Genomic DNA, 54,977 nt, shown 5'->3' on the forward strand with positions numbered 1-54,977 from the left:
CTCGAAGACGGCGGCGTCGAAGCCGGCGGTCTTGACGACAGCGCCCTCGGGGGCCATCGAGCCGTGGAGGATCGTGATGCCGCCCGTCGCGTGGATCGGGTCGTCGAAGGTATGGATGACGGTGCCGTCGATGGGGTCGGGATCGAGGTCGGCGAGGTTCTCGGCGAGGGTCTTCCCGGTGACGGTGAGCGCGTCGCCGTGGAGCAGGCCCTCGTCGAGCATCGCCTTCATGATGACCGGGATCCCGCCGTGACGGTCGACGTCGTTCATGACGTACTTCCCGAACGGCTTCATGTCGGCGACGTGCGGAACCTTGTCGCCGATGCGGTTGAAGTCGTGGAGGCTGAGCTCGACGTCGGCCTCGCGCGCGATCGCGAGCAGGTGCAGGACGACATTGGTCGAGCCGCCCAGGGCCATCGCGAGGGCGATCGCATTCTCGAACGACTCCTTGGTGAGGATGTCGCGGGTCGTGATGCCCTGACGGAGGAGGTTCACCACCGCTTCGCCCGAGCGGTGCGCGTAGTAGTCCCGACGACGATCGGCCGAGGGCGGCGCCGCCGAGCCGGGAAGGCTGAGGCCGAGGGCCTCGGCGACGGAGGCCATCGTGTTGGCGGTGTACATGCCGCCGCACGCCCCCTCGCCGGGCGCGATCGCGCACTCGATGCGCTTGAGATCGGCCTCGCTCATCTTGCCGGCGAGGCACGCGCCCACCGCCTCGAACGAGTCGATGATCGTGACGTCCTTCTCGGTGCCGTCCGAGAGCTTGACCCAGCCGGGAGCGATCGACCCGGCGTACAGGAACACGCTCGACAGGTCCAGGCGCGCGGAGGCCATGAGCATGCCGGGGATCGACTTGTCGCAGCCCGCGAGGAGGACCGAGCCATCGAGGCGCTCGGCCATCATGACGGTCTCGACCGAATCGGCGATGACCTCGCGCGACACGAGCGAGAAGTGCATCCCCTCGTGACCCATCGAGATGCCGTCGGAGACGGAGATCGTGCCGAACTGGAGGGGGTAGCCGCCACCGGCGTGCACGCCCTCCTTGGCGCCCTGCGCGAGCCTGTCGAGGCTCAGGTTGCAGGGGGTGATCTCGTTCCAGCTCGACGCGATGCCGATCTGCGGCTTGTCCCAGTCCTCGTCGCCCATGCCGACGGCGCGGAGCATTCCGCGGGACGTCGTCGCTTCGATGCCGTCGGTGACCACCCGGCTGCGGGGCTTGATGTCGATGGAGTTGTCAGGCTGGGGCATGACTGCGAGTCTACGACCGCGCGGAGCCCCGCTCTCGCGCGATGTCGGCGAGGAGCGCCGCCATCGCAGGGATGTCGGCCACGCACACCGAGGCGGCGGTCGGGGGCGTCCCGACGTGGACCCCGAGATCACCGTCGCCGAGGCTGCGCAGGGCGTCCTCGTCGGTCACGTCATCACCGGCGAACAGGACGGCCGTGGCATCCGTCTTCTCGCGGAGCTCGGCGACGGCGGAGTCCTTCCCCTCGTGACGGAACGCGTACTCGACGATGTTGTGACCCGTGCGACGCCGCCAGCGCGGCGCCTCGGCCGAGACCAGCACGTCGACGAGCCGGTTCGCCTCCGCCGCGTCCTGCGGCGCGGCCTTGCGCGTGTGCACGCCGAAGCCGAACCGCTTGGGCTCGATCCACACGCCGTCGAGCTGGGCGGTGACCTTCTCCGCGTGGGCGCGCAGCTCGTCGCGCAGCCCGGCGTCGGCGGGATCGTCTTCGTGCGTGAACGCACCCTCTCCCGGGAACCAGTACTCCGCGCCGTGCGAGCCCGCCAGCAGCAACCGCGAGTCGTCGCGGTGCTCGGCAATGATCCGCAGGTCGGAGAGGCTGCGACCGGAGACCAGGGCGACGACGACGCCGGGAGCGGCGAGGAGCGCATCGACGGCGTCGCGAGCGACAGGGAGCATGCGCGCCTCCATCGGCTCGTCCTCCAGCGGCGCCAACGTGCCGTCGAAGTCCAGCGCCACCAGGAGGCGCTCGGATGCCGCCATCCGCCCGATCGCGTCGTGCCGGTCGTGCAGGCTCATGACTCACCTCTCGTCGCGCTCGTGCTGCGCCTGGCCGCCTTCGCCTCGTCGAGGGCTTCGAGGAACGAGCGCGACCATCGCGCGACGTCGTAGTCCATGACCCGCTTCCGCAGCGCTCTCATGCGGCGACCCTGCTCCGCCGCCGGCATCTCGATCGCGCGCATGATCGCATCCTTCATGCCGTCGATGTCGTGGGGGTTGATGCGCACGGCGCTGGGCAGTTCGTCGGCCGCGCCGGCGAACTCGCTGAGGACCAGCACCCCGCGATTGTCCACCCGCGCGGCGACGTATTCCTTGGCCACGAGATTCATGCCGTCGCGCAGAGCGGTGACGAGCATCACGTCCGCGGCGAGGAACAGCGCGACCATCTCCTCGCGGGGATAGGCCTGGTGCAGGTACCGGATCGCGGTATGACCCGTCGTGTCGAAGTCGCCGTTGATCCGCCCGACCGTGAGCTCGATCTCGTCGCGCAGCTGCATGTACGCCTCGACGCGCTCGCGACTCGGGCTGGCCACCTGGAGGAGCGTGACGTCCTCGACCGACACGCGGCCGTCGTGCAGGAGCTCGCCGAACGCCTTGAGACGGTGGCGGATGCCCTTGGTGTAGTCGAGACGGTCGACGCCCAGCAGGATCTTCTTCGGATTCCCGAGGCCCTCCCGGATCTCGGCGGCCCTCGCCTGGATGTCGGGCCGGCGGGCCAGCTCGATGTAGGAGGCTGCGTCGATCGAGATGGGGAACGCCTTGGCGAGCGCGTTGCGCGTGCTGCCGTCCTCCTGGGGCACCGTGATCCCGGTGGCCTTGGTCGCGTAACGGAGCACCCGTCTCACCGCACGCGCGAAGTTGCCGGCATCGGCGACGCGCTGGAACCCGATGACGTCGGCGCCGAGGAGGCCCTCGAGAACCTGGCGGCGCCACGGCAGTTGGGAGTAGAGACCGTACGCGGGGAACGGGATGTGGTGGAAGTAGCCGATCGTGAGGTCGGGCCGCAGCTCCCGCAGCATCCGCGGCACCAGCTGCAGCTGGTAGTCCTGCACCCACACCTCCGCGCCGTCGGCGGCGACCTCGGCCGCCGCAGCGGCGAACCGCTCGTTCACCCGGACGTAGGCATCCCACCAGACGCGGCGATACCGCGGCTCGGCGATCACGTCGTGGTACAGCGGCCAGAAGGTGTCGTTGGACATCCCCTCGTAGTACTTCTCGACCTCGTCGGCGCTCAGTCGCACGGGAACGAGGTGCGCGCCCTCGAACTCGAAGGGCTCGACGTCGATGTCCGGCTGGCCCGGCCACCCCACCCACGCGCCGTCGGCCCGCCGCATGACGGGCTCGAGCGCGGTCACGAGACCGCCGGGCGAGCGGCGCCAGGAGGGTTCCCCGGAGGCGTCGACGACGCGGTCGACGGGAAGGCGGTTGGCGACGACGACCAGATCGGCCTGGGTCACTCGGGCTCCTAGCGGTGGCGGGGGACGAGGCGTCCTCAGGCTATCGCGGCCCGTGAGACGCCCCGTGCGGGTTGACGCGACGGGTCCATCCTGTCAAGGGGAGACGGCGCGCGACACTGCGCGCTAGCGTGGGTCGCATGCGAAAGTACCTCTTCGGCACCGGCCTCGTGACCGCGATCAGCGGAGGTCTCACGCTGCTGCGCAGCCTGCGCGAGGACGCGCCGTTCACGTGGCGGACCGCCCTGGGATGGCTGAGCTGGGCCATCTCGGTCGCCCTCGTGATCGGCGCCATCGTGGACGTGCGGCGGGCCTCGAAGGGGCGGACGATCGACCCGGACTCCCCCGTCCACGGGCAGGAGGACAAGCTCATGAAGGACCGCGCGCGGCGCAAGCGCTCCTAGAGCTCGATCTCGTAGTGCACGAAGCCGGTCGAGGTGGCCACGCGGTCGTAGAGCGCACGGGCGGCGACGTTGTCGTTCATCGTCAGCCAGTACACCTTCGTGGCCCCGAACTTCACCGCCCACTCCCGCACGTGTCCGATGAGTGCCGCGCCGACGCCCTCGCCACGTGAATCGGGATCGACGTACAGATCCTCGAGGTAGCAGTAGACGCCCGTCGTCCAGGTGCTCGCATGGGTGAGCCAGTGCACCAGCCCGATCGGGCGGCCCGCGGCATCCCGAGCCAGCACGCCGTGCAGGTGCTGGTCGCCGACGAGGCGCGCGAACGTCGTCTCGGACACGCCCGGCGGGAGCTCGGACTCGTAGAACTCGAGGTACGCCTGCCACAGCGAGTCCCACGCGGGCCGGTCGTCAGCGGTGATCGGGGTGAGAGAGACCATGCCGCGACCGTATCCCGGGCGGGGACCCGGGCCCGGGCGAACGCGCGCGCGGCCCCCGATTCGCCGCGTGTCAGCGCGTGAGGATGAGGGCGTCGCCCTGGCCTCCGCCGCCGCACAGTGCGACGGCGGCCGTGCCGCTCCCACGCCGCACGAGCTCGTGCACCGCGTGCACGACGAGCCGGTTGCCCGACGCGCCGATCGGGTGGCCGATCGCGATGCCGCCGCCGTGCGGGTTGACCACCTCGTCGGAGAGACCGAGCTCCGCCTGCGAGCGTGCGACCACCGCGCCGAACGCCTCGTTGATCTCGACGAGATCGAGATCCGAGGCGGCGATGCCCTGCTTCGCGAGCGCCTTCTCGATGGCGCGGGCCGGCTGCGCGTGCAGGGAGTTGTCCGGTCCCGCCACCTGCCCCGAGGCGCCGACGACTGCCAGTACCTGCCAGCCGTTCTCATCGGCGTGGGACCGCCGGGTGAGGACGACGGCCGAGGCCCCGTCGGAGATCTGGGAGGAGTTGCCGGCGGTGATCGAACCCCCCGACGCGAACGCCGGACGCAGCCCGGCGAGGGTCTCGACCGTGGTGTCGGGTCGGATGCCTTCGTCCTTCGTGACGACGACCGGGTCGCCCTTGCGCTGCGGGATCTCGACGGGGACGATCTCGGCGTCGAACACGCCGTCGGCCTGCGCCCGTGCGGCGCGCTGGTGGGAGCGAGCCGCCACGGCATCCTGCGCCTCGCGCGTCACCTCGAACCGCTCGTTGTGACGCTCGGTCGAGGCGCCCATGCTCTCCCGGTCGAAGGCGTCGGTGAGGCCGTCGTAGGCCATGTGGTCGAGCACCTCGATCGAGCCGTACGCCCACCCGTCGCGCGAGCCCATCAGGAGGTGGGGTGCCCGGGTCATGGACTCCATCCCCGCCGCGACGACCACCGAGGCGTCGCCGACCGTCAGCATCCGCGCGCCGTCGATGATCGCGGTGAGGCCGGAGAGGCAGACCTTGTTGACGGAGCCGGCGTGGACGTCCCATCCGATCCCGGCGCCCACCGCGGCCTGACGTGCGGGGTTCTGGCCGGAGCCCGCCGGGAGGACCTGGCCGACGAGGACAGCGTCGACGGCCTCAGCGGGGATCCCGCCCTGCTCGAGCGCGCCACGGATGGCGGCGCTGCCCAGCTGCACCGCCGTGAGCGGGGCGAGCTGGCCCTTCAGCCGCCCCTGGGGCGTGCGGGCGGCGGCGACGATGACGATGTCGTCGTGGTTCATGACTCCTCCTGAAGTGCGGGGGCGATCGCGAGCGGCGGCTCGGTCGCAGCGACGACCTCGTCGACGGTCACACCGGGGGCGACCTCGACGAGCACGAGTCCATCCTCGGTCACGTCGATGACGGCGAGGTCGGTGATGATCCGGTCGACGACACCGCGGCCGGTCAGCGGCAGCGAGCACGCGTCGACGATCTTGGGCGATCCGTCCTTCGCGACGTGCTCCATCAGCACGATCACCGTCGCGGCTCCGTGCACGAGATCCATCGCGCCGCCGGGGCCCTTGACCATCTTCCCGGGGATCATCCAGTTGGCGAGGTCGCCCGCGGCGGACACCTGCATCGCCCCGAGGATCGCCGCGTCGATCTTGCCGCCGCGGATCATGCCGAAGCTCGTGGCGGAGTCGAAGAAGGCCGCGCCCGGGAGCGTGGTGACCGTCTCCTTGCCGGCGTTGATGAGGTCGGGGTCGACCGCGTCCTCCGCGGGGTACGGCCCCACGCCGAGGATGCCGTTCTCGGACTGCAGGACGACCGTCACCCCGTCGGGTACGTAGTTCGGCACGAGCGTGGGCAGGCCGATGCCGAGGTTGACGTAGGCGCCGTCGGCGAGCTCGCGCGCGGCGCGCGCCGCCATCTCGTTGCGGGTGAGCGCCATGTCAGTCGCCTTCCTGTCGCACGGTGCGCCGTTCGATGCGCTTCTCGATGTCGCCGCCGACCTCCACGATGCGGTGGACGTAGATGCCGGGCAGGTGGATGCTGTCGGGGTCGAGTTCGCCCGGCTCGACGAGCTCCTCGACCTGCGCGATGCACACGCGGCCGGCCATGGCGGCGAGAGGGTTGAAGTTGCGGGCGGCCTTGTTGAACACGAGGTTCCCGTGCCTGTCGCCCTTGAGCGCGTGGACGAGGGCGAAGTCGGTGACGATGGCCTCCTCGAGCACGTACTCCCGCTGCCCGCCCGCGACGTCGAACGTGCGCACGTCCTTCGCGGGCGAGGCGACCGCGACCCCGCCGGCGCCGTCGTACCGCCGCGGCAGTCCGCCCTCGGCCACCTGGGTGCCGACACCCGTCTGCGTGTAGAACGCCGCGATCCCCGATCCGCCCGCGCGCAGCTTCTCGGCGAGCGTCCCCTGCGGCGTGAGCTCGAGCTCGAGCTCGCCCGAGAGGAACTGCCGCTCGAACTCCTTGTTCTCGCCGACGTAGGACGAGGTCATCTTGCGGATGCGCCGGGCGTTCAGCAGGATGCCGAGCCCCCAGTCGTCGACGCCGCAGTTGTTGCTGACGATGCTGAGATCCGCCGTGCCCTGCGCGAGCAGCGCCTCGATGAGGGCGATGGGATTGCCGGACAGCCCGAACCCGCCGACGGCGAGCGATGCTCCGTCCGGGATGTCGGCGACGGCCTCGGCGGCCGATGCCCACGTCTTGTCGATCACGTGCACTCCTTCGTTGCCGGATGGCTCCATCCTGCGCCGTCCGAACGCCGGACGCATCGCGGCGTTTGCCATGTGGAGGCCCGGATGCGTATCGTCCACATCGTGGACACGAACATCTCCGGCCGCACAGTGCCGGGTGCCCAGTCGATCGCCCGTGCCGCGCGCCTTCTGCGTCTGGTGTCGTCGGGCGGGGCTGAGGGCATGCCCGTGGCCGAGCTGTCGCGGCGCGCCGAGCTCACGCGGCCCACGACCCACCGGCTGCTCACCGCGCTGCGCCAGGAGGGACTGGTCGATCAGGACGACCGCACGGGGCGGTGGATGCCGGGACCCGAGCTGTATCTGATGGGTTCGGTCGCGGCATCCCGCTACGACATCACGGGCATCGCCCGCGACATCGTGCGCTCCCTCGCGGTGCGCACCGAGGAGAGCGCGTTCCTCTCCGTGCGGCGCGGGGACGAGACGGTGTGCCTGCTGCGCGAGGAGGGCAGCTTCCCGATCCGTTCGTTCGTGCTGTCCGAGGGCGTGCGGTTCCCGCTCGGCGTCGCGTCGGCGGGCCTCGCGATCCTGTCGTTCCTCCCGCCCCACGATGTGGACGCCTACTTCGAGCGACACCCCCGGCTCGCCCGGGAGTGGGGCGCAGCGCACGGGGAGCCTCGTCTGCGTGCACGGCTGCGCGAGACGCACGAACGCGGATACGCGCTCAACCCCGGGCTGATCGTCGAGGGGTCCTACGGCCTCGGGGCGGCGGTCTTCACCCGGGAGGGTCACCCGCAGTGGGCGCTGAGCCTCACCGGCGTCGAGTTCCGCTTCGGTCCCGACCGCCTTCCCGAGCTCGGGCGCACGCTGCTCGCCCACGCGCACCAGCTGACGACCCGCATCGCCGCGGCGCGCTAGGCGGAGAGCTCCTCCCGCACCACGCGGGCGACGGCATCCGCTCCCTCCGGCGACATCACGACGGTGTAGTGGTTCACGCCGTCGATCCGCTCGTGCCGGATGGTGGGGTGGGCCGTGAGGACCCTCTCCAGGTGCGCGCCCGCGTAGAGTCCCGGCTCCTCGTCCTGCAGCCCGCGGGGCACCGTGATCAGGCGCGCCGGATGCCCGAGGCCCGCGAGGGCGTCCGCGAGCGCGGTGCCGGTGTTCATGTCGACGGTGTCCTCGACGGTCGTGCGGTAGCTCGTCGCCGGGCGGAAGGTCCCCTCCCCGTCGTCGACCAGGTCGTACGACAGGTACGACTCCAGCTCCGGAGTCCAGTCCCGCGCGAACGCCGGATGCGCACGCCAGAACGCGAGGTACTCGCCCGCGTCCGCGAACCGCATGGACAGACGGGCCGCGGTCGGCCCGAGGATGCCGGCGACGAGCGCGTCGGGGTCCATCCCGGCGGGCACATCGAGAGGCAGTCCGCCGTCCACCAGCACCAGCCGTGAGACGCGCTCGGGGTGGAGGTGGGCGAACACGAGAGCGACGAAGGCGCCCATCGAATGCCCGACGACGAGTGTGCGCTCGACGCCCAGAGCATCCAGCGCAGCCGCCAGATCGTCGGCGTGCGCGCGCATGCCGGCCGGGCCGGTGAGTCCGTTGCTCGCACCGCGACCCCGCAGGTCCGGCGCGATGGCCCGCACGCCCGGAAGCCGCTCCACCACGAAAGGCCACGCGAGGTGGGATGCCGTCACCCCGTGGATCAGCAGGACGTCCGGCGCGCCGGGCGCGGGCGGCTGCGGATCCCACACCGCGACTCGCAGCTCGCCTCCGGCAACGGGGACGTCGAGGGTGCGGTATCCGTGTGCGGTCGTCGCATCGGCGCTCATCGTGCGGTCCACCCGCCGTCCATCGTGTAGGACGCACCCGTGACCATGCCCGCCTTGTCGGACACCAGCCAGCCCGCGAGGGAGGCCACCTCATCGGCCTCCACGAGCCGCTTGACGGCGGTCTCGGTCAGCATGATCTTCTCCACCACCTCGCTCTCGGGGATGCCGTGGACCTTCGCCTGATCGGCGATCTGCTTCTCCACGAGGGGTGTGCGCACGTAGGCGGGGTTGATGCAGTTGCTCGTCACACCGTGCGGCGCGCCCTCCAGCGCGGTGACCTTGGACAGCCCCTCGAGCCCGTGTTTGGCGGCGACGTACGCCGACTTGAACGCGCTCGCGCGCAGACCGTGGGCGCTGGAGATGTTCACGATGCGCCCCCAGCGGCGCTCGTACATGGCCGGGAGCGCCGCCCGCACGAGCAGGAACGGCGATTCGAGCATGAGTCGCAGCAGCAGGCGGAAGGCGTCGGGGTCGAACTCCGTGATGGGGCTCACCCGCTGGATGCCGGCGTTGTTGACGAGGATGTCGACGTCGAGGTGCAGGTCGTCGAGCGCGGCGGTGTCGGACAGGTCCACGACCCACGACTCTCCGCCGACCTCTGCCGCTGCGGCGGCCGCGGCATCCCCGTTCAGGTCGGCGACGATCACATGCGCACCGCGTGCGGCGAACTCGTGCGCGCACGCCAGCCCGATGCCGCTCGCGCCCCCCGTGACGAGCGCACGGCGGCCCGTCAGATCCCGGTCGGAACTCACTCGTCCTCCTCCTGCCCCGCCGATCTCGGCGCGAGCGCGTTGTCGATGATGCGCGACATGCCGTCGAAGACGACGGGGTCCAGCTGCGCGGGCGGGCGGCCCTCGGCATCCCGCTCCCACAGCAGGAAGCGCATGCCGATGAGCTCGCCCATGCCCATGAGGGCCCACGCCGTCGTCTCGGGGTCGAGCGCCCGGTCGACGTCGCCCGCCTCCTGCGCGGCGCGCAAGCCTGCCTCATAGCCCTCGACGATCCGCGTGTAGTGCAGTCGCAGCACGTCGGGCGACACGAATTCGGCCTCGCGCACGACGCGGTAGAGCGCCGGGTGCTCTGCCGTGAAGCGGAAGAACCCTGCGAAGCCCGCCCGCTCGGCCTCCAGGCGCGAGGATGCTCCGGTCATCGCCTCCGACATCGAGTGGCGGACGCGTCGGTTGAGGTCGATCACGAGCGCCTCGAAGATCGACTGCTTGCTGTCGAAGTAGAGGTAGAACGTGCCGAGGCCGATGCCGGCGCGCTCGGTGATCCTGACGATGGATGCCTCGTGGTAGCCCTGCTCGGCGAACACGTGCTCGGCCGCCTCGAGCAGGCGTCGCCGGGTCGCTTCGCCGCGCTTCGTGAGCGGCCTGCCGGTCGCCGGAGAGACCGGGGCGGCGTCGTCGTCGACCAGTTCGTCGGGAAGGGTCATCGCCCCACCTCCTCGTTCGCGCCGGACGACGTCATCGCCGCACGGCGGTCCACGGCCCGCTGCGCGCGCTCGCGCAGTCGCGAGCGGGCGAGCTTCTCGATCGTCGAGCGCGGCAGCGCGTCCACGAACTCCACGTGCACCGGCACCTTGAAGGCGGCGAGGTTGCGGCGCGCGTGCGCGAGGACTTCGTCCTCCGACAGCTTCGCTCCGGACGCCGGCACGACGAACGCCACGCCCCGCTCCCCCCACACGAGATCCGGCACGCCCACGACCGCGGCGGCATCGACCAGCGGATGGAGGACGAGCGCGTGCTCGACCTCGGCCGGGGCGACGTTCTCGCCGCCCGAGATGTAGATGTCCTTCAGGCGGTCCACGACGCGCAGGATGCCGGCGGCGTCCCGATGCACGAGATCTCCGGTGCGCAGCCAGCCGTCCCGCGTCGCCCGCATCGTGGCGGCGGGATCGTCCAGGTAGCCGGCGAAGACGCTGGGCCCCCGCACCCAGAGCTCGCCGGTGGCCTCCCCGCCCAGCGCGAGAGACGAGACCGGGTCCACCACCGCCACCTCGACGTGGGGGTAGGGGCGTCCGACGGCTCCGGGATGCTCTTCGGCCTCGGCGGCGGACAGGTGCAGCACGTTGGGCCCGGCCTCGGTCAGGCCGTATCCCTGTGTGAGCGGAACCCCGCGGGCCCGCCACGCCTTCTGTAGCGGGTCGGGCATGGTCGCACCGCCGACGAGCGCGAGACGGAGCGAGCTGACGTCCGTCGCCGGCCACGCCCGGTCGGCAGCGAGCATCGAATACTGCGTCGGCACGCCCATCATCGCCGTGACGCGGCGGTCGGCGATGAGCTGCAGCACCCGCTCCGGCTGGAAGGACCTCTCGAGCACGACCGTCGCGCCGACCCACCAGGCCAGCAGCGGCTGGCAGTTCCACGCCGCTACGTGGAACTGCGGCAGCATCGCCAGCACGACGTCGTCCGCCGTCAGCGGGAGCGCCTGTGCCAGCGCGAGATTGTTCCAGAAGCAGTTCTCGTGAGTGAGGACCACGCCCTTGGGCTCGGCCTCGCTGCCCGAAGTGAAGATGATCAGCAGTGCGTCGTCGTCGCGCACTCGACGGGACTCGCGGGGATGCAGCGACGGCGGCACGGCCGCCGAGGCGACGGTCGTCGCGAGCGCCGCGGTGCGCGGCATCCGGTCGGCGGCGCGCAGCGCCTCTCCCGCGAGCGCGGCGTGCTCGTCCTCGATCAGCACCAGCGAGGGCCTCGTCCGGTCGATCACGCCGACGAGCTCGCGAGGGGTCAGCCGCCACGACAGCGGCACGAAGGCGACGCCGGTCAGGGCGCACGCGAAGAACACGACCACGTGGTCCGCGGAGTTGCCCGACACCGTCGCGATGCGGTCCCCGGGTCCGTAGCCGGCCGCGCGCAGCGCGTCGGCGAGGGCCGTCGCGCGCGCGGCCAGCGTGGCGTAGTCCGTCGTGACGCCCCGGTCGTCGATCGCGATGCGCCGCGGCGACTGGGCGGCGCGATCGATCAGCCAGCGGCCGACGGTGTGCGGGCCGTCGGTCAGGTCGTCGTCGACGATCACGACCGCACCTCCACGGCGGCCTCGGACGACTCGTCGGCGTCGTCGAGCGTCTGCAGCGATCCCCGGACCTTCTGCCCGCGACGACGGCGCATCGCGGCGTCGATCGTTCCGGCGATCCCGCCCGGGAGGAACATCACGACGAGGATGAACAGCACCCCGAGCAGGAAGAGCGGCTCGGACAGCGGGATGCGCAGGACGTCGGGCAGGCCCGCGATCGCATCCGAGCCGGCGAGGACGGTGAGCCGCTGATCGAGCAAGGTGTACAGCACACCGCCAACGATGGCACCCCAGCGGAACCCGACGCCACCGAGCACGACCATCACGAGGATCGTGATCGTGAGGTCTGCCGACACCGCGCGGGGCACCGTGCCGGACTGGAGCAGCATGTACGCGACTCCCGCGAGGCTCGCCAGCACCGCCGCGATCACGAACACCACGAGCTTGACGCGGTACGGCTGCAGGCCGAGCACGCGCACACGCTGCTCGTTCTCCCTGGTGGCGCGGGCGAGATGTCCCAGACGCGAGGTGTCCACCCACAGGGTCACGAGGTAGACGATCACGAGCACCGCGAGGGTGAACCAGTAGAGGTTCCGCGTGTTGACGACGCCGACGAGGAACTCCGGGACGAGATCCGTCTCGAGGCTCAGCCCCTCCTCGCCGCCGGTGATCTGCGAGTTGCGGCGCACCAGCACCGAGCCTGCCTGCGCGAAGGCCAGAGTGACCATCGCGAAGGGGATCCCCGAGACCCGCATCGACACGGCACCGGTCACGAGCGCGATCACCATCCCGCCCAGCAGGGCGATGAAGACGCCCGGCCAGAGCGGGACGCCGAAGTGCTCGAGTGCGATCCCCAGTCCGTACGCGCCGGCACCGAAGTACAGGGCGTGTCCGAACGACAGCATGCCCGCCGACCCCAGCAGCAGGTTGTACGACAGGGCGAGCGCAGCGAACACCATGCACAGTGACAGCAGCGCGAGCGTGCCGGGCAGGTAGGTCGGCGTCGGGAGGATGCCGGGAAGCGACAGGTTGAGCAGCGGCAGGACGGCCATGAACACGACCAGCACCACGCCGGCGACAGCGGGAACGAACGAGCGCAGGCGCGAGGGCGCCGAGGCGGGGGCGGTCATGCCTTCCTCCCCAGGAGTCCGGACGGGCGCACGAGGAGCACCACCGCCAGCAGGATCACGACGATGAAGTCCCCGGTGCCGCCCAGGTAGAAGTTGGCGAACTGCTGGAGGACGGCGACGAGGACGGATGCCACGGCCGCCCCCGTGAGAGACCCGAGCCCGCCGACCACGGTCACGATGAACGCGAAGATCAGCAGCGTCGCACCGAGGTGGGCCGAGACGAAGGTCGAGTAGTGCATCGCGAGCACTCCCCCGATGCCGGCCGCCGCACCGCCGATCGCGAAGACCAGCGTGAACGAGCGCCGCACGTCGATGCCGAGCGCCGTCACCATCGCGCGGTTCTCCACGCCGGCGCGGATGATCATGCCGTAGCGGGTGCGCTTCAGGAAGAGCACGAGAGCGGCGAGCACGAGTGCGGCGGCGATCATGAGCACCCAGTAGGTGTTCGGGATGCGGGCGCCGAGCACCTCGGTGGTCTGGCGCAGCCACGGCGGTCCCGACACGGTGATCGGGTCGGTTCCCCAGATGCCCTCGAACAGGGCGACGGCGGCGAAGGACAGCCCGACCGTGACGAGCACCTGCTCGATGTGGCGCTCGTAGAGCGGGCGGATGAGCACGAGCTCGGTGAGGGTGGCGAAGATCGCGCCGACGCCCGCTCCGACGACGATCGAGGCGAGGAACGATCCCCACGACTGCGTGCCGAGCGCCTGCGCAACCGTCCATCCCAGGAAGGCGCTGAGGGTGAGGAACGCGCCGTGCGCGAAGTTCAGCACGTGCATGAGGCCGTAGATCAGGCTGAGCCCGCTGGCGACCAGGAAGTAGAGGGCGCCGAGGCCGACGCCGGTGATGAGGGTGAGGACGAGGGTGCTCATGAGCTGTGGGCCTCCGCGTGGACGCCCAGCAGGCGACGGGTCAGGTCGTCGTCGTCGAGGATCTCGCGCGCCGTTCCGGTGTGGACGACGCGTCCGCCCCCGATGACGACGGCGGTGCCGGCGAGGCGACGCACGACCTCGAGGTTCTGCTCGACGAGCAGGATCGGGACGGTCTTGGCGGCTTCCGCGAGGGCGTCGGCGACCTCGGCGACGATCTTGGGCGCGAGGCCCTTCGTCGGCTCGTCGACGAGGAGGATCCGGTTTTCGTTGAGAAGGGCGCGCGCGACCGAGACCATCTGCTGCTGCCCTCCCGAGAGCGTTCCCGCGAGCTGGTCCCGTCGCGCGACGAGGTCGGGGAACAGGTCCGCGACGAACTCCCGCCGCGGAGCTCGCTGCCGCTCGGCGAGGGCGAGGTTCTCGGCGACGGTGAGGGTGGCGAAGATCTCGCGGTCCTCGGGAACGTAGCCGACCCCGCGGCGCACGATGCGGTGGGTGGGGAGGCCGTCGATGCGCTCCCCCGCCAGTCGCACCTCACCGCGGCGGGTGATGAGGCCCAGGATGCCGCGGAGCGTCGAGGTCTTGCCCACTCCGTTGCGGCCGAGTACGGCGGTGATCCCGGTCGCGGGCATCTCGAAGGTCACGTCCTCGACGACCTGCTGTCCGGCGATGGAGCAGCGCAGGCCCTGCACGGTGAGGATGGGCTCGGCGGAGGGGCTCATGCCGCCCCCGTTCCGAGGTAGGCGCTCTGCACCGTCGGATCGGCCATGACGCGCTCCGGGGTGTCGTAGGCGATGATCGTGCCGAAGTACATCACGGCAACCTTGTCGACGAGTCCCATGAGCACGTCGATGTGGTGCTCCACCATCAGCACGGTGCATCCCTTCTCTTGATGCAGATCGCGGATGTTCTGGACGAGTCCGGCGACATCACCGGACCCGACCCCCGCCATCGGCTCGTCCAGGAGCACGATGCTCACCTCCGTGGCCAGCAGCACGGCGATCTCGAGCTTGCGCTTGTCGCCGTGCGAGATGTCGCCCGCGGCGGCGTCGCTCTTGTGGGAGAGGCCGACGGCCTCGAGCTTCTCGAGCGCGAGGGCGGTCGCGGCATCCCCTCGCCTCGGGAAGCGCAGCAGCGACGTGGAGCCGCCGAGCGACACCTGGGCGGCCAGACGCACGTTCTCGAGCACGGAGAGCCTCGGAAAGAGGCTCGAGGTCTGGAAGGTGCGCCCCAGTCCCGCCCGCGCCCTCGCGGGCACGCCGGCCGTCGTGATGTCGTCGCCGTCGAGCAGGACCCGGCCCTCGGTGGGGCGGAGGAGCCCGGAGACGACGTTGAACAGCGTCGTCTTGCCGGCTCCGTTGGGTCCGATCACGCCGACGAGCGAACCCGCGGCGATGTCGAGTGCGACATCCTTCAGGATGGTGGCGCCGCCGATCTGCAGGCCGAGGCCTTCGATCTGGAGCCGCGAACCGCGAACGGCGGTCGGCGAGGGCGACGCGGACGGGACAGGGGTGCTCATCGTGGGAGGTCGCTCCGGATCACTCGGCCGCTTCGGCGGGCGCGACGTCCTCGGCCGAGACCGTGTCGACGAGCTCCGGCACGAACGCCGACCCGTCGGCGACAAGCTTGACCTGGTACATCTCCTGGACGAGGGCGTGGTCGCTCGCGCGCACGGTCATCATGCCCTTGGGTCCTTCGAACTCGAAGCCCTCGAGCGCCGCCACCATCGCGTCGACGTCGCCGGCGCCTTCCTGGATGGCGTGCACGACCATGATCGCGGCGTTGAAGCCGTCGGGGCTGAACAGATCCGGGGTGCCGCCCGCGGCCTCGATGGCCTCGACCATCGCCGTGTTGACCTCGTTGTCGGGCGCACCGGGGAAGTAGTGGTTGAGGAAGTTGATCTTCTCGGACGCTTCGCCGTAGGCGCCGAAGGTCGCGCTGTCACCCAGTCCGGTGACGACGGGGATCTCGTCGAGCACGCCCTGCTGGCTGAGCGCCTGCCACATGGCCCCGGACGTCGCACCCGCCCAGGCGACGAAGACGAGGTCGGGCTCGGACGTGAGGATCTGCTGGGCGAACGGCGTGAACTCCGTCGCGTCCTCCGCGACGAGCACCGAGTTCACGGTCGCGCCCTGCCCGCCGAGGATGGCGTCGACCGCCGCGACGTTGCCCTGGCCGAAGGCGTTGTCCTGCGCGAACACCGTGATCGTGCGGCCCTCGATGTCGTCGAGGAAGGTGCCGGCGGTGGCGACGTCCTGCGAGCTCTGGCGTCCGGAGCGGAAGGTGTACTCGTTGATGCCCGTGATCGCATCGGCAGCCGCGGGGCCGGAGATATAGAGCACCTGGTTCTGCTCGGCCTGCTCGGCGACGGCGAGCGCGACGCCCGAGGCGGCGGTGCCGGCGATGATGTTGACGCCCTCCCCGATGAGCTCCTTGACCGCGGTGACCGCCTTGTCGGGATCGCCGGCGTCGTCGCGGTACTCGACGTTGATCGTCGTGCCGTCGATCTCGCCGGTGCCGTCCGTGGCGTAGTCGAGCCCCGCCTCGAAGGCGTCGAGGTACTGCTTGCCGTAGCCCGCGAGGGGTCCGGTCTCGCTCGTGACGATGCCGACGGTGACCTCCGACGGCCCTCCGTCGTCCGTCGCATCCCCGCCTGGGGCGGTCTGCGGCGCGCAGGCCGCCAGAGCGAGGGCGGCCGTGGCGACCACGGAGCCCAGGAGCAACTTCTTCGAAACCCGCATGTGCGTGCCTTTCACCATTGGAAGGTTGGAGTGCCCGGAGGCAACCTGAAAGCTGATTCAGGTTACTGCAAATGTAGGGAGGGAGCAGCGGCGGGTCAAGTCGAGGGCCGGATGCCGCGGCCACCGTTTCGCGATCGCGATCTTCTCTCGGGCCGCGGTGCCGTGCCGCTAGCTCCCGGCGGCGCAGGCCGCAACCCCTCCTCGATCGACGGCGGATCGACCTACGGTGGTCGTTCGGCGAACCCGAGGAGGGGCGACATGCCCGAGACGACGGCGCACCACCGTGTACTGGTCATCGGCGGAGGAAACGGCGGCATCTCGGCCGCGGCGCGCTTGAAGCGGCGCGGCGTGGACGGCATCGCGGTGATCGAACCGCGCGAGGAGCACGTGTACAAGCCGCTGTTCTCGCACGTCGCGGGCGGAACGGCGCGAGCGAGCTCCACGGTGCGCGCGCAGCGTGCGGTGACTCCCCCGGGCGTCGAGTGGATCCAGGACTCCGTCGTCTCGATCGATCCGGAGTCCGACTCGGTCGTGCTGTCCGGCGGCGGCCGCGTGACCTACGAGCACCTCGTGATCTGTCCGGGCATCCAGCTGGACTGGCAGCGCGTGCCGGGCCTCGCAGAAGCCATCGAGACGCCGGCCGCGGCATCCCACTATCGTTACGACCTCGCTGCGAAGGCGTCGCTGCTTCTGCGCGACCTCCGCCACGGGACGGTGGTCTTCACCCAGCCGGACGACCCCGCCTCGTGCGCCGGGGCGGCGCAGAAGCCGATGTACCAGGCGTGCGCGTACTGGCGGGCGATCGGTGTGCTCGACGACATCCGCGTCGTGATGGTGGTCCCCGGCGACCGCCCGTTCGGCGTGCCGGCGGTGGCCGATGAGCTCGATCGCGTCATCGCCGAGTACGGGATCGAGCTGCGCACGAGCAGCGAGCTCCTCGAAGTGGACGGCGCGGCGAAGGAGGTCGTCATCGGGGGCCCGGACGGCGCCGAGCGTCTGTCGTACGACGTGCTCAACGCTGTTCCGCCGCAGTCCGCGCCCGATTGGCTCAAGGGCTCGGTGCTGGCAGCCGACGAGGGAGGCTTCGTCGAGGTCGATCCGCGCACGCTGCGCAGCAACCGGTACCCGAACGTGTGGGCGCTGGGGGATGCCGCTGCCACGACGAACTCCAAGTGCGGCGGCTCTCTGCGCAAGCAGACGTTCGTCGTCGCGAAGAACCTGGCCGCCGTCCTCCGCGGTGAGCAGCCGCAGTCGCTCTACGACGGCTACGCCGTCTGCCCGTTCACGGTGTCGCGGTCGACGGTGGTGTGGGCGGAGTTCGATGACAGGAACCGCCTCGCGCCGACGATCCCGTTCTGGAAGACGATGTACCGCGAGAACCGGCTCGCCTGGATCTTCGATCGGCACATCCTGCCGTGGGTCTACTGGAACCTGATCCTCACCGGCCGCGTCTGACGCGCCCGGCTCGGTTGCACGTTCCCGCGTAAGGAAAGGGGCGGCTCGCGCGTCTCGGACCCGAAGGGGGTGTCCGATGGGGAGCTCATTCGGCCGCGGGACGGGGCATTGGCGGAGGAATCATCCGGAGTACGCGGGCGACGCGTCGCTGCTGGCGGACATCGCGAGGGACCATCCCGATTGGCCCGACGAGGACGTGATCGCCCGGCTGGCCGCCGAGCGCCGGGGTCCGGGGCCACTCTGACGCCGTCCCGGCGAGCCGGCATGGCACGCGCGGTTCGCGCTTTTGGGTCGGTCGTATGAGCAACGTCCAGCGTGCACGTTCGCGGGCGGGCTTTCCGTGCACTGACCCGAAGATCGCGTTGCGAGGATCGGGCCTTCGATCATCGTCGGCACGAGAGCACGGAGAGCGACCCGCATAGGCCCGCTCGTTGAACCTGCCCGGGGACACGGATTGCGACGCGATCGCGGCCCTACACCACAGAATGCGGAGCATCGAGACCCCGACTTCGCGTCGTCCTTTTACACTCGGTTCATGCAGACGCACGACGTGGTCGTGATCGGTGCTGGGCTGGCGGGCCTGCGGTGCGCCGCCGAACTGGCGGCCCGCGGTCGCGAGGTGGTCGTGCTCGAAGCCGCCGATCGCGTCGGCGGGCGCCAGCGCACTGATCGCGTGGACGGCTTCACGCTCGACCGCGGGTTCCATGTCTTGAACACGGTCTATCCCGCTGTCCGGACCTCGGTGGAGGTCGATCGCCTCGCTGTGCGTAAGTTGCCGGCGGCGGTCCGGGTGCGCCGCACAGACGGTTCCATGGCGACGGTCGCGCATCCGCTACAGCAGCCGCATCTGCTTCCCGCGACGCTCGCGAGCGGTCTCTTGACACCGCGTGACCTGGTCGGGCTCGTTCGGTGGCTTGGCCCGATCGCCCTTCGTCCGCGTGCCGCGGTGACACGCACGGACCGCACCGTCGATGAGGCCTGGGACGCCGCGGGCCTGACCGGGTCGTTGCGCACCGAGCTCCTGTCGCCGTTCTTCTCCGGGGTTCTGGCGGACGCCTCGGAATCGACGTCCGACACATACGTGCGCCTCCTGGCGCGGTCGTTCCTGCCGGCAGCGGCCGGGCTGCCCCGAGAAGGCATCGGCGCCCTGCCGAAAGCCCTCGCCTGGCGCGCTCATGCAGCGGGAGCCGATATCCGGGTGGGCCGTGCCGTGAGCAGACTGCGGCGGCGCGAGAATCGGTGGGAGGTGCGCGCGCTGGGCGAGGGCCGTTTGCTCGCGCGTGACGTCGTCGTCGCGGTCGGCGCGGATTCTCTCGACGTGCTCGTGGACATCCCGGTCCCTGCCACCCGAGGACTGCAGACATGGTGGTTCGCGGCCACCGAACCACCAGAAACCGGCGTTCTGACACTCGACGGTACTCGCGACGGCCCGATCGTCAACTCACTGGCGATCTCCGCCACGGTCCCGGAGGCGGCACCGCGAGGCCGCCACCTGATTCAGGCGACCTGCCTGTGGGCGCCGGAGCGTGTCGCCACCGAGCGCGAGGTGCGCGCCCAGCTCTCGCGGATGTGGGGCCGTGCCTCGACCACGTGGGAACTCCTCCGGCGCGACGACATCCCACACGCACTCCCCGCCCTGCCTCCACCCATGCGGCGCCCGTCGCCCGCCCGCATCGGCGACGGACTGTACATCGCCGGCGACCACCGCGAGACACCGTCGATACAAGGGGCGCTGTTCTCGGGGATGCGGGCGGCGACATCCGTGCTGGGGACACCGATCCGGGGTTGATGCGGCCCTCAGCCTCGCCCGCCTGACAACCGGCCTGCGGGCAGGACGGCAGCGCGTTCACGTCGCGCTACCCACCCTCGTGTCGGCGCGCTCAACCACCGGTCCCCGTGCGGTCGCAACGCCGGCCGACGGCGCAGAATGGGTGAATGCCGTCAACGTTTGTGGTCGTGACCGACACTGACGTGAGCCCGCAGGAGCTATTCGAGATCTCTCTCGACATCGACGCGCACGTGTCGTCGATGCAGAAGTCAAGCGAGCGTGCGATCGCTGGCACGACCTCAGGCACGATCGGCCTGGGTGAGACCGTCACCTGGCGCGCACGTCATTTCGGCATTTGGTTCACGATGACCTCGAAGATCACCGAACTCGATAAGCCCTCGCGATTCGTCGACCAGCAGGTACGCGGGCCATTCAAGACTTTCGTCCACGAGCATCGATTCGAATCAGTCGGCGGCGGATGCCGGATGACCGACACCATCACCGTCGGCTCTCCCATCTTCGGGCGGCTTGCCGAGCGTATGGTCCTCGTGCCGTACCTGCGACGCCTCATCACCAGGCGCAACCGTCACTTGATCGCTGAGCTCGCCTGAACCGCTCGCTGGCCGACCCCGCTGCGGACGCGACGGTTCAGTCGGGATCTATCGCTGACGTGCAATTCGTGTCGTCAACCACAGGCAACCATTCTTCGCCGCGAGCTCCGGGCGAAGCGGCGCGTTCGTGTCTGCAACGACTCACGGGAATAGACCAGGGTGGCATCCGGCTTCATCGACTACGGGCGACTCTCGGTACGCCTCGAAAGATGCGATGTGCTAATCACGAAGGGGAACTGATGAAGGCTGTCTGGAACGGGGCTGTTATCGCTCAAACCGACGAGACTGTCGTCGTGGAAGGCAACCACTACTTCCCGAAGGACTCCATCGACGAGCAGTTCTTCGTTCCGAGCGGGAACCACACAGTCTGCTCCTGGAAAGGCACCGCGAGCTACTACCACGTCGAAGTTGACGGCAAGCGGAACTTGAACGCCGCGTGGTACTACCCAACCCCGTCCGAAGCGGCCTCCCAGATCACCGACCACGTGGCCTTCTGGCACGGCGTCGAGGTCGTCGCCGGCTGACCCGTGAGCGCCCTTCGCTCAGCCGCTTGAGTCAGGCGGGCGCTCGAACCCAGTCGCACACCGCCCGCGGTAGCGCGTAGGAGGACCGGCTTACGTCCTCGAGACCTCCGCGTGGCCAACGCTGGAGCCCAGGTACACTCCCAAAGGTGCCCACTTCCGACGATGAGCTGCGGTTCCTAGAGGCCATGACTCGAGTAGCCCAGGCTGCAGAGGATCCGGGCAACCAGCGGATGTACGACTTGGCGATTGGGGGCGCCGAACAGTTCGTTAGCGAGTACTTCGATTGCTCGCATGGAGGTAACGCGTACGCGCTGTGGATGGGCGTGAGCGACGAATACGACGATCCGCGCGGCCGCTACTCTGAGGAGGCCTGTGAAGCGATGGGACGCAAGGTGGCCAACGAGTGGTTAGCCGTAGACCAGTCGTCATCTGTTGCGATCGACGCATTCTTCGCTCGCTGGCAGACACCGGAAGCTTGGTCGCTCGGAGCCGAGCCGCAGTCACCGTGGGAAGTCAGCCCGACGCGTTAGCACCCACGTGCCCTCGCCTTGCGCGCTGCCGACGAAGTGGAACCGCGCACGCAGGCGGACCGGCAATCGCACGTGGAGCCGACTGCTTCACTACGATCTGCGCATGGGGAATGCCGAGGCAGGATGGTTCGACGACGGCTCCGGCCGACAGCGCTGGTGGGACGGTGCCCAGTGGACCGAGCACTACGCCGACATGAGCGGGTCAACCGTCGAGCTGCACACATCATCTACGGTCGCCGTAGCTTCACACGCCGCCGGCTGGTACGACGACGGGCGCGGGCGCCTGCGCTGGTGGGACGGAACCCAGTGGGGGCAGCAGACCCAGTTCATCGAGGAGCCTCACTCGTTCGCGGGCATCACGGTGGCGGGCAGCTGGATCTTCCTGGGCGAGATGAGCCAGCCCATCGGCGGCGCCATGGCTTCCTTCGAGACTGCGGGTGACATCGGCGAGCGATCGACTCTGACTCGTGCCGCAGCCGGCGGCCTCCTCTTCGGGCCGGCCGGAATGATCACCGGCGCGATGTTCAAGAAGAAGGTCGATCGTCGTGAGTTCTACATCTCGATCGACGGGCCCGAGCAGTTCTGGGTTGCGCCGGTTAACCCGAACCTAGGACTCCAAGCACGTCAGTTCGTGGCCTGGGTGAACAGCGTCTCCCGGCACTACTTCCGCCGGTAGCGGCGCACGCGGCACGACCCGCACCCGTGCTTCAGCGGACCATTGCACGAATGAGCCGGCGGACGCACTACTCCGCCATATCATTCATGAGTATCCCAGAGCGCTGCCGTCGATCTCCTTCGTGCCATCGGCGTTACCCTCACACCTGGCCTGAGTGACAAGGAGTTGATGGCCGCTCAGTCCGCCTACAGCGTGCACTTCGGCACCGACCACCGCGAATTCTTGTCCGAGGCGCTCCCCGTCGGGGACCGGTGGCTTAACTGGCGAAACCTCGACGATCATCGCATCCGGGCCGCGGTTTGCTGGCCGTTTCAGGGAGTGCTGTTCGATGTCGAGGCGAATGCGTTCTGGCCAGCGTCGTGGGGTGAGAAACCGAAAGACGAAGATGCTCGCCGTAGGGTGGTCGAAGCTCGTGTCGGACTGTGGCCGCAACTGGTGCCGCTCTACGGGCATCGCTATCTTCCCGCGGACCCACATGGAACCCGCGCTCCTGTCCTCTCCGTCTACCAGACCGACGTCATCGTGTATGGGGACGACCTGCTCGACTACCTCCACCACGAGTTCCGTCCCGGAGAACATTCGCACGCGACGCGCATCACGGCATCCCTCCTTCCCCCGTGGACACTCTTCGCGTTCGGACACGACATCCCCTGAACGTGGCGAGACACACCTACGTCCCTCGTGGCGGCGCCCGCAGAACGACCGGCATTCGAGTCGCGGTTATGCCGTTGATCGTGGCGAGCGCAGGAAAGATACGACGAGCGCGAACCCACCGAGGGCGAGGCAGGCGAGGTTGACGATGAACATCGCCAGCACTGACCACGAGATCTCACCGGTGCTCCGGGCTAGCACCACGACGGACGACAGGAGGGAAACGACTACCAACGCAACTCCTCCGGCGATCGAGAGGGGCGCGTGGTCTCGTTTCACGAGCAGTCGCACAGCCACGGCAAGCAGGACGATTCCCATTGCCGCACCGCAGATCGCGACGGCGATCGCGGACAAATCCGGGGGTAGGTGGGGGCTGCGGCGTCCTCCGAAGCTACCAATAAACATTGCGATCATGCCGGTGGGCAGGATCCACGAAGCCAGGCCGACGATGGGGTCTCCGCGCCGAACTGGCGGGTTATGGGTCGCGCGCCACTCGCGTCGCGAGACCCGCTGATGGACTTCATCGCTCCGCGAGTCTCCTGACACACGGCAAACCTACGTGACGCGTCGCACTAATCGGTCCACTTGCGCGGATAGCAACGGAACCGCGTGCGCTGCACGACCGGCCAGAGAGCGAGCAGCGGATCGCCCTTCACGAGCGATGCCCGTTTAGGGATCGGATCATGCCACGGGTGCAGCCAGGGCGTCGAAGGCCGGCTGCAATCGTCGTGCTCGATCGGAGTCGGTCTTGGTGACCTCATCGAGGAGCAGTCGAGTCAGCGCGGTTCGGGCGCGGTCGAGGTCGTCGGCGACGAGCTCGCCGATCAGTGTTGCTTCGAGCCTGTCCAGGTCGTCTGTGGGTAGTCGGTCGATCTCGCGGCCGTGCCATGCGTTGAGCCCGGCTCGTGCGCACATGAGGGCGAGCACCTGACTACGTAGTCCGTCGAGCATGGACGTCGCCTGCCAGAGCTTGCCCCGCGCGATCGAGGAACGCGCATGGAGGGCGTACAGCCAGCCCATCCCGATCATCGCCGAAGCGTCGGCCGGGGTCGGCTCGGTGGGTGCGTTGGGTGTGCCGAACAGAACATGGAAGCCCGGTTCGGTGGCGCGGAACTTGTTGTGCGGCCAGAACGACACATCGACCTGCAGGGAGTTGGAGAGGAGGAACACCCGGTAGCGGGCACCGGCCGACCGCACATCGTGTGTGTCGGACAGGCCGTGCTCGTCGCCGATGGCCTGGGTCCATTCGTCGACCAGTTGCTGTTCGTCGACGCCGTGGTCGAGCTGCAGAGCGAGGTCGATGTCGGACCAGTCGTCTTGGGTTCCGCGCGCCGCCGATCCGACCAGCGCCGCGCCGATGACTCGCTGGTCGGCGACAGCCCGCGCGATCAGACTGGATTGGATCGTGTCTCGATCCGTTGCAGAGAACATGGCGCAACACTTGCACGGACGTCGGATGTTTCATGTACGTTGCCGGATCGCGGACGCTCGTTGGGGCGCGCTCAGCGGGCGATGCGCGCTTAGGGATGGCGAACGAGCGCGCTCGGAGCCGTGCGCGACGTATTCGCACCGCGCATTGCCCGATTGCGGATGGCCATTGAGCTCGCGGAGCCCCGCACGCGACGCCCCGCTTCCGGGCGTTGCCCGTTACGGATCCGACTCGGGTGCGCTCCCTTGCTCCGGGTGGGACGCTCGCGGCATGAATGGAATACAGATTGGCTACGCCAGAGTCTCGACCGCCGATCAGGACCTCACCTCGCAGCGGGACGCGTTGCTGAGACTCGGATTCCTCGATGCGAAACATCTACGTCGATCACGGCCTGACAGGTACCAACCGCGCCAGACCCGGGCTGCGTGAGGCGCTCGCCGCAGTCCGAGAGGGCGACACCCTCGTCGTGACCAAGCTCGACCGGCTCGCCCGATCGGTCAGGGACGCACGCGACATCGCCGACGAACTGACGACGAAAGGCGTCGCGCTCAGTCTCGGCGGAAGAAGATACGACCCCACAGACCCGGTGGGGCGGCTCCTGTTCAACGTGCTCGCCATGGTCGCCGAGTTCGAACGCGACCTGATCAGCATGCGCACGAAGGAAGGTATGGCGGTCGCCCGCGCCAAGGGACACCTGAAAGGCAAGCAGCCGAAGCTGTCGATGACACAGCGCAAACTGCTGTTCGATGTGCAGGACCGCGGCGAGTACACGCAGACGGAGATCGCTGAGCTCTTCTCGGTCTCCCGCGCCACCGTCTACCGCGAACTGCGGCGACGCCGGGTCGCGTTCCTCGCCACCTGCGAAGCACACATCTTCTGATATCCCAGGGCTCCGCCGGTCCCCCGCGGAGTCAAGCATCCAGACCATTGGCAATTCTTGCCAACGCTCGTATGCTGGGTGCATGGTCACGATGAATGTCTCGCTTCCCGACTCGCTCAGACAGTTCGTCGATGAGCAGGTGTCCGAACGAGGCTTCGGCACCACCAGCGAGTATGTCCGCGAACTGATTCGATATGACCGGGATCGATCTCTTCTCCGTGAGCGCATCCTGGCCTCAGCGGATGCGGACTACTCCGAGCCGATGGACGGGGCATACTTCGAACGGCTACGCGGCGTGATCCGCGCCGCCAGCGAGGGCACTGCCGCGCGGTGACCGGGAAGCGGGTGCGCACACGCACCACCGCGGAGGCGGAACTGCACTCCGCGATCGCCTTCTACACGGACAAAGGTGCGTTGGATGCCGCGCTGGGCCTGGTGGACGAGTTCGAAGCCGCATTGGAAGCGATCGGCAACCATCCGGCCATCGGATCCCCTCGACTCGAGGTCGAACTCGGCATCCCCGGCGTCCGTGTCTTCGCCCTGCGAACCTACCCCCACGTCATCGTCTACTTCGATACCGCCGATTTCGTCGACGTCCGGCACGTGCTCCACTCCAAGCGCGACATCCCGGCCCGAATGACCGAGTAACCAAACGCACACTCCCGTCCGTCAAACGCGCACCGCCCGCATGCGGATCCGGCCGTGCACAGCTGCTGTGCTCTCTCGCGCCTGCACACCTAGGATCGCCGGATGGATCACTTCGACGTCGTCGTAAAGGTGAGCTGTTCCGAACTACCGAGCGAGCTCGGGCGGGTGGGACCAGGAGTTACGACTTCGCGTGGCTGAATGCGCCAGCGGAATGAACGTACGGATTCACCGTAGGTCGCTCCTCTGGCCGTACGGCCCGGAGGAACTCGTCGTCCAGAGCACGTCAGTTCGTCGAGGCGTTCTCCGGGCCCGGCGGCATCGGAGAGGCGGACTTCCCAAACCACACCCCAGCCAAACCCGGCGAGCAAGCGCCGGCGTCAGGTTGCTGCTCCGACGCCTGACCTTTGATCTGATTCGCAACCAAGTGGTCGCCGCCCCCGCTCGACTGCTATCCCTGAGCTCGCCCGCCGACCGCTCCGTCTACTGAGCGGCGAGGGCCCACCATGAGGCGCGAGACTTCTTCCATCCGCGGATGCCGCTCGTCGCCGTTTTCGACCACGCCCTTGTGCCAGGTCAACTCGAGGCCGTCAGACGTGTCCTGCAGCACCGAGAGATTGTTGTCGAACCACGGCCCCTTGGTCGTCGTCCATTCGAACGGGGGATCGGGTACTTTCGCCGAGCGGGCAACGACGGCACCGACGGGACGCGCCAGGCCGTATGACATCACCACCGAGAACCAGCGCATCAGGATCGGTAGCGGATTGCGCACCGGAGAGCACACGGCTTGCACGATCCTGCCCCCACCGGACCGCTCGACCTCTGCGACATACGAGAAGTGCACGTCGCCGGAGAGCACCAGCAGCGAGTCGGGCGCGTCGCCGCGGCCTCCATCAGCGATCTCTGTCAGGATGCCCGCCAGCGACTGGAAGCTGCTCTGCCAGGCAGCCCAGTGCTCGAGATCCACCATCTGCCGCAGGCGTTCGCCGATCCGGGCGGCGAAGCGCCCCCAGGCGCCCTGCGAGATCGCCTCGTCCCAGGACTCGATGTGATGCAGCCCGATAGGCAGCAGGAACGGGAGCGAGGTCGCGATGAGCAGATGCCGGAAACCGCCTTGCAGCTGCTCGTCCAGCCACGCCCACTCCGTCGAATCAACCAGCGCTCGGGCCGTGGGCGTGAGGTCGCGTGCTGCGCGGGAGTCGACGACGACCAGACGGATGTCGCCGAAGTCGCGGCAATAACTGAAACGGTACGTGCGAGGCTCCCGGTCCACGCGATCCGCCCAGGCATCCAGCGCGTCGGTGATGTCCAGCTCGCCGGGACCGGCGTGCGCGTTGATCCGTTGCCAGATCTCGTCGTCTGCGCGTTGTGCGGGAGAGAGGTTGCCGAGGTGTTGGTAGACCCAGTACGAGGCCAGCCCGGCGACAACGCGGTCGTGCCACCACGATGTCGCCTCCATCTGCTTCTTCCAGTCCAGTGACGCGTTCCAGTCGTCGCGCACGTCGTGGTCGTCGAAGATCATGGCGCTCGGCACGGTCGACAGCAGCCATCGGTTGGCATCGTCCGACCAAGCGAGCCGATACAGGTGCGCGTACTCCTCGAAGTCTTTGAGCTCTTTGCCGGGCGGCTCGCGAATGTCGCGGCGATCGCGAATGTACTCCTGCATGGCCTCGGTGGTCATGTCGGCGTACACCTGGTCACCCAGGAGCAGGATGAGATGCGGCCGAAGCGACGCATCCTCGCCCAGTGCCAGAGCGAACGTCCGCATCGCGTCGACGCCATGTGTGCGATTGCCGGTGGCGTCGTGGTCCACGCTCGTGCGACACGATCCCCACGCCATCCGCAGAGGCTGCTCAGGCGCGCGGGTGGCGATGACGGGAGCCGGCAGGGACGAGTCCGGGTCGGGCCACACCCGCTCTCCGTCCAGACGAACCTCATAGGGCATCACCGATCCCGGTTCGAGGTCGTCGAGTGCGACGAGGGCGTAGTGATGTCCGTGCACCGCGAAGGTCCGAGTTCGCCACTCGCGCTCGCCGACGCGCACGGTCACGGCAGCGTCGTCCGCAGTCTCGACCCAGACGGTCGCGCAGGTTTCTGCGGTGTAGCGCAGCATCGGTCCAACGAGAAGAGCGGAAGACGCCATGATTCCATGTCTAACGCTCGTCGCTTGCTCGGGCCACAGGTTGACGGGGAAGCACCGGTGTGGTCAGCGCGGATGTATCAGGCTTACGCTGTCCATACCCCCGCAGGAAAGGAACTGCCCCATGGGCGGAACGGAGCAGACCCGCTCCGGGCGCATTCCCGGTCCCGGCGAGTCGAGCATCCCTAAGCTGGAAGTCGACGAGAACGTCGCGCCTCGTCCAGAGGAAGAGGTGGCCGACGTCGCGCGGGCGGAACCGGCCGACACGCTGTGGGTCGGACGCGACGATCGATTCATGCGTGCGCTCCCGACGCCCATCGCCGCTTTCATCGATGCCACGAACACGGGCGACTCGGATGCCTTCGTCGCGGCGTTCACCGAGGACGGGGTCCTTGACGACTGGGGACGTGTGGCGCGTGGTCACGAGAGCATCCGCGAGTGGGATCGCACTGACAACATCGGCAAGGAGTCCCATTTCGAACTTGTCGATATCGTCGCGGAGGCGAGACCCGACACCTACCTCGTGCACCTCCGAGTGACGGGGAAGGGGTTCAACGGAACGAGCCCGTTCCGGTTCTCGCTGCGCGGCGATCGGATCGAGAGCCTGAAGATCGTTCCCGACTGATCCGCACGCGTTCGGCCAGGAGCAGTTGAACCCGAATGCTCCGCAAGGCGAGAAGAGGCGACATGGATAACCGGATCGAGATAGCTGCTTCTCGCTGAGGTCACGGTCGGGCGAAAGGTCGTCCCGGAGCAAGCTCGCCCGCCGAAGGATCCCGTGGACCAAATCGGCGCTCGCGCTGGACCAGCTTCCGCACCCTGCGCGGATGCTGATGGCTTAGCTCGACGCCGTGAGGTGTCGCGCGAAGAAGCGGGCCGCGTCTTCGCCCGCGTATTCCGGTACGGCGGTGTGGCCGCCCAGGTTGGCCTGGAGGGTCTTCTCCTTGGAACCGAACGCGTCGAACAGGTCGAGTGCCAGCTGGCGGTCGTTGCCGCGATCGTCCCACTGCAGCAGGACGTGGAGCGGGATCGAGACGTCGCGGGCTTCCTCGATCATCTCGGCCGGGACGAAGCTGCCGGCGAACATGCCTGCCGCAACGATTCGCGGTTCGACGCGTGCGAGACGGATGCCAATCGCGATCGGCCCACCCGAGTAGCCGACCGGACCACCGATCTCGGGAAGCATCAGCAGCGCGTCGAGCACGGCCTGCCACTCCGGCACAGCGGCCTCGACGAGCGGGACGACGAGCCGACGGATGATGTCGTCGGTGACCGGCCCACCGTCGGCCAGCACGCGGGCCAGGTCGGCGCGTGCCTCGTTCACCGCAGGGAGCGCGGGCCGATCCACACCGCCCGGTAGCTCGATCGCTGCGGTGGCGAACCCGTCCGCGGCGCTGCGCCGGGCACGGTCGACCAGGCGCGGCCGCATCTGCTGCAGCCCGCCGGGATGTCCGAGCAGGATCAGCGGCACAGGGTCGGCCGGGGATGCGGAATCCGGCGTCCACAGGATGCCGTCGAGGGTGAAGTCGCGCTCGAGAAGTCCGTCTTCGAGTCGTCGTTCTGAGGTGAATCGCACGAGTGTGCCTTTCGGGATGCCAGTGAGTCGGCGCCCCCGGGCTCTCTAGCGCCCGACCGTGACCTCAGTGAGGAGCACCCATGTCGATACGTTCACGGGGTATCACCTCCTCAACTCGTGCGCGGCCCCACAACACTACCAACCGCGTCTCTGCCCGCCCGCTGCACCCCATCAACGTGCGCTGCCCGAGTGCGGACCGCGTGGCCGGTCGACAGGAGGGCGAGTTGACCGGCCAGAATGAGTGGATGCGTCTCTCTCGTCGCCGTGGACTCAGAGTTCGGGCCTCCGCAACGCTGTTCGCGGGCGTCCTCGCGATGTCCGGGTGCGCACTCGAGGCGACCGAGCCCGCGATCGAGGTCACGTCGGGCAACGGGGTGTTCGCACCGCTTGAGATCGAGGTGACGGGATTGCCTCCTGGCGCGGAGGTCAGTCTGCGCTCAAAGACCAATCTGGACGACATGGCATTCGCTGCGCGCGCGGTCTTCATCGCGGATCCAGACGGCGTGGTCGATCTGACCAGCGCACAGCCTGTTGACGGCGACTGGTCGGCAGCCGACCCCATGGCTCCCTTCTGGGCCGGGACTGGTGGCAGCGTCCGCCAAGCGTCGATGTGGGACGAGCCGTACGACGTGACGCTCACCGTCGCCGATGACAACGGCAACCCCCTCGCGGAAACGACCGTCCGTCGGCCCGGGCTCGCCCCAGGCATCCGCGTGCAGCAGGTCACCGACGACGGCATCATCGGCGTCTATGCCACCCCCGCAGAGATGGACCCTGGAGAGCCGCGACCCGCAGTGCTCGCGTTCGGCGGATCCGAGGGCGGAGGCGAGTTCGCGGCCGCCACCGCACGCTGGATCGCGGGCTTGGGCTACCCCGCGCTGGGAATCTCATACTTCGGCTCCGACGGGCAGCCGACAAGGCTCGAGGAAGTGCCCGCCGAGACATTCCTCACCGCGCTGGACTGGCTGCACCAGCAACCCGGCGTGGACGGCGAGCGTGTCTTCACCTACGGTGCTTCGCGGGGCGGCGAGATGGCACTCTGGCTCGCCGCAACACATCCCGGCAAGGTGTTCGGGGCATTCGCACCCGTCGGAGCAGGCGCGATCGTCTGCGGCGTTCCCGACACCACACTCCCCGCGTGGACGCTCTCCGGACACCCCTTGGTCGAAGACTGCTTCGGACCCGAGGACACCCGCATCCCCGCGAGCGCCGGCATCGACGTCCGCGCGATCACCGGTCCCGTCGTCCTGGCCTGCGGCACCGAGGACCAGCTCTGGCTTTCCTGCGAGTTCGCGGACGACATCCTGAACCGTCGCGAACTCGAGCAGCAAACGCTGCTCGCCCGCGGCGAGGGCGCTGACCACTACGTGACCATGGCGCCCTACATCCCCTGGCCGGACCTCACCGATGATCCCTCAACGCTCGCCGAATCCCACACCGTCCGCGTCGAGCTCTGGCAGAGCATCAACGAAACCCTCGCAGCCGCCAGCCAATGACCTGAACCCGCTTGCACCTACGCTGCCCGCACTCGACCACCCCCTCCCGCGCAATGGCCGCTCGGGGATCCGATCGAATCACTGCGGCGCGGGTGGTGCCGGATTCGCGTGCGCGAGTTCGATGTCGAGGCGTCCGATCGTGAAGTAGACCGGTGAGGGGAAGGGGGGGCAGCCGCCGCTGACGGAGCGCGTCGAGGGTGATCGACCGGACCTAGTGGCGGTCCTCCGCGCCGGACGCCACGCCTCGGAGGGGTTCCGGAGGGGATCGCCCCGCTCGCGTCCTGCAAGCAGAAGCCCGGTATCTCGTTTGGTCCGAGATACCGGGCTTCTTGGGTTGTGCACCCCCAGGGACTTGAACCCTGAACCCACTGATTAAGAGTCAGTTGCTCTGCCGATTGAGCTAGAGGTGCGTGATCCGCCGTTGCGAACCGAGGGTCAACGTTACCATCACGATTGCGTCACCGGAAATCGAGGCCATCCTTCGCCGGATATCCTGGACGGGTGACCTCACCCTCCCCCGCGACGCCCTTCCACGCGCCGTTCGAGGGTGACCTTCAGGACGAATTGGCATTCGCTCTGAGGCTGGCGGATGCGGCGGACGCGGCATCCATGAGCCGCTTCGACGCCCCCGACCTCGAGGTCTCGACGAAGCCCGACGCGACGCATGTCACCGAGGCCGACCTCGCGACCGAGCGGGCGATCCGCGCGCTCCTCGCCGCGGAGCGACCCGGGGATGGGGTGTTCGGCGAGGAGTACGGCACGACCGGAGACTCGGCGCGCCAGTGGATCATCGACCCCATCGACGGCACCGCCAATTACCTCAAGGGCATCCCGATGTGGACGACGCTGATCGCCCTCGCGATCGACGGGATCCCTCGCGTCGGGGTCGCGAGCCAGCCCGCCATCGGCCGACGCTGGTGGGCTGCGACGGGACTCGGCGCATGGACGAACGGCTCCACGGGACAGCCCCGTCGGATCTCGGTCTCGGACGTCGACGCGATCTCCGAGGCGAGCGTCAGCTTCCAGAGCATCGGCCAGTGGCGGGATGCCGGCGAGCTCGACGCCCTCGAACGCCTGACCTCGGCCGTCTGGCGCGACCGGGGCTACGGCGATGCCTGGCCCTACATGCTCCTGGCCGAAGGCCGTCTCGAACTGGTCGCCGAGTTCGGGGTCAAGGAGTACGACATCGCGGCGCTCGTGCCGATCATCACCGAAGCCGGCGGACGATTCACCTCGTACGCGGGCACCGACTCCCTCGCCGAACGCTCCTCCCTCGCCACCAACGGCGCGCTCCACGACGCCTTTCTGCACCTGCTCCACTCCCCCTGACGACCTCCCCCAACCCTCCCCCGGAGACCGCTCGATGTTTTCCCCGCGACACCGAACCGGCGCCGCCATCGTCCTCGCTCTCACCGTCGCCTCTCTGGCAACGGCGTGCGCGGCCGGTCCGCCCCCCGCGCCGCTGCCGACCGAGTCGGTCGCAGGAACGCCCTCCGCCCCCGCGCCCGAGGTGTCGCCGACGCCGACGGTCGACGCCTCGACCCCCGATCCCACCTGCGAAACCCTCATCGGCCCCGAGATCGTCGCCGACTTCGAGAGTGTCGGGTGGAGTTCGCAGGCCGAGCCGCTCCGCGTCGGCGACCGCACGGTCGACGACGGCCTGCAGTGCGTGTGGGCGGACTTCGAAGGCCCCGCCGGCGACCACCTGCAGATGTTCGGCTGGGGACGGATGCCGGAAGACGAGGCGTCCGAGGCGCAGGCCTGGCTGGTGTCCCAGGGATGGATCCGCGAGGATTCCGAAGAAGGCATCTACATCACGACCCCCAAGGGGACGGCCATCGTCGTCGACGACGACGGATACGGGATGACGTACCTCTTCGGCGACGGCTGGGTGAAGTTCGCCGACACACGTCAGGGACTGCTGCTGATCGAATGGCCGCCGGCCTGACCTGATCGTCGTCAGTCCCGCAGAGAGAGGTCGGGCAGGGCGCGCCGGCCGAACTCATTGCTCAGCGCGCTGCGGGCGGCGAACCAGCCCGCGAGCCCGTGGACCCCGGGGCCGGGAGGCGCGGACGCCGACGCCAGGTAGACGCCGGGAAGCGGCGTCCTCCACGGATCGAGGCTCAGAGCGGGGCGGCGGATCATCTGCCACAGCGTGGGCGCGCCGGCCGCGATGTCGCCTCCGGGATAGTTCGGATTGTGCGCCTCGACCTCGACCGCCGAGCGGGAGTGGACCGCGAGGATCGTGTCGCGGAAGCCCGGAGCGAATCGCTCGATCTGCGCGATCACGGCCTCGGCGCGGTCGGCAGGACTGCTGGAAGGGACGTGCGTGTACGTCCAGAGCGTGTGCTTGCCCTCGGGTGCGCGGCTCGCGTCGAACAGCGTGGGCTGCGAGACCAGGACGTAGGGCCGCTCGGGGAGTCGACCGCGGTTCACCTCGTTCTCGGCATCCGCCACCTCCGCCCGCGTCCCCCCGACGTGCACGGTTCCCGCGCGGCGCACCTCGGGGTGGGTCCACGGAACCGGGTCGCTCAGCGCGAAGTCGATCTTCGCGACGGCACCGCCGTAGCGGAAGGTCTCGAGTGCCCGGCGATAGCGCCACGGCATCAGGTCGCCCGCCCAGCGCAGCAGGGTGCGCGGCGTGACGTCGAGCACCTTGACCCGGGCGGAGGGAAGCTCGCCGAGCGAGCCCACCTCACGGTCGAGCACGACGTCGCCGCCGTGCGCCCGCAGGTCGTCGATCAGGGCGTCGATGATCGCCTGACTGCCGCCGACCGGGATCGGCCAGCCGCGCGCGTGCGCGTAGGCGCCGAGCGCGAGGCCCGCGCCCGCGGCCGCGATGGACGGCTGCGGCAGGATCGTGTGGGCGGCGACCCCCGTGACCAGGGCGGGGGCGACGTCGCCGCGGAAGCGGGCGTTCCATGCCGCGGACCCCTGCTCCAGCGCGCGCAGACCGAACGAGACCGCGGTGGCCGGGGAGCTCGGGACACGGAGCAGGGACGAGCCGGTGAATTCTGCGACCTCCGACGAGCGCTCCACGAGCGGCCGCATGAGTCGTTCGTAGGCACGACCGTCCGGGCCGAGTTCGCTGCGGGTGCGCGCGAGATCGCGGTAGGCGAGGCCGGCGCGGCCGCCGTCCAGCGGATGCGCGAAGGAGAGCTCAGGCGTGACGAAGTCGACGCGATGCCTCAGCCCGAACTCGCGGAAGAACCGCGACTCGAAGGCGAGGGGGTGGACGGCGGAGCAGACGTCGTGCTGGAATCCGGGGAGGGTGAGCTCGCGGGTCGCGGCACCTCCACCCGCCTGGTCTGCTCGCTCGAACACCCGGACCCGCAGGCCCGATCGGGCGAGCGTCACCGCCGCGGCGAGGCCGTTGGGGCCTGCGCCGACGACCACCGCATCCAGGTCGGTTTCGCTCACGCCTCCGCCTGATCCTCTCCGCTGCGCGCCATCTCGTCTCCCGCGGTCGTGTCGGCGCGCGGCCGTCGCGCCCTTCCTTCAGCAAGGTACGCCAAGCGGTGCAGGGTCTCGGTGTTGCGCCAGTGGAGGAAGACGTCCATGAGCGGCGCAGGCACATACTTCCCCGGCCCCGCCACGGCCTCTTCCTGAATCCGCACGAGACACTCCTCACCGCGCTTCTTCACGTCGATGGTGACGCGCGCCTCTCCGATCGGCCAGCCGCGGGCGCGCATGACCATGTGGTGCGGCGGGTCCCAGGCCTCGGCGACCGTCCGGTCGTCGATGAGGAACGGCCAGGCGCCGAACGAGTGATGGAGGCTCGCGCCCGCTCGCGGCCACGCGTCATCCACTTCGCGCATGCGGGATGCCCCGACCACCCAGGCCGGGTAGAGCCACCCGTCGGCGAGCACGTCGAAGACGTCCGTCGGTGTGCATCGCAGCACTCTCACGTTGCGCGACATGGCCACCCTCCTCGGTCGACAGCAGCGATCTCCTTCTCCACTGCCCATTCAGGCAGAATGAGCGACCGCCGTCGACGGTCTTGACAGCCGCGCTTCGCGGATCCGGATCGTCGGCCGATCGATAGGGTCGGAGAAGCGCCGCGTGGCGCGTCAAGGAGGTCGGCGATGGAGCACTTCGACACGGTCGTGGTCGGCGCGGGGGTCGCGGGACTCACCGCGGCTCGCCTGCTGAGCCGCCACGGGCAGCGCGTGCTCGTGCTCGAGGCCCGCGACCGGGTGGGCGGGCGCGTCTCGACCGATCGTCGGCTCGGCCGCGCGACCGACATGGGCGCGTCGTGGATCCACGGCATCACCGACTCGCCCGTCGCGGCCGCCGCAGAGGCGTTCGGCATGCGCATGGTCGAGTTCACGGTCGGCGGATACCAGCCCGACAGCCGCCCCATCGCGCACTACGGCCCGGATGGGCGGCGGCTGAGCGCCGAGGCCGCCGAGCGCTACGTGACCGACATCCACGCGGTCGATCGTGCGCTCCTCGACGCGATCGCCGAGTCGGCACCGGATGCCTCGTACCGCGACGTCACCGAGCAGGCCCTCGCCGCGCAGGGGTGGGATGCCGAGCGCACCCAGCGCGTGCGCGAATACCTCGAGCATCGCTCCGAGGAGCAGTACGGCGCCTGGATCGAGGACCTCGCCGCCCACGGGCTCGACGACGACCAGATCGACGGCGACGAGGTGGTCTTCCCCGACGGGTATGACGTGCTCCCCCGGCGACTCGCCGAGGGCCTCGACTCCGCTTGACGCACGTCGTCTCGCGCGTGCGCTGGTCCGACGTGGGCGTCGAGATCGAAACCGACCACGGCACCGTCACCGGCTCCACCTCCATCGTGACGGTGCCCGTGGGGGTGCTGCAGTCCGAGGAGTTCGTCATCGAGCCAGCCCTCCCCGAGCCCGTCGCGGGCGCGCTCGGACGCCTCCGCATGAACGCGTTCGAGAAGGTGTTCCTGCGGTTCGCCGAGAAGTTCTGGGACGACGACGTCTACGTCATCCGGCAGCAGGGACCCGAGGGCCGTTGGTGGCACTCGTGGTACGACCTCACCGACCTGCACGGCGAACCCACCCTGCTCACCTTCGCCGCCGGTCCCGCGGCGGTCGAGACCCTCGACTGGTCTGAGGAGAGCATCACCGAGTCGGTGATGGAGCAGTTGCGGCGGCTGTACGGCGAGTCCGTTCCGCGGCCGACCCACGTGCACGTGACGGACTGGCAGGACGACCCGTTCTCGCGCGGCTCGTATGCCTTCATGACCGTCGGCTCGACGACCGAGGACCATGACGCCCTCGCGACACCCGTCGGCGGTGTGCTGCACCTCGCCGGCGAGGCGACCTGGACCGACGATCCGGCCACCGTGACCGCCGCGATGCTCTCCGGACACCGTGCGGCCGTCCGCGTCCTCGGTCGGGATGTCCCGATCGAGGACGCCTGGAGCTGACGCTCCCCGGCGCCCCTACGCCGCCACCCGCACGCCGGCGGGAACGACCGCCGTCTCCGACGCCGCGCTGCCGAGCGTCCGCACCCGCCACCCCGCGTCGCGCCAGGCGGCGGCCGGGAGGCAGCGGCGTCCGTCGACGACAGCGCGATGCGCGACGAGGCGTCCGAGGGTCACCGGATCGGCGCCGACGATCTCGGGCCACTCCGTGAGGACGAGCACGAGATCGGCTCCCGTGACCGCCGCCTCGAGCGTCGCCGCGTAGCTCAGCGTCGGGAACGAGCGGCGGGCCGTCGCCGACGCCTCGGGGTCGTACACCGAGACGAGCGCGCCGCGAAGGTGCAGCGCGGCGGCGACGTTGAGGGCGGGCGAGTCGCGCACGTCGTCGGTGTCGGGCTTGAAGGCCGCCCCGAGCACGGCGACGCGGGCGTTGAGGATGTTGACCGGGCAGGCCTCCATCGCGAGCTCCACCACGCGCTGCCGCTGAGACATGTTGATCTCGTCGACCTGCTGCATCAGCCCGGCCACCTGGAGGGCGCCGAGCTCGCTCGCGCGGTGGGTCAGCGCACGGATGTCCTTCGGCAGGCAGCCCCCGCCGAACCCGAGCCCGGCGTTGAGGAAGCGACGCCCGATCCGTGCGTCGTATCCAATGGCGTCCGCGAGGGTCGTCACATCGGCGCCGGTCTTCTCGCACATCTCCGCGATGGCGTTGATGAACGAGATCTTCGTCGCAAGGAAGGCGTTCGCGCTGACCTTCACCAGTTCGGCGGTGGGCAGATCGCAGGTCACGACGGGGGCCCCGGCCGCGATCGCCGGCCCGTAGAGGCGCCGCAGCTGCTCCTCGGCCCACGGCGAGGCTCCCCCGATGACGACCCGGTCCGGACGCAGCGTGTCCTCGACCGCGTACCCCTCCCGCAGGAACTCGGGGTTCCAATCGAGCTCGACGTGGAGGTGGGCGGGGGCCGCGGCATCCACCATCTCCCGCAGTCTCGCCGCTGTTCCCACGGGCACCGTCGACTTGCCCACGATGAGGCCGTCGTGGGTCAGCGCCTCGGCGACCGCACGCGTCGCACCCTCGACGAAGGAGAGGTCGGCCGCGTGGCTCGACGCCTGCTGCGGGGTTCCGACGCAGATGAAGTGCACATCGGATGCCGCGACCGCCGCCGCGAGATCGGTCGTGAAGCTGAGCCGTCCGGTTTGGACGTGCGTGCGGATCAGCTCGGGCAGGCCCGGTTCGTGGAACGGCACCTCGCCTCGCTCGAGGGCGGCGATCTTCGCGGGGTCGTGGTCGACCCCGATGACGGTGAAGCCCATCTCGGCGACGGCGGCGGCGTGCGTGGCGCCGAGGTAGCCGGTGCCGATGACGCTGACGCGCAGGGGCGTCTCGTCGGCGATGGGGACGGGAGCGGGCCGGAGGTTCGGTGACATGGGATCTCCTCTGTGGGCGCGGAACGGACGGATCAGTAAGGGATCAGACGGAAGTCGGCGGAGGGGCGGGCGAGCCCGTCGCGGAACGCGGCGAGCGAGTCGGCGCGGGAGTCGATGCGCCAGTCATTGGTCACGCGATCGCCCCCGCTCACCGTCGTGACGGCGATGTTGAACCATGCGAGGCCGATGATGTCGTCGTTCTCGGGCTCGCCGAGTGAGGCGAAGAGGCTGTTGAGCCACGTGACCTTCTTGCCGCCGTTCTCGGTCGCGCCCACCTCGGCGAGGAGGATGGGCTTGTCCGTGAGGGCGCGCAACTGGTCGAGCGTCGCCCCGAACGTGTAGTCGAAGGTGAAGTTGTTCGCAGAGACGAAGGGGGTGCGCAAGTAGCCCGAGATCCCCACGAGGTCGACGTACTCATCGCCCGGGTAGAGGGACTGCAGGTACGCGGGGTCCTGGTGGCGGGACGGGAGATTGTTGACGATGTTGGGTGCCCACGTCCAGATGACGAAGTCGTTCGCTCCCTCGCTCTCGAAGATGTCGTGCACGTGCCGCCAGACCGCCGCGTAGTCGCCGGGCCGGTTGCCGTTGTTCGAGGAGCCGTTGGTCTTCTGCTCGGCCCAGGGGTACCACGTGCCGTTCATCTCGTGATTGAGCCGGATGCCGAGCGGGAGGCCGGTGGCGACGATGTCGCGGGCGTACTGCCGCAGATAGTCGTCGAATGCTCCGCCGAGAATGCGCGGGAGTGAGTACACGGGGTCTTCGGCGACGTCGTTGGCCGCTGCGATCGGCCGCGACTCCCACGTGAGCATCGGCAGCAGACCGCGCTCCCACGAGCGCGCGACCGCGTCGCCGCGGAAGGTCTGGTCCCAGCCGCCGAAGTACCCCACCATGCTCTGGCGCGTCCCTGCCTTGAGCGCCGCGTCGTCGAACGTCGCGAAGTTGAACGGGGCCTGCGCCGTGTACATGCCGAAGTAGCGCTGCTCCGGGGCCAGGAGAGTGGCGATCGGCGGCGCGGTGATCGCGGGCTTGACGGGCGGCTTCGCCGGTGCCGCCGGCGCCGGCGCGACCGCCTGCTCGCCGCCGCCCTCGGGGGCCGTCCGGTACACCACGACGGTGTTCGTCTCGGGCTCAGGAGCGGGAGGGGCGGGGGTGGGCGGAGTGGGCTTCGGGGTCGTCGTGGGCTTCGGCGTCGGGGTCGGCGTTGCGGCCCGCGGCGTCGGCGTGACGTTGGAGGTATCGCGGTCCGCCGCATCCAGCTTCGCCTGGAGCGAAGCGTTCTCGGCCAGTGCGGCGGCGAGCTGATCCTCGGCACTGGGACCGGGAGTGAATCCGCCGGGCGAGGCCCACACGACGGCGCTCGTGGCGACCAGGGCAACGGTCAGGACGAGTCCGCCGAGCGCGGTGAGCTTGGAGGCACGGCCACTGGTGGCCCACCAGGTGCGGGGCGTGCTGTCAGACAATGATCCAGACCTCCAGGGCGATGATGGCGGCGCCGATGACGTAGGGCCACGCGGCTTTCGGGTTCAGGCGGCGGCGTGGTGCCGCCGCGGGGGCGGGCGTGGACGCGGTGACGGCGAGCCGGCGCGCGACCCGCGTCTGCGCGGCGACGGCTGTCGCGACCGATCCGGTGCGCGGCGCGGTGTCCTCCTCGGGGAGGATCTCTCCGAAGAGCCGGTTCATCGGCTCCAGGGGTGCGGAGTCCTCGAGCTCGCGGTGCATCCGCTCGCTGACGGCATCCGCGGAGGTGGTGGACGCCTGCTCATCGGAGGTCGGCGCATCGCCGCCGGCGTACGCGCCCGCCCGGGTGCCCCATCCGCTCGCGTGGCCCATGCGGAAGAAGCCGATGAGGCGGATGGGCATCAGGAACAGCGTCGAGGTGATGATGAAGACCGGCAGCCGCAGGAAGTCGCCCGGCTTCTCGGAGAGGTGGCGTAGCTGGCGGATCGCCATGCTCAGCACCGACGAGACCACGATGAGCGCCACCACCCAGAGGATTCCCGAGCCCATTCCGAGCTCCTGGAGGATCGCGGCGTAGAAGTTCTGACCGGCGCCCACCGTCGCCCGGTAGATCCAGCCGATGAGCACACCCGCCAGCAGGAACGGGAGCACGATGTCCATCACCATGAACAGGGCGAGCATCGGCGCGTGTCCCAGCATCCACGGCAGCATGCGCAGCGTGTTGTACTGACTCCCCCGCGCCCAGCGCAGCTGCTGCTTGTAGAGCTTCTTGATCTTCAGCGGAGCGTCGGTGTAGACGAGGCTCGTGTGCTGGTAGACCGTGCGGTAGCCCTCCTGCAGCGTCAGGTTGGTGAGGGTGCGGTCGTCGGAGATCTCCAGGAAGACGCCCATGAACTTCTGGGTCATGAACTTGTCCATGACCTTCACGAGGATGCTCCGGCGGAACGCGATCGTGCGTCCGGGGAGGCAGCCCACCTGGCCGACGACGCTCTGCGCGGGCATCGAGTAGAGCGACCGCGTGTTCTCCAGCCAGTCCGCCCACCGCGTGATCCAGCTGCGCTCGGGCTCGAGGATGCGCTGGCGCGTGGTGACCCCGCCGACCCGCTCGTCCGCGAACGGCTTCACGAGCTCGTCGAGCGTTCCGGGCATCCAGATCGTGTCCGAGTCCACGAGCACCGAGATCTCGTAGCGCGAGAGCTCCACCCCGACCTTGACGGCGTTGCGCTTGCCGGCGATGGGCGTGTGCACCCAGCGGACTGCGGGCGCGAACTCCGCGCACACCTCCTCGAGGTCGAGATTCCTCGCGCCGTTGATGACGACGATGATCTCGCTGGGGTTCTGCTCGGTGATGCGGCGCAGAACGTCCCGGAAGAGGTCGAGCGGCTCGTCGACGACCGGGATGATGACGCTCGTCCCCGCCCGATGAGGGGCGGTGTACGGCCGGTAGCGCATGCTCACGAGCACCTTCAGCAGCCACATCCCCCAGATGAGCAGCGAGTAGACCGCGAACAGATAGAGCTCGGGATATCCGCCCAGCATGTGGCGGACCTGCAGCAGGAAGATGAACACGGCGATCCTTCCGAACGGGTGGGGGAAACCCACCTCGTCGGGGGCCGTCGTTGATGACGAGTCCACGCCTCCTGCCCGGTCCGCGCAATCGACACGCCCACACCGTCACGTAACGTTTACGGGCGCCGCTTGTCGGCATTCCGGCGGACACGGCATCCAGCAATCCCAGGTCGGGAGGAAGAAAATCTCGCGCTTCGGCCGGGTGCGGGAATCACCGCTCCCAGGTTCGGTTCACACCGCCGTCACGCCCCGCAATCACGGCGGAAACACGGCAGTGGACCGGGATGCCGCTGTCAGAGGTCGGCGCGGGCGTCGGGATCGTCGGCGATCCGATCCGCCTCGCGGGCGACGGCCTCCTGCTCGGCCTCCGACAACGGCGGCAGACCGACCTCGTCTGCCGGGATGCCCGCGTACGGGTCTGCACCCGGGAACTCCTGATCGAACGACCCGGCGACCCTGCCCCCGGGCGGAACCTCATCGCCCGCGGCACCCAGGATCGTCTCTTCCCCGGGAGGCTGCTCCGGCACGTCGTCACCGAGGTGCTTGCGGTGCCACTGTTCGCCCATGTCCACTCCTGCCGTCGGTGCCGCGCGGGTCGCCCTCGCCCCGGTGATCGGTGCCGACGACGACGTCAGCCGAGTTCGGATGCACCGGTGCGCATGAAGTCTACGACGGCGCTCGCGCGGATAGTCTGCGGGCATGCCATTGCTCCGAGGCGTCGTCCTTCCCGGGCTCGGCGCTGTCACGGTGCTCGTGGCGGCCGGGTGGGCGGTGCGCGTCATCGGCGGCGAAGACCCGCGAGAAGACCGAGCCGTCCGTGCGCTCCAGGGCGCCTTCGGCCACGGGCAGGGCGAGGAACCGGCCCCCGCCCTCGACGCCGCGGCCCCGGCGCGGACGCGCGAGCCCATCGATCGGGTCACCGCACCTCTCTCGTGGTACTCCGGCGTACCGCAGACCATCGCCGCCGGGGCGACCTGGTGCGCCGTCACCTGGCTGCTGACGCGCGACCGCCGCTCGGCGGTGGCCCCCGGGGTGGCGCTCGCGATCGAGACCGCGTGCTTCGTCGCCTCCGCGGCCGTCGTCGGGCGGCCACGGCCGCAGCGCGTGTGGCGGCCGGAGCACCCCCACGCGACATCCTCGTTCCCCTCCGGGCACACCGCGGCAGCCTTCGCGCTCCACGGCACGCTGGCCGATCTCCTCGATCGGCACCACCCCGGTGGCGGTCGACTCCGCGGCCCCCTCCTCCGGTACGGGATTCCGACGGCGATCGCCTTCTCGCGGATCTACCGCGGACAGCATCACATCTCTGACACCGTCGCGGGCGCCGTGCTGGGACGGTGGACCGCCGCACTGGTCCGGCGAGAACTCCTCTCGACCGCCCGCACGCCGGCTTCGCGGCGTCAGGTCAGCAGGTCGAGTGCGAGGAAGACGAAGATCGCGACGTCGCTGAGGAAGTGAATGAACCAGGGCCAGAAGAGCCCACGGGTCTCGACCATCGCTTTGCTCAGAATCCATCCCATGAACACCGCGAGCGCCGCGCCCATCAGGCCCCCCGGCGTGCCGAAGTAGTGCGCGACTCCGAAGAACACCGCCGTCTGCCACATGGCCTGCGTGCTTCCGACAGCCGGTTCGAGGGTGGCCAGAAGAGGTGCCCGGTAGGTGACCTCCTCGTTCAGCGCGTTCACCGCGGCGTAGACGACGATCGACGGGAGGGCGGGTACAACCACGAGCAGGTCCTCACCGGACGGTCGGATCATCACGTACGGGACCGCGAACAGCGCGAACGCGATCCCGAAACCCCAGATAAGACCGAACCGGTACCACGGGTCGCGGTGGGGAAAGCCCAGGAGGGGCGCCGGCTTGATCGGCGCTTTCAGCGACCCGACGGCGAGGAAGAAGTCCCGCCGCTTCAGTCCGAGCAGGAGCAGAAGACCCACCATCACCACGGATGTCGCGACCTTGGCGGTCTGCTCCGGCTGCATGCGCGCGTCGAACGGTGATCCACCCAGCAGCGCCTGGAGAGGCATCCAGACGGGGTGAAGGAGCGGGGCGACCTGCAGCAGCAGGAGGAGCGCGATCAGCACCACCGCGAACCGCCACAGACGCCTCGCTGCTCGGTGGAGAAGGCTGGCGCCGAGGACCGCCGCGACGACGACGAGCTGAACGACCCAGAGCCACGGAGGCACCGCTCCGGTCAGTTCGGCGAAGACGATGGCCGGGATGCTGCTCGCCAGGCAGAGGGCGATCCACGCCACGCGGATGGCGGCGGGCGAACCCAATCTGACGAGGCCCTCCGTCGGTCGAGCCCGGCTCTCCGAGGCCCCTCGGGACGACCGGAACACCATCGCACTCCGCCCTTCGCTCGCCCGTCAGGCCGGGGCGCCGCCGCCGCCGTTCGGAGCTCAGCGAGCTGCGCGGGCGGAGTCGCTCGTGGGCACCAGGTCGGCCGTGTGATACGTGAAGACCAGCCGCGCCGGGACGGCGCCGGCGAGGACTTCCTCGACCGATTCGTTGACCCGCTCGAGGTCGCGTTCCTCGGTGATGACTCGCGTGCGCCCGGCCGCGTGGAGCGCGAAGACCTCCGCGAGGTCCTGGCGCGTGCCGACGATCGAGCCGATGACGCTGATTCCCTTGAGGACCGTGTCGAAGATCGGGATCGTCAGCTCGCCACCCGCCGGCAGCGACACCAGCACGAGCCGGCCGCCGCGGTTGAGCGCGTCGAACGCCTGACGGAAGACAGTCGGTGCGACCGCCAGCACCACGCTGACGTCGGTACCGCCCAGGTCCCTGATGGCGGCGACCGGGTCCGTGCCGCGGGCGTCGACGACGTGGTCAGCGCCGAGTTCCGTGGCGAGCTGGAGCTTCTCATCGGTGACGTCGACGGCGATGACCTTCGCGCCCACGAGCCGGGCGTACTGGACGGCGAGGTGCCCGAGTCCGCCGACGCCGAAGATCGTGACCGTCTCGCCCGGGGTCACGTGCGCGTTCTTGATCGCCGCGTAGGTCGTCACGCCCGCGCACGTCAGCGGCGCGGCATCCACCGGCGTCACCTCGTCGGGCACCGGCGTGGCGAACCGGGCGTCCGCGAGCATGTACTCGCCGTAGCCGCCGGCCACCGCGTAGCCGTTGTTGTACTGGCGCTCGCAGAGGTTCTCCCTGCCGTCGACGCAGTAGCGGCAGTCTCCGCACGCGTGCCCGAGCCACGGCATCGCCACGCGCTGCCCCACGGTCCGGGTCGTCACCCCTTCCCCGAGCTCCTCGATGATCCCGACACCCTCGTGGCCTGGAACGAGCGGCAGCGTGGGCTTGACCGGCCAATCGCCGCGCATCGCGTGGATGTCGGTGTGACACAGCCCGCACGCTTCGAGGCGGACGAGGACCTGCCCGTGCCCCGGGTGCGGGATCGGGCGTTCCTGCACGGTGGCCGGCGATCCGAACGCCGTGACTTCAGCAATGCGCATGACTCCTCCAGGATGGTTCGACATGCCTCGAGCCTCGCGCAGCGTGCGACGCGGCATCCGGGTCGAAGGTCCCGCCGAGGCGAGGTCTACTGGCCGACCCACCACGGCATCATCGGTCCGAATCGGGCCGGGATGTAGACGAAGATCTGCGCGAGGGCCGACGTGAGAAGCGAGAGTCCGAACACCGACGCGGTGATGATCCACGCCATCATCTTGTGCTCCTCGAAGTCGGGCAGCAGCCGTCCCTCCTTGTCGCGCTGCACGCCCGCGAGGGTGAGGATCAGATCGATGAGCCACCACACACCCAGGCCCCCGATGGTCAGGAGCTTCGCGATGCCAGTGCCGATCTTGCCGAGGTAGAAGCGATCCACTCCCAGGAAGCCGAGCAACCAGGAGAACATCCACGTGGCGATGAACGACCGCTCCGGCGGAACGCTCGGGAGCGGCGGCGTTGGGGAAACGACGGCGTGAGGTGTGAGATTCGCAGACATGATGACTTCCTCTCTTTTCGACAGTTCCCGCCGGCCTCAGTGTGTGCCTCGCGGCGGTCGGCTGCCGGGCCGAAGGTCCCGCATCCGCGAGGCTGCGGGTTCCGGCAGCACGGGACTTACGTCCCGAGACCGGCGGCGACGGGGGCCGAGACTCACGACATGCCAGAGCTGAGAGATGCGGCGGTGTGGACGCTGAGCGAGGACGAGTGCTGGAACCTGCTCGCGCGCGGCGAGATCGGCCGGCTGGCGGTGACGGTGCAGGGCGAGCCCGACATCTTCCCCGTCAACTACGTGACGGACGGCCCGCACGTGCTGTTCAGGACAGCACCGGGATCGAAGCTCGCCGAACTCGCGGCGAACCCGCGTGTGGCCTTCGAGGTCGACGAGTACGACCCGCAGGTCGCGGCCAGCGTCGTCCTGAAGGGCTTCGCCACGCGTCTCGAGCTGCAGCGCGAGATCGACGAGGCAGATGCGCTGCCGCTCACCCCGTGGATCCCCACCCTCAAGTACCGCTGGGTGCGCATCAGCCCGACGTCGATCACCGGCCGCCGCTTCCGCCGCGGCCCCGAGCCCGATCGCTACGCGGCCTCGGCGGACGATCAATGGACGTGAGCCGCCGGCTCGATGCGCACCGCGACGAACAAAGGCCTCGAGGCCCGCGTGATTCCGCGGGCCTCGAGGCCCTGTTCCGTGACAGCGGAGTGGTGGAGATGGGGGGAATCGAATTCCGCTGTGGGCGATTCCCTCTTCCACATCAACCTGCAAAATCCGCGGAATCACGCGGCTCGTGCGGGAATGCACCGACAAGCAGATGCATTGAAAATCGCCCACATTCAGAGCAAGTGCGGGCGATTTGTGGGCGATCCGACGGAGTGGGACCTCAACATCGAATCGCGGGCGAGATGGGCAGCGGGCGTTTAAATCGAAATACGCACCGACGCTTCTCTAGCAGGCTACGCCGCGCAGCTGATCCCGGCCAGCCCATCGCGCGGGTTATCGCCCGATGACAGGCCCCGTCGACGCGCCACCAAGCTGGTGAGGGGCGGACATCCGGTTCTGCTCCTCCTGCATCCGGTTATAGGTTTCGCGAGTGATCAGGTCCGTGGCGAGACCCTGCTGGCGCGCCTTTGCCATCATCCGCGTCGCCGTGCTGACGCTGACCTCGAGCTCGTCGGCAACAAACCGCAATGGAGGCAGGCTCACCGTGAACGCGATCCGATAGAGCACCACGGCCTCGGTGATCGCTTCTGCCGTTGTGCGCTCCTCCGCCGCATGGATGTCCGCGCGGTAGTCGTCGAGCGACTTCGCGTCGGCCCCGTCACGCGCAACAGTGACGAGCCTCATCGCTGACGCCGCGACCACCGCTTGGACACGCACCGCACGCAACGTGAGAGCCGTGACCTCATCGCCTTCGTCGCTACGGTCGACGCGAACGGACGCGGCCACCACTCGGCGGAGGTCGCGGTCGTACCTCACCGCGATCCTGACCGCTCCCGGGATGCTGGCCTCCCCCATTACCACCGCATCCCATCCAGCAGCGATGCTGATCCCGTCACCCACGTCGACCCGCTCCGCAGCGATCGATTCGAGGTGAAGCTCGGTCATGTCGGCGAGTCTGTCATGGCTGGTCTACGAGGGCAATCCATGTCGTGAGGAATTCATGTCGCGCATTGCTCGGAATCGGAGTACGGTGTGCGCAAGTGCTGTCACACACTGCGCACGCTAGGGAGACGAACCATGAACAAGTCGCCTCGGTCGCTCGCGTTGACGATGAAGGATGCTGCACAACTCGTCGGCGTGGACTACCGAACAATCAAGCTCGGCATCGAAAGCGGGACGATTCCGACGGTCCAGCTCGGACCGAGGAGGATGATCCCGCGAGCCGCCCTCCTCCGGGTATTCGGAGTCGACCCCTAACCGCCCAGACTCACTGAGAGCTCGAGCACGGGCGCACGATCCATCGGCGACTTCACGCGGTTGTTCTGCGAATTGGCGCTCCGCTACCTCAGCCCGGATAGGCACCCTGTGCCGAGCATCGATGCGGGCATAGCTAGCGAGCACGTCGGTCAACGTCAACGACCTGCTTCCATGAGACTTCAGCGGCCCGATCAACCACCGTCTCTCGAGCGCAAGCGCGGACGGGGATCACATCAGCAGAAGAGACAGTCGTCGAACGCGGGCATGGACCCGATCGTCCTCGCTCGTTGCCGCCTGTTCCACGGCATCGATACGCTCGCCCCATGGCCGAGTACACACTCACGGACGACGAGTACGCAGAAGCCCTCCGGGCGGCTATGGATGCTGCCAACAAGGCGCGCTTCGAGGACAACAATCCGGACGGAGCCGCTGAGATTGGCGTGCAGGCTGGTCGGGCAAAGGCGGAGGAGATTGCCCGACGGCGAATCCTTGGCCTGTAGCGGTACGCTCGGAGTCCCCCTTCCCTCGGGAGGGTCCGGCGACTTGGCAGAGTGGCCCAATGCGCCCGCCTGAAGAGCCGGTGGAGGTGAAAGCCTCCCGCGGGTTCGAATCCCGCAGTCGGACAACTCAGATCCGCTCGACGTGGATTGGTCGTATCACGCGCTTGTGGTCGGGTGTGACGTAGAACGCGTGGGCCCCATCCATCTCGGTCCGGATCAGCCCGGGTAGCACGCTCGCCAGCATTGCGAGCGCCTGCGAGTGGAAATCGAGGCCTTTGCCATCGATATCGACGAGGCCGACCCAGTGCAAACCCGCGGCCCGCAACCCGTCCCGCTCTTCGTCGTAGAACAGCTGCTTGCGGTCCTGCGTGATGATCGCGGTGAAGCCGCGCTTGCTCAAGATTGGGAAGATGTCGACGTCCTCAGTCCGACGCAGATTCTCCTCAACGTACGAGCGATAGAGCGCCGCGCGGAACGGGCGGCGCAGCGAATCTGCGTACTCGTGTGGCAGGTTCTCATCGATGAAGAACTTAGGTCGCGTCACCCGGGTCACGCAGCCTCGAGTGCGCGGCTGAACGCGATCGCGTCGCGCGCAGCGTCGACTGAAACACGCGGGAACATCTCCGGGATGTCCTCTACGAACACGGTCTCTTCGTCGACGAGCTGCGCGATTGTGTCGAACGGCACGCGGGTTCCGGCGACGACAGGCCAGCCACCGAGAGTACGAGGGTGCACGGTGAGACTCTTTGCCGGGCGTTCGAAGTTCACCACTGTCTCGCCACGGAAGTTATCGAACTCCTCGAAGAGCTCCTCGAAGGTGTACTCCGTCACGAGATGGCCGGGCCTGTGCGTAAGGTCCATGACAACGCCGTCGGGCCGGCGGACGAAGATGACTTTGCCGTCGGTCCCGAAGGAGAAGTCGGACGGATGATCTGCGACCGCCACCATGTCGAGCTTGCCCCACGCCGCGCGCAGCTTCTGAGCCGAAGTCTTGGCACGGAGGAAGACCATGGCTCGCAACGCTACGACGTCTCGATACGAGTAGATCGGCGGGCGCTTCGGCTGCACTTCAGGCACGAGGAGTCCCGTCCGGCGCCACTTGGTTAGCTGATAGGAGGTCGCACCGGAGAGCTTCACTGCCAGCTCAGGGGTATAGGTCATGACGCCCTCCCCAGCCGGTCCATGGGCACATCTTAGGGCCGAGGCCGACATTGACTCGCCATTCCGGGTGTGCGCGCCACGCTGCGCGCACCGCATCGCTCGCATCTGCGCGTGCCGCGCACGGCTTCGGTGTGCTGAGCGCGCCCGACCGGCAGCTGGTGCCGGTGTCGGTGACCGATACGCGTCCGACTCTCGAGTGGCGCGACTGAGGATCCGCTCCCGATCGTTTGGAATATCGGGGCGTGACGATCTGCCCAGTCTTCTCCGTTCCGACAATCAGCCATTCAGCGGTCGACGGCGCCGTCGTGCCCGAAGAGAGCGGTTGATAAGCGCAGCTCGGAGCGCAGCGGAGAGCGGAGTCTGCAAATAGCGAGCGCAGGGAACGTAGGCGCAATTGACCGCTACGATCTCTGAGGTGGGGGCGGAGCGTGTCGTCATCGGATCGCACCGAAGGCAGCTACTGCGATAGTCCGACCCCCGTGCCAGGCGCCACGAATGGTCCTGTCATCGCGGGATCGTTGCGCACTCTCGCTGCACGCCGCAGCTCCGCTTCCGCCGCGCGAATGGCATCCTGCATCGTGAGTTCGGTCCCACCGCGGAGCATGCTCGCTGCCACCTTGGCCCTCGCAGCTCGGTCCGTCGGCGCGACCGCGACTGCCTCGTTGTGAAGCCGACCTCGGGTGAGGCCGACATAGAGGCCGGCCGCATCCACATCCGGGCCGACGATCGAGGCATCCACCGTCTCTCCTTGAATGCCGTGAACCGTCGACGCGTAGGCGAGCTGCAGATGGTCGAGGGCGTAGTCCTTCGTGACCTGACGCAACTCCCCGCTATCGCTCGCAGAGACCAGCATGATCGTGTCGTCGCGGATGCTGCTCACCACCCACACGGCACGGTTCTCGACGCCGGTGCGGGCGTCGTTGCGGCGGGTCTGCACGGTATCTCCGACGAGGATCCGCTGCTTGCCCATCCCCCACGTCATGAGGCTCGCGTCTATTTCGCCGCGGTCGACGCGCTGCTGTTGGATCGTGTCGTTGATCGCGTTCGCCTCGCTGTTCGTCGCGGTGACGAGGGCGACTCGCTTCCCGCTGTCGCGCCATGCGAAGTACGCGATGATCATGTGATCGTGCGCCGCCTCGAGATGCTGCACGCGCGCGATATGGCCACGCTTCGCTAACTCTTCGGCTATCTCCATCGCCTGCTCGCCGTCTCGCGGGTCTCGCAGTAGAAGGGTGAGAGCGGCGTACCCCGGGTCACGGAAACGGTGGACGGTGTCGAGTTCGACTGCAGCGCCGGCGAGGCGAATCGCGGCGGCCATGGCGCCGACGTGGCCGATGGGGAGCGCCTGGTGAGGGTCGCCGACCATCGCGAGACCCACACGCTGCTCGTGGCCGAGCTCGGCGAGTGCGTTCGCGGTCTGGAGGTCGAGCATCCCGGCTTCGTCTACGACGATTCGATCGTGCGGCCGCAGCGGATACATCCGCGGGCCCTCGTATATCTGTCCGCTGTCCGCGTCCACCTCGCCGACTGAGAGTCGCCGCCAGGTCTGCGCTCCCGAAGCGCCCGCTCCCCACCGGTAGCCGTGATCGCCAAGCAGGGAATGGATGCTGGTCGCCGGCGCGCCGACCTCACGAGCAGCGACGGACGCGGCCTTGCGCGTGGGAGCCACGACGATCATGCGTCGGTGGCGAGCGGTCAGCGCGCCGAACGCCACATGTAGCATCGCGGTCTTCCCCGCACCTGCGGGACCGGTGACCGTGACGAGGCCGTGCGTGCCGGCGATGGCGGAAGCGGCGGCCAGTTGCGAAGCATCCAGCTCATCGAATCCCTCGATCCGGCCGACGGCACGATGCAGTTCGCCCGCGAGCAACGACCGTCCGGCCGTGGCGATCAGGTCGAGCTGCCGAGACAGAACGATCTTCAATCGCATGGTCTCGGTGGCCATCAAGTTCTTCACGTGCGCTGGGGTGTCGCCATCGCCGGTCAGCCGCACGCAGTCTCCATGAGCATGTTGAGTGATGGTGACGATCATCTCGTCCAGAGCGTCGCGGTGGTCGACGACGCCGGACCGCGCCAGCGCGCGAACCGCGCCGGCGCGAATGTCGAAGGCACTGAATCGTCCGCCGGACGTCGTGGACCGACTATCGGCGTCGACGACGGCCATCGCGGCGAGCAGCTCAAAGTCGACCTCGTCGAGTCGAGTTGACGTGGTCGCGACCGGCGCGCGCTCGCGCACGAGATCCGGATCGATCGCGGCGAGCTCGTCGCGGACCATGGCTTCCCAGGACGCTTCGTCGAGATCCGCTGGCTTGTTCGGGCGCGACACGGCCCACGCGCGTCGGTCGATCTGATTCATGACCTCCTGGCTCGGGGTCACACCGTCGTGCGCGTTCGACCATTCGGCGATCAGCCGCGCGCGGTTCGATTCGATCTGCGCAGATCGGCGCGAAAGCGGGCGCACCGCGGCAGACAACTCGGCGATCTCCCCCGCCGCGTTGATCGTGTATCCGTGACGGGCGAGCGCCGAGAGCCATTCCGGGTCGGTGCGGGCCGCGAGTTCGCCTTCGGCGTTGATGACGGTGTGGAGCTTCATCGCGACGCGCGAGTCGATGTTGGACCATCTCCTGTCAGTCCCGAGCACCTTCACGTTGAGCCAGAGATGCCGGTGGATGTGCGGGTCGAGTGTCCGCGATCGCCGGTGCAGCAGCTCGACGACTTCGAGGCGGGTGACATCCTCGCGGATGAGGCCGTTGTGGCCGCGACGCACGTTGAGCTCCCGCTGCCAGGTGAGGAGGATCCTGTTCCGCAAGCGATCCTGCAACGCCTCGACCTCCTGGGCGAGGTCGGGGTGGAGCAGCGCGGCGACGCTGTACGACTTCGGGTGGTTGATGGTTCCGTCCAGAACGAGGTCCGCATCGGGGCTCAGTCGTGCACGACCTCGCTCCTCCCCCGTTATCGGGTCGTGGCCGGTGAGCCACACCCGCAGACCGCCCGCGGTGAGTTCATCGCTCATGATGACACCGTCGGCGACGATGAATCGAGAGACGCTCGAATCGCATGCTTCGCCATACCGGTCGAGGGCATCCACGCCACGCGCGGAGTGAAGGTGAGCATCGCAGGTACCCTCGAGCGCGTAGGCGATGGCGTTTCGCACGCCGCGTGAATCAGCGCCTCGCTTCCATCGCTCGAGCCCGCCTCGCATGGCGCAAGAGTACGGTGCGATTTGCCCCTTATCCAGGTATTTTTGTGCGTTGCACGCACGCGTCGCTAGATGCCGATTCTTGCCGGCGACTCGGCAGCACCATCACCTGATGCCTGCGTGCATTGCATTTCATTGCATTGCGGTTGAAGTAGGTATCGAGGCTCTCACGTAGGGCAGAGCTGCGCATAACGGGGTCGTCGGTGAGAAGCTATTCCGAAGTCGCCGAACTTGTGTGTCGGCTGTACGGAGGCCCGGGTGGGCCAAGCGGCGCGCCAAGCCTGGCTGCGATTCGGGATGCGCTGACCAATCGAGGTACGAGAGGTCGAGTGGCGTGTAGTTGCTGCGGGCGGGACCGCACGCGCGATCGAGTTCACGCACTCCGTGACAGCGCGTACATCTGCCGTCGGTGCGGGCTGTGGGTTGCGATGCGTCTGAGGTCAGACCAACCGTAGCTCATCCAAGCCTGTGGTCAAGACGATTCATCAGTTGCTGTATAGTCAGCGTGTGCTGACTATTGCTTCGCGTCTGGATGTGATGAACCGCCTGGGCCGGGCAATGGCCGATCCCACCCGATCACGAATCCTTCTGACATTACTGGACGGTCCGAGCTATCCCGCGGAGCTCGCTCAGAATCTTGACCTCTCTCGGACGAACGTCTCCAACCATCTTGCTTGCTTGCGCGGGTGCGGGTTGATCGTCACGACCCCGGAAGGACGCCGCACTAGGTACGAGATCTCGGATCCTCACCTGACGCGAGGATTGCGCCAGCTGCTCGAATCGGTCGTCGCCGTGGATGAGGGCGCACCGTGCGTGGACGAGAAGTGCGAGTGCTGCCAGTGAGCGGTGGCTGTGATGGGCGTGCAGTGACGCTGACAGTCCCCGGGAACGTAACGAGCTGGTAGGCGAGGGTGAGCGATGAGTGAGGAGTGCTGCGGTCCGGACGAGCCACGCAAGAAGCCGACGGCGCAAATCGAATTGCCCCGTCCGCTCCCCGCCGGCGATGCGTGCTGCGCACCCGAGCCCAGCGCCACCGGTGCCAGGCGGACCGGCCCGCTCGACGAGGGCGATGCGTGCTGCGGCCCCGACGCAGTCGCCAGTGCAGTTCACGCGGGTGAAGAGCCGGAGGTGCGCCCGCCGTGGTGGCGCGATGTTGCGTTGCTTCCTTCCGCACTGTCGGGGGTGTTCCTTCTGCTGGGCTACGGCCTGGAGTGGTCCGGCCTGAACCTGCCGGGGCTGGTGCTGCAGTGGGCGGCCCTGCTGGCCGGCGCGTACACGTTCGTGCCCGGTGCGATCCGCCGACTGATCCGACGCCGGCTGGGTGTCGGGCTGCTGATGACGATCGCCGCGATCGGCGCAGTGCTGCTGGGTCATGTCGGCGAGGCCGCGACGCTCGCGTTTCTGTTCTCCCTCGCCGAAGCGCTCGAGGACCGGGCGATGGACCGCGCCAAGGAAGGGCTCCGCGCGCTCCTGTCGCTCATCCCCGACACTGCGCGCGTGTCCCGCCTGGCGAGTGACGTCACCATCCCTGCCGCAGACGTGCGCGAGCTGGACATCCTTGTCGTCGGTGCCGGTGAGCGAGTCGCGACGGATGGGGTTGTCGTCGACGGTCGATCGAGCCTGGATACGTCGGCGATCACCGGAGAGTCGATTCCTGTCGAGGTCGGCCCTGGCGAGTCGGTTGCGGCAGGCTCGGTGAATGGGTCGTCGACGCTACGGATCGAGGCCACCGCGGACGGCGGCGACAACTCCCTCACCCAGATCGTCGCACTCGTCGAGCAGGCCCACGCGCGCAAGGGCGACCGGGCACGACTGGCAGACCGCATCGCCCGCCCACTGGTGCCCACTGTGCTCATCTCCGCCGCCCTCGTGGCGCTGTTCGGCTTCGTCGTCGGCGACCCGTCGACGTGGATCGAACGCGCCCTCGTCGTGCTGGTCGCAGCATCCCCGTGCGCTCTGGCGATCGCGGTCCCGGTCACCGTCATCAGCGCCATCGGTGCCGCGTCGAAGTTCGGCGTGGTTGTCAAGTCCGGTGACGCGTTCGAGCAGCTCGGCACGATCCGCACGGTCGCGCTCGACAAGACGGGCACCCTCACGCGCAACGAGCCCGCCGTGATCGACGTGCAGCCCATCGCCGGGATCGATCGCGAGGATCTCTTGGCCTGGGCGGCCGCCGTGGAGGCCACGAGCACCCATCCGCTGGCATCGGCGATCACGACCGCGATCGAACGCGTCGCCCCCGCGACCGACGTCGTCGAGGAGGCAGGACACGGCATCACCGGAATCGTGGACGGCCGGCGCATCCGGGTCGGCAACACCCGCTGGCTCGACCCTGGCGTGCAGCGGGTGGCCGCGCAGTCGATGGCCGCGCAGGGAATGACCGTCGTCGTCGTCGAGGCCGACGGGCAGATCGCCGGGCTGATCGGGGTGCGCGACGAACTGCGCCCCGAGGCTGCCGAGACGGTGCGGATGCTGCACGCACAGGGCATGGAGACGATCATGCTCACCGGCGACAATGACCGCGCCGCCCGGGCGATCGCCGCTCAAGCAGGCATCGACGACGTTCGCGCCGAACAGCTGCCGGCCGACAAAGCGGCCGCCATCGACACCCTGGTCAAGGCGTCGCCGACTGCGATGGTTGGCGACGGCATCAACGACGCCCCCGCGCTTGCGACCGCGACGGTCGGGATCGCGATGGGACTGAAAGGATCCGCTGCGGCGATCGAGTCCGCCGACGTCGCCTTCACCGGCCACGACCTCCGCCTCATCCCGGGCGCTCTCGCACATGCTCGTCGCGGCCGCCGCATCATGACCGCAAACATCGTCCTAGCGCTCGCGATCATCGCGGTGCTGTTCCCTCTCGCATTGTTCGGGATCCTTGGATTGGCCGGTGTGGTGCTGGTGCATGAGGTCGCCGAGATAGTTGTCATCCTCAACGGCGTCCGCGCCGCCCGCCGGCCCGCCGCACTCCGCCAGCTCGCCACCGCGCCAGCCCCGCACTCCGAGCCTGCCCGAGCCTAAATCCACACCCGGCATCGCTCGCGGCATCCCGCCCTGACCCGATGACCCCGCCCCCGACTACGACCTGGAGCCACCATCGTGACTACCCCCGTCAAAGCCACCCTCATCTCCCTCGCCCTCATCATCGTGCTGGTGATCGCCGCCATCATCGTTACGATCCTCAACCGCCCTCCCGCCCCCGCCGCGGAGGGGCCCGCCGGTGCGGTGCCGGTCACGCGCGCGAACTCGCACGTCGTCGATAACGTCGGAGAGGATGCCCCCACCCTGGTGGAATTCCTTGACTTCGAGTGCGAGGCATGCGGCGCGCTGTACCCCGCCGTCGAGCAGATCCGCGCCGACTACGAGGGCGAGATCAACTACGTCGTCCGGTACTTCCCGTTGCCCGGACACTTCAACTCGATGAACGCCGCCATCGCCGCCGAG

General features: G+C 68.7%; 55 protein-coding genes, 2 tRNA genes and 2 pseudogenes (2 of these 59 running past the window's edge). 26 read left to right on the plus strand and 33 right to left on the minus strand.

Annotation, left to right across the window (positions count from 1 at the left end; genetic code table 11):
- The 3 genes in view from ilvD to ACFQ0P_RS15580 are tightly spaced (at most 10 nt apart) and all read right to left on the minus strand, a layout consistent with a single transcriptional unit that may run on beyond the window.
- Positions 1-1,248, minus strand: partial view of a dihydroxy-acid dehydratase gene (gene ilvD / locus ACFQ0P_RS15570; RefSeq protein ID WP_204979546.1) — the 5' portion only. The gene continues 459 nt to the left of window position 1, outside the view; the window shows 1,248 of its 1,707 coding nt (coding positions 1-1,248); it begins with the start codon at positions 1,246-1,248; the stop codon falls past the left edge of the window.
- A 10-nt stretch (positions 1,249-1,258) separates the two neighbouring features.
- The gene (otsB, locus tag ACFQ0P_RS15575; RefSeq protein ID WP_204979547.1) at positions 1,259-2,044 is read right to left on the minus strand and encodes a trehalose-phosphatase; all 786 of its coding nucleotides are present in this window, start codon (positions 2,042-2,044) and stop codon (positions 1,259-1,261) included.
- Complete coding sequence (locus ACFQ0P_RS15580) at positions 2,041-3,483, minus strand: alpha,alpha-trehalose-phosphate synthase (UDP-forming) (protein WP_204979548.1); 1,443 nt, start codon at positions 3,481-3,483, stop codon at positions 2,041-2,043. Before ACFQ0P_RS15580 ends, otsB begins: the two co-directional genes overlap by 4 nt.
- 137 nt (positions 3,484-3,620) lie before the next feature.
- Here ACFQ0P_RS15580 and ACFQ0P_RS15585 point away from each other — a divergent pair, with 137 nt between their 5' ends.
- Complete coding sequence (locus ACFQ0P_RS15585; protein WP_204979549.1) at positions 3,621-3,884, plus strand: hypothetical protein; 264 nt, start codon at positions 3,621-3,623, stop codon at positions 3,882-3,884.
- On the opposite strand, the gene ACFQ0P_RS15590 is transcribed toward ACFQ0P_RS15585, so the two are convergent.
- The 4 genes from ACFQ0P_RS15590 to ACFQ0P_RS15605 form a co-directional block, all read right to left on the minus strand.
- Positions 3,881-4,321 carry a GNAT family N-acetyltransferase gene (locus ACFQ0P_RS15590; RefSeq protein ID WP_204979550.1) on the minus strand — a complete coding sequence of 147 codons (441 nt, stop codon included), beginning with the start codon at positions 4,319-4,321 and terminating at the stop codon, positions 3,881-3,883. The two genes, ACFQ0P_RS15585 and ACFQ0P_RS15590, sit on opposite strands and share 4 nt — an antisense overlap.
- Before the next feature lie 70 nt (positions 4,322-4,391).
- Positions 4,392-5,576: an acetyl-CoA C-acetyltransferase gene (locus ACFQ0P_RS15595; protein ID WP_204979551.1), complete on the minus strand. Its 1,185-nt coding sequence runs from the start codon at positions 5,574-5,576 to the stop codon at positions 4,392-4,394.
- Positions 5,573-6,226 (minus strand): CoA transferase subunit B, encoded by a 654-nt coding sequence (locus ACFQ0P_RS15600; RefSeq protein ID WP_204979552.1) that lies wholly within the window; start codon positions 6,224-6,226, stop codon positions 5,573-5,575. The genes ACFQ0P_RS15595 and ACFQ0P_RS15600 overlap by 4 nt, the downstream gene beginning before the upstream one ends.
- Before the next feature lies 1 nt (position 6,227).
- The gene (locus ACFQ0P_RS15605; protein ID WP_204979553.1) at positions 6,228-7,001 is read right to left on the minus strand and encodes a CoA transferase subunit A; all 774 of its coding nucleotides are present in this window, start codon (positions 6,999-7,001) and stop codon (positions 6,228-6,230) included.
- Positions 7,002-7,085: 84 nt separating this feature from the next.
- Between ACFQ0P_RS15605 and ACFQ0P_RS15610 the strand changes: the two genes are divergently transcribed.
- Entirely contained in the window at positions 7,086-7,895 is an 810-nt protein-coding gene (locus ACFQ0P_RS15610; RefSeq protein WP_204979554.1) for an IclR family transcriptional regulator, read from the plus strand.
- Here ACFQ0P_RS15610 and ACFQ0P_RS15615 read toward each other — a convergent pair.
- Genes ACFQ0P_RS15615 through ACFQ0P_RS15655 form a run of 9 tightly spaced genes read right to left on the minus strand, consistent with a single transcriptional unit; the run spans position 7,892 to position 16,564 of the window.
- A complete protein-coding gene (locus ACFQ0P_RS15615; RefSeq protein ID WP_204979555.1) occupies positions 7,892-8,806 on the minus strand; it encodes an alpha/beta hydrolase in 915 nt (304 codons plus the stop codon). The two genes, ACFQ0P_RS15610 and ACFQ0P_RS15615, sit on opposite strands and share 4 nt — an antisense overlap.
- Positions 8,803-9,558 (minus strand): 3-hydroxybutyrate dehydrogenase, encoded by a 756-nt coding sequence (locus ACFQ0P_RS15620; protein ID WP_204979556.1) that lies wholly within the window; start codon positions 9,556-9,558, stop codon positions 8,803-8,805. The genes ACFQ0P_RS15615 and ACFQ0P_RS15620 overlap by 4 nt, the downstream gene beginning before the upstream one ends.
- Positions 9,555-10,241, minus strand: coding sequence for a TetR/AcrR family transcriptional regulator (locus ACFQ0P_RS15625; RefSeq protein ID WP_204979557.1), 687 nt, complete (start codon positions 10,239-10,241; stop codon positions 9,555-9,557). The genes ACFQ0P_RS15620 and ACFQ0P_RS15625 overlap by 4 nt, the downstream gene beginning before the upstream one ends.
- Positions 10,238-11,827: a class I adenylate-forming enzyme family protein gene (locus ACFQ0P_RS15630; protein ID WP_204979558.1), complete on the minus strand. Its 1,590-nt coding sequence runs from the start codon at positions 11,825-11,827 to the stop codon at positions 10,238-10,240. Before ACFQ0P_RS15630 ends, ACFQ0P_RS15625 begins: the two co-directional genes overlap by 4 nt.
- Complete coding sequence (locus ACFQ0P_RS15635) at positions 11,824-12,954, minus strand: branched-chain amino acid ABC transporter permease (RefSeq protein ID WP_204979559.1); 1,131 nt, start codon at positions 12,952-12,954, stop codon at positions 11,824-11,826. Before ACFQ0P_RS15635 ends, ACFQ0P_RS15630 begins: the two co-directional genes overlap by 4 nt.
- Positions 12,951-13,826: a branched-chain amino acid ABC transporter permease gene (locus ACFQ0P_RS15640; protein WP_204979560.1), complete on the minus strand. Its 876-nt coding sequence runs from the start codon at positions 13,824-13,826 to the stop codon at positions 12,951-12,953. The genes ACFQ0P_RS15635 and ACFQ0P_RS15640 overlap by 4 nt, the downstream gene beginning before the upstream one ends.
- Positions 13,823-14,545, minus strand: a complete 723-nt coding sequence (locus ACFQ0P_RS15645; protein WP_204979561.1) for an ABC transporter ATP-binding protein — start codon at positions 14,543-14,545, stop codon at positions 13,823-13,825. Before ACFQ0P_RS15645 ends, ACFQ0P_RS15640 begins: the two co-directional genes overlap by 4 nt.
- Positions 14,542-15,342, minus strand: a complete 801-nt coding sequence (locus tag ACFQ0P_RS15650; RefSeq protein WP_204979562.1) for an ABC transporter ATP-binding protein — start codon at positions 15,340-15,342, stop codon at positions 14,542-14,544. Before ACFQ0P_RS15650 ends, ACFQ0P_RS15645 begins: the two co-directional genes overlap by 4 nt.
- A 19-nt stretch (positions 15,343-15,361) precedes the next feature.
- Complete coding sequence (locus ACFQ0P_RS15655; RefSeq protein ID WP_204979563.1) at positions 15,362-16,564, minus strand: substrate-binding domain-containing protein; 1,203 nt, start codon at positions 16,562-16,564, stop codon at positions 15,362-15,364.
- A gap of 258 nt (positions 16,565-16,822) precedes the next feature.
- Between ACFQ0P_RS15655 and ACFQ0P_RS15660 the strand changes: the two genes are divergently transcribed.
- The 8 genes from ACFQ0P_RS15660 to ACFQ0P_RS15695 all read left to right on the plus strand — a co-directional run bounded on the left by ACFQ0P_RS15660 (position 16,823) and on the right by ACFQ0P_RS15695 (position 22,782).
- The gene (locus ACFQ0P_RS15660; protein ID WP_204979564.1) at positions 16,823-18,019 is read left to right on the plus strand and encodes an NAD(P)/FAD-dependent oxidoreductase; all 1,197 of its coding nucleotides are present in this window, start codon (positions 16,823-16,825) and stop codon (positions 18,017-18,019) included.
- A 76-nt stretch (positions 18,020-18,095) separates the two neighbouring features.
- A complete protein-coding gene (locus ACFQ0P_RS15665) occupies positions 18,096-18,263 on the plus strand; it encodes a hypothetical protein (protein WP_204979565.1) in 168 nt (55 codons plus the stop codon).
- Between the two features lie 291 nt (positions 18,264-18,554).
- The gene (locus tag ACFQ0P_RS15670) at positions 18,555-19,808 is read left to right on the plus strand and encodes an NAD(P)/FAD-dependent oxidoreductase (protein WP_204979566.1); all 1,254 of its coding nucleotides are present in this window, start codon (positions 18,555-18,557) and stop codon (positions 19,806-19,808) included.
- A 182-nt stretch (positions 19,809-19,990) separates the two neighbouring features.
- Entirely contained in the window at positions 19,991-20,398 is a 408-nt protein-coding gene (locus ACFQ0P_RS15675; protein ID WP_378772777.1) for an SRPBCC family protein, read from the plus strand.
- Positions 20,399-20,637: 239 nt separating this feature from the next.
- The gene (locus ACFQ0P_RS15680; protein ID WP_378772780.1) at positions 20,638-20,922 is read left to right on the plus strand and encodes a DUF427 domain-containing protein; all 285 of its coding nucleotides are present in this window, start codon (positions 20,638-20,640) and stop codon (positions 20,920-20,922) included.
- Positions 20,923-21,068: 146 nt separating this feature from the next.
- Positions 21,069-21,452: a hypothetical protein gene (locus ACFQ0P_RS15685; protein ID WP_204979568.1), complete on the plus strand. Its 384-nt coding sequence runs from the start codon at positions 21,069-21,071 to the stop codon at positions 21,450-21,452.
- A gap of 103 nt (positions 21,453-21,555) precedes the next feature.
- Positions 21,556-22,128, plus strand: a complete 573-nt coding sequence (locus ACFQ0P_RS15690; protein WP_204979569.1) for a DUF2510 domain-containing protein — start codon at positions 21,556-21,558, stop codon at positions 22,126-22,128.
- A 168-nt stretch (positions 22,129-22,296) separates the two neighbouring features.
- Positions 22,297-22,782 carry a hypothetical protein gene (locus ACFQ0P_RS15695; protein WP_204979570.1) on the plus strand — a complete coding sequence of 162 codons (486 nt, stop codon included), beginning with the start codon at positions 22,297-22,299 and terminating at the stop codon, positions 22,780-22,782.
- Between the two features lie 678 nt (positions 22,783-23,460).
- Here the strand turns inward: ACFQ0P_RS15695 and ACFQ0P_RS15700 are convergent.
- Entirely contained in the window at positions 23,461-24,210 is a 750-nt protein-coding gene (locus tag ACFQ0P_RS15700; RefSeq protein ID WP_204979571.1) for a nucleotidyltransferase domain-containing protein, read from the minus strand.
- Positions 24,211-24,478: 268 nt separating this feature from the next.
- On the opposite strand from ACFQ0P_RS15700, the pseudogene ACFQ0P_RS15705 reads away from it, so the two are divergent.
- The 3 genes and pseudogenes from ACFQ0P_RS15705 to ACFQ0P_RS15715 all read left to right on the plus strand — a co-directional run bounded on the left by ACFQ0P_RS15705 (position 24,479) and on the right by ACFQ0P_RS15715 (position 25,736).
- Positions 24,479-25,088, plus strand: a pseudogene (locus ACFQ0P_RS15705) (recombinase family protein).
- Positions 25,089-25,170: 82 nt separating this feature from the next.
- Positions 25,171-25,422, plus strand: a complete 252-nt coding sequence (locus ACFQ0P_RS15710; RefSeq protein WP_204979572.1) for a ribbon-helix-helix domain-containing protein — start codon at positions 25,171-25,173, stop codon at positions 25,420-25,422.
- An 11-nt stretch (positions 25,423-25,433) separates the two neighbouring features.
- Positions 25,434-25,736, plus strand: a complete 303-nt coding sequence (locus tag ACFQ0P_RS15715; protein WP_204979573.1) for a type II toxin-antitoxin system RelE/ParE family toxin — start codon at positions 25,434-25,436, stop codon at positions 25,734-25,736.
- 448 nt (positions 25,737-26,184) lie between these two features.
- Here ACFQ0P_RS15715 and ACFQ0P_RS15720 read toward each other — a convergent pair whose 3' ends face one another.
- Entirely contained in the window at positions 26,185-27,876 is a 1,692-nt protein-coding gene (locus ACFQ0P_RS15720; protein ID WP_204979574.1) for an alkaline phosphatase D family protein, read from the minus strand.
- Positions 27,877-27,997: 121 nt separating this feature from the next.
- Between ACFQ0P_RS15720 and ACFQ0P_RS15725 the strand changes: the two genes are divergently transcribed.
- The gene (locus ACFQ0P_RS15725; RefSeq protein WP_378772785.1) at positions 27,998-28,498 is read left to right on the plus strand and encodes a nuclear transport factor 2 family protein; all 501 of its coding nucleotides are present in this window, start codon (positions 27,998-28,000) and stop codon (positions 28,496-28,498) included.
- A 213-nt stretch (positions 28,499-28,711) separates the two neighbouring features.
- On the opposite strand, the gene ACFQ0P_RS15730 is transcribed toward ACFQ0P_RS15725, so the two are convergent.
- Positions 28,712-29,449, minus strand: coding sequence for a dienelactone hydrolase family protein (locus ACFQ0P_RS15730; protein WP_204979575.1), 738 nt, complete (start codon positions 29,447-29,449; stop codon positions 28,712-28,714).
- A 245-nt stretch (positions 29,450-29,694) separates the two neighbouring features.
- Here ACFQ0P_RS15730 and ACFQ0P_RS15735 point away from each other — a divergent pair, with 245 nt between their 5' ends.
- Positions 29,695-30,945: an acyl-CoA thioesterase/BAAT N-terminal domain-containing protein gene (locus ACFQ0P_RS15735; RefSeq protein WP_204979576.1), complete on the plus strand. Its 1,251-nt coding sequence runs from the start codon at positions 29,695-29,697 to the stop codon at positions 30,943-30,945.
- 337 nt (positions 30,946-31,282) lie between these two features.
- On the opposite strand, the gene ACFQ0P_RS15740 is transcribed toward ACFQ0P_RS15735, so the two are convergent.
- Positions 31,283-31,355, minus strand: a tRNA-Lys gene (locus tag ACFQ0P_RS15740).
- A 91-nt stretch (positions 31,356-31,446) separates the two neighbouring features.
- On the opposite strand from ACFQ0P_RS15740, the gene ACFQ0P_RS15745 reads away from it, so the two are divergent.
- Both ACFQ0P_RS15745 and ACFQ0P_RS15750 read left to right on the plus strand, forming a co-directional pair.
- Complete coding sequence (locus ACFQ0P_RS15745) at positions 31,447-32,274, plus strand: inositol monophosphatase family protein (protein WP_204979577.1); 828 nt, start codon at positions 31,447-31,449, stop codon at positions 32,272-32,274.
- Positions 32,275-32,308: 34 nt separating this feature from the next.
- Positions 32,309-32,893 (plus strand): hypothetical protein, encoded by a 585-nt coding sequence (locus ACFQ0P_RS15750; RefSeq protein ID WP_204979578.1) that lies wholly within the window; start codon positions 32,309-32,311, stop codon positions 32,891-32,893.
- 11 nt (positions 32,894-32,904) lie between these two features.
- Here ACFQ0P_RS15750 and ACFQ0P_RS15755 read toward each other — a convergent pair whose 3' ends face one another.
- Together ACFQ0P_RS15755 and ACFQ0P_RS15760 are read right to left on the minus strand one after the other, a co-directional pair.
- The gene (locus ACFQ0P_RS15755; RefSeq protein ID WP_204979579.1) at positions 32,905-34,365 is read right to left on the minus strand and encodes a phytoene desaturase family protein; all 1,461 of its coding nucleotides are present in this window, start codon (positions 34,363-34,365) and stop codon (positions 32,905-32,907) included.
- Entirely contained in the window at positions 34,362-34,865 is a 504-nt protein-coding gene (locus ACFQ0P_RS15760) for an SRPBCC family protein (protein ID WP_204979580.1), read from the minus strand. The genes ACFQ0P_RS15755 and ACFQ0P_RS15760 overlap by 4 nt, the downstream gene beginning before the upstream one ends.
- Before the next feature lie 165 nt (positions 34,866-35,030).
- Here ACFQ0P_RS15760 and ACFQ0P_RS15765 point away from each other — a divergent pair.
- Positions 35,031-36,352, plus strand: a pseudogene (locus ACFQ0P_RS15765) (flavin monoamine oxidase family protein).
- A 15-nt stretch (positions 36,353-36,367) separates the two neighbouring features.
- Here ACFQ0P_RS15765 and ACFQ0P_RS15770 read toward each other — a convergent pair.
- The 4 genes from ACFQ0P_RS15770 to ACFQ0P_RS15785 all read right to left on the minus strand — a co-directional run bounded on the left by ACFQ0P_RS15770 (position 36,368) and on the right by ACFQ0P_RS15785 (position 41,370).
- Positions 36,368-37,777, minus strand: coding sequence for a UDP-glucose dehydrogenase family protein (locus tag ACFQ0P_RS15770; RefSeq protein ID WP_204979581.1), 1,410 nt, complete (start codon positions 37,775-37,777; stop codon positions 36,368-36,370).
- Positions 37,778-37,809: 32 nt separating this feature from the next.
- Positions 37,810-39,237, minus strand: coding sequence for a glycoside hydrolase family 26 protein (locus tag ACFQ0P_RS15775; RefSeq protein WP_204979582.1), 1,428 nt, complete (start codon positions 39,235-39,237; stop codon positions 37,810-37,812).
- Positions 39,230-40,804: a glycosyltransferase family 2 protein gene (locus ACFQ0P_RS15780; RefSeq protein ID WP_204981451.1), complete on the minus strand. Its 1,575-nt coding sequence runs from the start codon at positions 40,802-40,804 to the stop codon at positions 39,230-39,232. The genes ACFQ0P_RS15775 and ACFQ0P_RS15780 overlap by 8 nt, the downstream gene beginning before the upstream one ends.
- Positions 40,805-41,097: 293 nt before the next feature.
- On the minus strand, positions 41,098-41,370 hold the full coding sequence (locus ACFQ0P_RS15785; RefSeq protein WP_204979583.1) for a hypothetical protein: 273 nt from the start codon (positions 41,368-41,370) through the stop codon (positions 41,098-41,100).
- A 133-nt stretch (positions 41,371-41,503) separates the two neighbouring features.
- Between ACFQ0P_RS15785 and ACFQ0P_RS15790 the strand changes: the two genes are divergently transcribed.
- The gene (locus ACFQ0P_RS15790) at positions 41,504-42,262 is read left to right on the plus strand and encodes a phosphatase PAP2 family protein (protein ID WP_204979584.1); all 759 of its coding nucleotides are present in this window, start codon (positions 41,504-41,506) and stop codon (positions 42,260-42,262) included.
- On the opposite strand, the gene ACFQ0P_RS15795 is transcribed toward ACFQ0P_RS15790, so the two are convergent.
- The 3 genes from ACFQ0P_RS15795 to ACFQ0P_RS15805 form a co-directional block, all read right to left on the minus strand.
- Complete coding sequence (locus tag ACFQ0P_RS15795) at positions 42,205-43,083, minus strand: CPBP family intramembrane glutamic endopeptidase (protein ID WP_204979585.1); 879 nt, start codon at positions 43,081-43,083, stop codon at positions 42,205-42,207. The two genes, ACFQ0P_RS15790 and ACFQ0P_RS15795, sit on opposite strands and share 58 nt — an antisense overlap.
- A gap of 123 nt (positions 43,084-43,206) precedes the next feature.
- On the minus strand, positions 43,207-44,265 hold the full coding sequence (locus ACFQ0P_RS15800) for a zinc-dependent alcohol dehydrogenase (RefSeq protein WP_204979586.1): 1,059 nt from the start codon (positions 44,263-44,265) through the stop codon (positions 43,207-43,209).
- Positions 44,266-44,351: 86 nt separating this feature from the next.
- The gene (locus tag ACFQ0P_RS15805; RefSeq protein WP_204979587.1) at positions 44,352-44,756 is read right to left on the minus strand and encodes a TM2 domain-containing protein; all 405 of its coding nucleotides are present in this window, start codon (positions 44,754-44,756) and stop codon (positions 44,352-44,354) included.
- Positions 44,757-44,915: 159 nt separating this feature from the next.
- Here ACFQ0P_RS15805 and ACFQ0P_RS15810 point away from each other — a divergent pair, with 159 nt between their 5' ends.
- Positions 44,916-45,368 carry a pyridoxamine 5'-phosphate oxidase family protein gene (locus ACFQ0P_RS15810; RefSeq protein WP_204979588.1) on the plus strand — a complete coding sequence of 151 codons (453 nt, stop codon included), beginning with the start codon at positions 44,916-44,918 and terminating at the stop codon, positions 45,366-45,368.
- A 381-nt stretch (positions 45,369-45,749) separates the two neighbouring features.
- On the opposite strand, the gene ACFQ0P_RS15815 is transcribed toward ACFQ0P_RS15810, so the two are convergent.
- Complete coding sequence (locus ACFQ0P_RS15815; RefSeq protein WP_204979589.1) at positions 45,750-46,361, minus strand: hypothetical protein; 612 nt, start codon at positions 46,359-46,361, stop codon at positions 45,750-45,752.
- Positions 46,362-46,526: 165 nt separating this feature from the next.
- Between ACFQ0P_RS15815 and ACFQ0P_RS15820 the strand changes: the two genes are divergently transcribed.
- The 3 genes from ACFQ0P_RS15820 (at position 46,527) to ACFQ0P_RS15830 (ending at position 47,298) form a co-directional block, all read left to right on the plus strand.
- Positions 46,527-46,673 (plus strand): helix-turn-helix domain-containing protein, encoded by a 147-nt coding sequence (locus tag ACFQ0P_RS15820; RefSeq protein WP_082541440.1) that lies wholly within the window; start codon positions 46,527-46,529, stop codon positions 46,671-46,673.
- A gap of 323 nt (positions 46,674-46,996) precedes the next feature.
- A complete protein-coding gene (locus ACFQ0P_RS15825) occupies positions 46,997-47,173 on the plus strand; it encodes a hypothetical protein (protein ID WP_204979590.1) in 177 nt (58 codons plus the stop codon).
- Between the two features lie 37 nt (positions 47,174-47,210).
- Positions 47,211-47,298: transfer RNA gene (locus ACFQ0P_RS15830), tRNA-Phe, on the plus strand.
- Positions 47,299-47,300: 2 nt separating this feature from the next.
- Here the strand turns inward: ACFQ0P_RS15830 and ACFQ0P_RS15835 are convergent.
- The 3 genes from ACFQ0P_RS15835 to ACFQ0P_RS15845 form a co-directional block, all read right to left on the minus strand.
- Positions 47,301-47,726, minus strand: a complete 426-nt coding sequence (locus tag ACFQ0P_RS15835) for a PIN-like domain-containing protein (protein WP_204979591.1) — start codon at positions 47,724-47,726, stop codon at positions 47,301-47,303.
- Complete coding sequence (locus ACFQ0P_RS15840) at positions 47,723-48,334, minus strand: DUF433 domain-containing protein (protein WP_204979592.1); 612 nt, start codon at positions 48,332-48,334, stop codon at positions 47,723-47,725. The genes ACFQ0P_RS15835 and ACFQ0P_RS15840 overlap by 4 nt, the downstream gene beginning before the upstream one ends.
- Before the next feature lie 457 nt (positions 48,335-48,791).
- On the minus strand, positions 48,792-51,347 hold the full coding sequence (locus ACFQ0P_RS15845) for an AAA family ATPase (RefSeq protein WP_378772797.1): 2,556 nt from the start codon (positions 51,345-51,347) through the stop codon (positions 48,792-48,794).
- A 693-nt stretch (positions 51,348-52,040) separates the two neighbouring features.
- On the opposite strand from ACFQ0P_RS15845, the gene cmtR reads away from it, so the two are divergent.
- The 3 genes from cmtR to ACFQ0P_RS15860 form a co-directional block, all read left to right on the plus strand.
- Complete coding sequence (gene cmtR, locus ACFQ0P_RS15850) at positions 52,041-52,376, plus strand: Cd(II)/Pb(II)-sensing metalloregulatory transcriptional regulator CmtR (RefSeq protein WP_378772929.1); 336 nt, start codon at positions 52,041-52,043, stop codon at positions 52,374-52,376.
- A gap of 75 nt (positions 52,377-52,451) precedes the next feature.
- Positions 52,452-54,554, plus strand: coding sequence for a heavy metal translocating P-type ATPase (locus ACFQ0P_RS15855; protein ID WP_378772799.1), 2,103 nt, complete (start codon positions 52,452-52,454; stop codon positions 54,552-54,554).
- A 132-nt stretch (positions 54,555-54,686) separates the two neighbouring features.
- On the plus strand, positions 54,687-54,977 hold the start of the coding sequence (locus ACFQ0P_RS15860; RefSeq protein WP_378772802.1) for a DsbA family protein. The gene runs 312 nt beyond the window's last position; the window shows 291 of its 603 coding nt (coding positions 1-291); the start codon lies at positions 54,687-54,689; its stop codon lies off the right edge, out of view.

The organism is Microbacterium insulae, from assembly GCF_042677065.1.
Classification (GTDB): domain Bacteria; phylum Actinomycetota; class Actinomycetes; order Actinomycetales; family Microbacteriaceae; genus Microbacterium; species Microbacterium insulae.

Bases quoted from the DNA above. Each gene is read 5' to 3' on its own strand.
- ACFQ0P_RS15750 (WP_204979578.1), top strand. From the start codon at position 32,309: ATGTTTTCCCCGCGACACCGAACCGGCGCCGCCATCGTCCTCGCTCTC.
- ACFQ0P_RS15785 (WP_204979583.1), bottom strand. From the start codon at position 41,370: ATGGGCGAACAGTGGCACCGCAAGCACCTCGGTGACGACGTGCCGGAG.
- ACFQ0P_RS15810 (WP_204979588.1), top strand. From the start codon at position 44,916: ATGCCAGAGCTGAGAGATGCGGCGGTGTGGACGCTGAGCGAGGACGAG.
- ACFQ0P_RS15665 (WP_204979565.1), top strand. From the start codon at position 18,096: ATGGGGAGCTCATTCGGCCGCGGGACGGGGCATTGGCGGAGGAATCAT.
- ACFQ0P_RS15800 (WP_204979586.1), bottom strand. From the start codon at position 44,265: ATGCGCATTGCTGAAGTCACGGCGTTCGGATCGCCGGCCACCGTGCAG.
- ACFQ0P_RS15690 (WP_204979569.1), top strand. From the start codon at position 21,556: ATGGGGAATGCCGAGGCAGGATGGTTCGACGACGGCTCCGGCCGACAG.
- ACFQ0P_RS15725 (WP_378772785.1), top strand. From the start codon at position 27,998: ATGGGCGGAACGGAGCAGACCCGCTCCGGGCGCATTCCCGGTCCCGGC.
- ACFQ0P_RS15710 (WP_204979572.1), top strand. From the start codon at position 25,171: ATGGTCACGATGAATGTCTCGCTTCCCGACTCGCTCAGACAGTTCGTC.
- ACFQ0P_RS15645 (WP_204979561.1), bottom strand. From the start codon at position 14,545: ATGAGCCCCTCCGCCGAGCCCATCCTCACCGTGCAGGGCCTGCGCTGC.
- ACFQ0P_RS15625 (WP_204979557.1), bottom strand. From the start codon at position 10,241: ATGACCCTTCCCGACGAACTGGTCGACGACGACGCCGCCCCGGTCTCT.
- otsB (WP_204979547.1), bottom strand. From the start codon at position 2,044: ATGAGCCTGCACGACCGGCACGACGCGATCGGGCGGATGGCGGCATCC.
- ACFQ0P_RS15845 (WP_378772797.1), bottom strand. From the start codon at position 51,347: ATGAGCGATGAACTCACCGCGGGCGGTCTGCGGGTGTGGCTCACCGGC.
- ACFQ0P_RS15825 (WP_204979590.1), top strand. From the start codon at position 46,997: ATGGCCGAGTACACACTCACGGACGACGAGTACGCAGAAGCCCTCCGG.
- ACFQ0P_RS15670 (WP_204979566.1), top strand. From the start codon at position 18,555: ATGCAGACGCACGACGTGGTCGTGATCGGTGCTGGGCTGGCGGGCCTG.
- ACFQ0P_RS15655 (WP_204979563.1), bottom strand. From the start codon at position 16,564: ATGCGGGTTTCGAAGAAGTTGCTCCTGGGCTCCGTGGTCGCCACGGCC.
- ACFQ0P_RS15595 (WP_204979551.1), bottom strand. From the start codon at position 5,576: ATGAACCACGACGACATCGTCATCGTCGCCGCCGCCCGCACGCCCCAG.
- ACFQ0P_RS15700 (WP_204979571.1), bottom strand. From the start codon at position 24,210: ATGTTCTCTGCAACGGATCGAGACACGATCCAATCCAGTCTGATCGCG.
- ACFQ0P_RS15815 (WP_204979589.1), bottom strand. From the start codon at position 46,361: ATGACCGAGCTTCACCTCGAATCGATCGCTGCGGAGCGGGTCGACGTG.
- ACFQ0P_RS15760 (WP_204979580.1), bottom strand. From the start codon at position 34,865: ATGTCGCGCAACGTGAGAGTGCTGCGATGCACACCGACGGACGTCTTC.
- ACFQ0P_RS15805 (WP_204979587.1), bottom strand. From the start codon at position 44,756: ATGTCTGCGAATCTCACACCTCACGCCGTCGTTTCCCCAACGCCGCCG.
- ACFQ0P_RS15820 (WP_082541440.1), top strand. From the start codon at position 46,527: ATGAAGGATGCTGCACAACTCGTCGGCGTGGACTACCGAACAATCAAG.
- ACFQ0P_RS15770 (WP_204979581.1), bottom strand. From the start codon at position 37,777: ATGTCACCGAACCTCCGGCCCGCTCCCGTCCCCATCGCCGACGAGACG.
- ACFQ0P_RS15600 (WP_204979552.1), bottom strand. From the start codon at position 6,226: ATGGCGCTCACCCGCAACGAGATGGCGGCGCGCGCCGCGCGCGAGCTC.
- ACFQ0P_RS15720 (WP_204979574.1), bottom strand. From the start codon at position 27,876: ATGGCGTCTTCCGCTCTTCTCGTTGGACCGATGCTGCGCTACACCGCA.
- ACFQ0P_RS15695 (WP_204979570.1), top strand. From the start codon at position 22,297: ATGGCCGCTCAGTCCGCCTACAGCGTGCACTTCGGCACCGACCACCGC.
- ACFQ0P_RS15680 (WP_378772780.1), top strand. From the start codon at position 20,638: ATGAAGGCTGTCTGGAACGGGGCTGTTATCGCTCAAACCGACGAGACT.
- ACFQ0P_RS15650 (WP_204979562.1), bottom strand. From the start codon at position 15,342: ATGAGCACCCCTGTCCCGTCCGCGTCGCCCTCGCCGACCGCCGTTCGC.
- ACFQ0P_RS15585 (WP_204979549.1), top strand. From the start codon at position 3,621: ATGCGAAAGTACCTCTTCGGCACCGGCCTCGTGACCGCGATCAGCGGA.
- ACFQ0P_RS15640 (WP_204979560.1), bottom strand. From the start codon at position 13,826: ATGAGCACCCTCGTCCTCACCCTCATCACCGGCGTCGGCCTCGGCGCC.
- ACFQ0P_RS15735 (WP_204979576.1), top strand. From the start codon at position 29,695: ATGCGTCTCTCTCGTCGCCGTGGACTCAGAGTTCGGGCCTCCGCAACG.
- ACFQ0P_RS15660 (WP_204979564.1), top strand. From the start codon at position 16,823: ATGCCCGAGACGACGGCGCACCACCGTGTACTGGTCATCGGCGGAGGA.
- ACFQ0P_RS15610 (WP_204979554.1), top strand. From the start codon at position 7,086: ATGCGTATCGTCCACATCGTGGACACGAACATCTCCGGCCGCACAGTG.
- ACFQ0P_RS15790 (WP_204979584.1), top strand. From the start codon at position 41,504: ATGCCATTGCTCCGAGGCGTCGTCCTTCCCGGGCTCGGCGCTGTCACG.
- ACFQ0P_RS15855 (WP_378772799.1), top strand. From the start codon at position 52,452: ATGAGTGAGGAGTGCTGCGGTCCGGACGAGCCACGCAAGAAGCCGACG.
- ACFQ0P_RS15615 (WP_204979555.1), bottom strand. From the start codon at position 8,806: ATGAGCGCCGATGCGACGACCGCACACGGATACCGCACCCTCGACGTC.
- ACFQ0P_RS15635 (WP_204979559.1), bottom strand. From the start codon at position 12,954: ATGACCGCCCCCGCCTCGGCGCCCTCGCGCCTGCGCTCGTTCGTTCCC.
- ACFQ0P_RS15590 (WP_204979550.1), bottom strand. From the start codon at position 4,321: ATGGTCTCTCTCACCCCGATCACCGCTGACGACCGGCCCGCGTGGGAC.
- ACFQ0P_RS15840 (WP_204979592.1), bottom strand. From the start codon at position 48,334: ATGACCTATACCCCTGAGCTGGCAGTGAAGCTCTCCGGTGCGACCTCC.